This is a genomic window from Streptomyces sp. NPDC017943 (assembly GCF_044328425.1).
In the GTDB taxonomy this organism is placed as follows: Bacteria; Actinomycetota; Actinomycetes; order Streptomycetales; family Streptomycetaceae; genus Streptomyces; species Streptomyces djakartensis_A.
In genome coordinates this window covers 54,531-108,076 of record NZ_JBIRHH010000008.1, presented here as the reverse complement: position 1 = coordinate 108,076, position 53,546 = coordinate 54,531, and the positions used below count along the sequence as shown (strand labels likewise).

Sequence of the window (53,546 nt, the reverse complement as noted above, 5' to 3'; positions counted from 1 at the left end):
GTCGCCTCCACCGTCACCGGCGACATGGACTTCCTCACCCGGCGCGCGGGCCTGCTGAGCGAGCTCGCCGAGCAGGGCGAGATCGCCGGCATCCACTTCGAGGGCCCGTTCATCTCCCCCTGCCGCAAGGGCGCCCACTCCGAGGAGCTGCTGCGCGACCCGGACGCGGCGGAGGTCCGCAAGCTGATCGACGCGGCCCGGGGCCGGGCCATGATGGTCACCCTCGCCACCGAACTGCCCGGCGGCCTGGACTCCGTGCGCCTCCTGGCCGAGCACGGCGTCATCGCGGCGATCGGCCACACGGACGCCTCCTACGAGCAGACCGTCGAGGCCATCGACGCCGGCGCCACGGTCGCCACACACCTGTTCAACGCCATGCCCCCGCTCGGCCACCGCGCCCCCGGCCCGATCACCGCCCTGCTGGAGGACGAGCGGATCACCGTCGAGCTGATCAACGACGGCACGCATCTCCACCCCGCGGCCCTCCAGTTGGCGTTCCATCACGCGGGCGCCCGGCGGGTCGCGTTCATCACCGACGCGATGGACGCGGCCGGTTTCGGCGACGGCCGCTACTGGCTCGGCCCGCTGGAGGTGGAGGTCGCCGACGGCGTGGCCCGCCTGGTGGAGGACGGCACGATCGCCGGTTCCACCCTCACCCAGGACCGCGCCTTCAAGCGGGCCGTCACGGTCGACGGCCTGTCCGTCGAGGACGCGGTGACGGCGCTGTCCGCCACCCCGGCCCGGCTGCTCGGCATGGACGACACGATCGGCTCCCTGGAGCCCGGCAAGTCCGCCGACCTGCTGGTTCTGGACTCCGCCTTCGACCTCAAGGGCGTGATGCGCCGGGGTGAATGGGTGGTCGGTCCCCAACTGGGCTGATCCGTCCCGCAGTCGGAAGACGGTGGCCGAGTCCGGGACTGGGCCGGCCGCCGTCTCTTTGGCATGATCAGGCTTCACCAGGTCCACGGCGACAAGCGCGTTTCCCGGGGGAGGTCGGCCGAGGTGATCCTCACAGTCACGCTGAACACCGCTCTCGACATCACCTATCGCGTGCGGTCCCTCCGGCCGCACACCTCCCACCGCGTCACCGACGTGACCGAACGCCCCGGCGGCAAGGGCCTCAACGTGGCCCGGGTCCTCGCGACCCTCGGCCACGAGGTCACGGTGACCGGATTCACCGGCGGCCCGACCGGCCGCGTGGTCCGGGAGGGGCTCGCGGCAGTGCCGGGGGTGGTGGACGCGCTGGTCCCCGTCTCCGGCGCCACCCGCCGCACCATCGCCGTGGTCGACGAGCGCGCCGGCGACACCACCCAGCTGAACGAGCCGGGCCCGCACGTCCTGCCCGCGGAGTGGTCGGCCTTCCAGGAGGCCTACGCCGGCCTGCTGTCCGGCGCCTCGGCGGTGGCGCTGTGCGGCAGCCTGCCGCCGGGTGTGCCGGTGGGCGCGTACGCGGGCCTGGTCCGCACGGCCCGGGCCGCCGGGGTGCCGGTCCTGCTCGACACCAGTGGTGAACCGCTGCGGCGGGGGGTGGCGGCCCGCCCCGACATCATCAAGCCGAACGCCGACGAACTGGCCGAACTGACCGGCTCCCACGAGCCGTTGCGCGCCACGCAGGACGCCCGGCGCCGGGGCGCGGGCGCGGTGGTCGCCTCTCTCGGCCCGGCGGGCCTGCTCGCGGTCACCCCGGAGGGCCGCTGGCGCGCCACACCGCCGTCCGCGATCCGCGGCAACCCGACGGGCGCGGGCGACGCGGTGGTGGCGGGCCTGCTGTCGGGCCTGCTGGAGGGCCTCCCCTGGCCGGACCGCCTGACCCGGGCGGCGGCCCTGGCGGCGGCAGCGGTCACCTCACCGGTGGCCGGCGAGTACGACCCCCGGACCTACGAGACCCTGCTGACCACCGTCTCGGTGACACCGGAGGCCAGCGCGGCGTGATCCGGGTGCGGGGCCGCGGCTAGTCCTTGACCTGGCCCGCCTTCAGCCACAGCTGGTCCAGCAGGACGTTGCACTTGTCGCCGTCTCCGCAGGAGACCGTGATCGTGTTGGTGCCCTTGCTGAGGGTCGGATAGGCGTAGGTCTTGGTCCAGCCCTTGGCGAAGTCGCCGTCCTTGGCATGGGTGAAGTTGCCCATGTTCAGCTTGGTGCCGAACGGCTTGCCGTTGACGGTGAGCGTCATCTTCTGGTCCTCGTCCACCGTGCTGTAACGGGCGAAGACGGTGTATGCGCCGTCCTCCGGGATGCCGTCGACGGTCCAGGTCACCGAGGAACCGGGCTGGTTGAGGTTGGAGACGTAGATACCGCCGTCCGACTGGGCGCCCTTGACGTCCTGGGCGAGGGTCGCGCCGCCGCCGAGCCGCAGGGCCTTCGCGTCGATCGTCGGGAGTTCCGCCTCGCCGTCGTCGCCCTTGCTCGCGGACGGGCTCGGCTTGGAGTCCTCCGTCTGCGTCGGCGCCGGGTCGGCCTGGCTGCCCTCGTCGCCCTTGTCGTCGTCGCCGCCGAGCATGGCCACGCCGATGCCGATGACGACCGCGGCGACCACCGCGATCGCGCCGATCAGCAGCCCCTTGGTGTTGGGCCCGCGGCCACCCCGGCCGCCGTGCCCCCCGTGCCCGCCCGAGTGCAGCGCCGTCTGGGCGGTGGGAGCACCTCCGGGCAGCGTCTCCGGCGCGGCGTAGTGCGCGTTCGGCTGGCCGTAGGCGCCCTGCTGCTGCGGGGGCTGCCCGTAGGGCGCCTGGGCCGGCGCCTGCTGCTGGCCGTAGGGGCGGGTGCCGACCGTCCGCACCCGGTTGACCGAGTTCGGGTAGCCGTAGCCCCCGGACGGCGGCTGGGCTCCGTTGGCCTGCCCGTCGGCGTAGAGATAGCCGAACGGGTCGTCGTCCTCGGGCGTGCTCGCGCCGTTGTTGCCGGGCGTCATCCCTTGGTCTCCTCAGTCAAAAGCGGTGCGTACGTTCCGGTCGTAAGACAGCGAGCCTACCCGCTCCCAGGGACCCGAACGGGTGACTCAGACCGCACCGACTCGCTGACCTGGGATCACCCCGCGCGTCTGTGTTGTTTGGGACGAGATCGTTTCTCGACGTACATCCGCTCGTCAGCGGATTTCAACACTTCGTCCGCCGTCATTCCACAGTGTGCCCATCCGATGCCGAAACTGGCGCCCACGCGGACGGCCCGCCCCTCGGCGCGGATGGGCTGGATGATCTCGTTGCGCAGCCGGACGGCGAGGTCCTGCGCGTCGGCGCGGCCGAGCCCGTCGGCGAGGATGACGAATTCGTCACCTCCGAGCCGGGCGACGGTGTCGCCGTCGCGCACGCCGTTGCTCAGCCGCCGCGCGACCTCGATGAGCACCGCGTCACCCGCGTTGTGCCCGAACCGGTCGTTGATCGACTTGAAGCCGTCCAGGTCGCAGAAGAGGACGGCGAGCCCCTTGGTGCCGTCGTCGTGGTCCCCGTCCGGAGCGACGGTGTGCACGTGGTGGTCGAACGCGTCGTACGGCTCGCCCCCCGCCGGGAAGTCGAAGCCGGTGCCGACCGCGTCGAATGCGGGGTGGCCGTAGGCGGCGTCGTGGGACTCGGCGACGGCGGCGTACGGGGGCGTGGCGCGCCGGCACAGGCGGGCCGACAGCCGGGAGCGCAGCTCCGCGGAGTTCGGCAGGCCGGTGAGGGAGTCGTGCGAGGCGCGGTGGGCGAGCTGGAGCTCGCGGCGCTTGCGCTCCTCTATGTCCTCGACGTGGGTGAGCAGGAAGCGCGGCCCGTCGGCGGCGTCCGCGACGACGCTGTTGCGCAGGCTGACCCAGACGTACGTGCCGTCCCGGCGGCCGAGGCGGAGCTCGGCGCGACCGCCCTCCGCGGAGGTCCGCAGCAGGGTGCCGATGTCCTCGGGGTGGACCAGGTCGGAGAAGGAGTAGCGGCGCATCGCGGAGGCGGGGCGGCCCAGCAGCCGGCACAGGGCGTCGTTGGTGCGCAGGATCCGGCCGTGCTGGTCGCCGCCCATCTCGGCGATGGCCATGCCGGACGGGGCGTACTCGAAGGCCTGCCGGAAGCTCTCCTCGCTCGCCCGCAGGGCCTGCTGCTCGCGCTCCAGGCGGACCAGGGCGCGCTGCATGTTGGCACGCAGACGCGCGTTGCTGATGGCGATGGCGGCCTGGAAGGCGTACATCTGGAGCGCCTCGCGGCCCCAGGCGCCGGGCCGGCGGCCGTTGCGCGGGCGGTCCACGGACAGGACGCCGATCAGCTCGCCGCAGGCCGCGTTGCCCTGCGGGCCGGGCGCGTACATGGGAGCGAAGAGGCGGTCGGCCGGGTGCCACTCGTCCTCGAAGCGGGGGGCGGGGCCGTCGGTGTACCACTGGGGGACGTCGTCGTCGTCGAGGACCCAGCCCTCGGTGTGGGGTATGAACACCAGGTCGCCCCAGTGCTCGCCCATGCCGAGGCGGCGGTCCCAGGAGTCGCGCGAGCCGACGCGGCCGGTGATGAGCGCCTCGGCGGCCGGGTTCCCGGCGAAGGCGGCGACGACGAGGTCGCCGTCGGGCCGGACGAGGTTCACGCACGCCAGCTCGTACCCGAGGGCGGCGACGACGCCTTCCGCGACGGTCTGCAGGGTGTCCGCCAGGCTGCGGGCCGTGTTCATGTCGGCCATGACCTGGTGCAGTTGTCGCAGGGACGCAAGACGGACATACGGCTCCGACTCGGTCTCCATGCTCGCCCTCCCCCCGAGTACCTCGCAGCAAATCAAGAATCAAGGGTCTTCATCGGCGTACGGTCCTGGCAGCTTCCTTCGCCACTGAATCACAGCGCGCTGCCCACTCGGTACACAGGGTCAACAATTCCTGCCCCTTGTGACTCAAGTCACAGGCAAACCTGAACAATTGAGTGGAGTTTCTGCGTTTTTCACGTGCGTCTACCGAGCACAAAGTTCATCTCGTTGCACACATCTATTCATGAGGCCGTTGCGCAGATGGGGTTGCCCACCGTCCGTGACGTCCGCCCGGAGTCCTAGGACCGTGATCGGGCGGGAGCCCGATGCGCGGCGCCGAGGGCGGCGATTAGCGTTCCGGATGTGCCGAACACTCCCGCCGCCCCGTCCCCGATCATGCCGCCGCCCGCCTCCGGGCATCCTGAGGGGGTGAGCAACGACGAGTTCCGCGCCGCCATGTCCCGGCTGGCCTCCGGCGTGGTCCTGGTGACCGCCCAGGAGCCGCCGCTGGACCCGGACGACCCCACGGCCCCGGGCGGCGAGGACGTGGGCATGACCGCCACGGCCTTCATGTCGGTGTCCCTCGACCCGCCCCTGGTGCTGGTGAGCCTGCGCGAGGGCTCCCGCATGGACGAGCTGCTGGAGGAGCAGGACCTGTGGGCGGTGTCGGTCCTCTCCGAGAGCCAGCGGCACATCGCGGGCCGGTTCGCGATGAAGGGCCGGGTCAGCGACCGCCTGCTGTTCGCCGACATCCCGTACACCCGCGGCGAGTACACCGGGTCGCCGCTGGTGGGCGGTGCCCTGGCGGTCCTGGAGTGCCGCACCGAGCAGCGCGTGCCGGCCGGTGACCACACCCTGGTCATCGGCCGCGTCCTGACGGCCCGGACCCCGAGCGCGGACGGCGGCCCCCTGGCATACTTCCGCGGCCGGTACCGGCAGTTGGACCGATGACCGGCTCCCCGCGACCGATCGTCTCCCCGCGACCGGTCCGCCCGCCCCGGGGCGCGTGCAGGAACCCCGGCGACGGCCGGAGCACGGGCGGGCCGGACCCGGCCTGACGCGGCGTGGCCCCGCTAGCCCCAGTTCTGCCCGGAGCGGCCGCGCTTGGTGTCGGAGCGCTGCTTCTTCTCGCGCAGCCGGCGTTCGTTGATGCCGCGCGGGACGCGGGTCGGCCTGCGGGGCTTGGGTGGCGGTGCGCTGGCCTCGGCCAGCAGCGCGGCCAGGCGCACGGCGGCGGCCTCGCGGTTGCGCCACTGCGAGCGGTGCTCGGAGGCGCGGACGGTGACGACACCGTCGACCAGGCGGCCGGCCAGCCGCTCCAGGGCCCGCCGCTTCCACACCTCCGGCAGGGCCTCGGTGCGCGCCAGGTCGAAACTCAGCTCGACCTTGGAGTCGCTGGTGTTGACGTGCTGTCCGCCCGGCCCCGACGAGCGCGAGAAACGCCACATGAGCTCGGCCTCGGGCAGGGAGACGGAGCCGCGGATGACATGGGGACCGGACATGCCGTCCATGTTCCCGCTCCTGTCCCGTCCACGTCACCCGAATAATCCCGGGTAAAGAAAGTAAAGGACCTGGAACCTCGCGTACCCCTCTCCGCGTTCATGGGGGTAGCTGTAGCTTCTTTGCCGTACGTACACGAGGGAAGGGACTCCCAACAATGGCTGTAAGCCTGTCCAAGGGTGGCAACGTCTCGCTCACCAAGGAGGCTCCGGGCCTGACCGCCGTCACCGTGGGCCTCGGCTGGGACGTCCGCACCACCACCGGCACGGACTTCGACCTCGACGCCTCCGCGATCGCGGTCAACACGCAGGGCAAGGTCTACTCGGACGCCCACTTCGTCTTCTTCAACAACAAGCAGACGCCGGACAACTCGATCGTCCACACCGGTGACAACCGCACCGGCGAGGGCGCCGGCGACGACGAGGCGATCAACGTCAACCTCGCCGCCCTCCCGGCCGACATCGACAAGATCGTCTTCCCGGTCTCGATCTACGACGCCGAGAACCGCAGCCAGAACTTCGGCCAGGTGCGCAACGCCTACATCCGCATCGTCAACCAGGCCGGCGGCGCCGAGATCGCGCGCTACGACCTGTCGGAGGACGCGGCGACGGAGACCGCCATGGTCTTCGGCGAGCTGTACCGCAACGGCGCGGAGTGGAAGTTCCGCGCCGTCGGCCAGGGCTACGCCTCGGGCCTGGTCGGCATCGCCCAGGACTTCGGCGTGAACGTCTGACGGACGCCCGAACCCGGTGAGCGGAGTTCCCCCGGGCCGATGCCAACCGGCCCGGGGGCTTTCCCTCCGGGGCGCGGGGAACTGCGCGACAAGCCACCGTCCCCCCGCAGGGACGAAGCACCCGAGCCCCTACGGCCACGCGAAGCCCTCCCCTGCGCGGGGTACGTTCCCCGGGTGATCCTCGACCCCCTCCCCCCGGCTCCCCCGAGCGGTTCCCTCCTCGCGGAGCTGACCGCCCTTTACGCCTCCAACACTGCGTTCCACACCCTCAGCGGCGACTTCCCCGACCCCCACGACATCCGCCCCGAGCAGGTCGCGGCCGCCCTGGCCGCGGAGTGGGAACAGCCCGGCACGGAGGTCCTGCTCGCCCGCGGCTCCGGCAGCCTCGTCGGCATCGCCGTCACCCTCGCCCACCACCCCGACCCGGCCGACCCCGACCCGTGGATCGGTCTGCTGATGGTGGACGCCGCCCTGCACGGCCAGGGGCACGGCCGCCGCCTGGCGACCCTCGTCGAGGACCGCTTCCGCGCGGCGGGCCGCACCGCCGTGCGCCTCGCCGTCCTCACCGGCAACGCCGGGGCCCTCGCCTTCTGGACCTCCCTCGGCTACGGGACGATCTGTCACCGCGAGGACCGGCAGCTGGGCCGCCCCTGCACCGTCCTGCGCAAGGTCCTCAGCACTCCCTAGGGGGTGCCGTCCGGCTTCCCCTCGCCGTACAGCCAGTCCCGCCAGACGGGGTCGAGGTCCTTCCCGGGCGCCTGCCGCTCGACGTAGGCGGTGAAGTCGGCCGTGCCGGCGTTCCCGTAGTGGTACGCGGCGGCCCAGCCGCGCAGGATCCGCCCGAAGGCCGCGTCGCCGACGGTCCGGCGGACCTGCTGGAGCACCATCGCGCCCCGCCAGTACACCGCCGGGTCGGAGATCCGCGCGGCGTCCGGCGGCTCGGCCGGCGGAAAGGCCCACACCTCCTCGGCCTCCTCCTCGGTGGTGAAGTAGCTGCCGGAGTACAGCGCGTCGAACGTCTGCTGCGCACTCCTCCCGCCGTGCTCCTCCTCCCACAGCCACTCCGCGTACGTCGCGAAACCCTCGTTGAGCCACATGTCCCGCCAGCTCTCCGGCGAGACGGAGTCGCCGTACCACTGGTGGGCCAGCTCGTGGACGAGGAGCGTCAGGTCGGGGGCACCGGGGAAGACCGGCCGGGTCTGCGTCTCCAGGGCGTAGCCGAGCTCGGGCGCCCGGTCGACGATCGCACCCGTCGAGGAGAAGGGGTACGGCCCGAACCGCCGCTCCGCCCAGGCCAGCACCTCCGGGAGCCGCCGCAGCACCGGCCCGCTCGCCTCCGCCTCCGCCGGGTCCACGGCCGTGTACACGGGCAGGCCGGCCGGGGTGCGGGAGCGGTCGACCTCGAAGCGGCCGATCGCGAGCGTGGCCAGGTAGCTCGCCATCGGCCGCCCCATGTGCCACTCCGTCGTCGTACGGCCGCCGGCGGTGCGTTCGCCGCGCAACTCCCCGTTGGACACGGCCCGCAGGCCCTCCGGCACGGTCACGGTCAGGTCGTAGGCGGCCTTGTCGGAGGGGTGGTGGTTGCCGGGGAACCAGGCCATCGACCCCGTCGGCTCCCCCAGGGCGAGCACCCCGTCCGCGGTGCGCAGCCAGCCCTCCTGCGAGCCGTCCGGGTCGGTGACGGTCTGCGGGACCCCCGAGTAGCGGACGGTGACGCGGAAGGTCGCGCCCCGGCGGATGTCGTCGCGCGGCCGGACGGTGAGTTCCTGGCCCGCGCGGTTGAAGCGGGCCGGGCGGCCGCCCACGGTGACCTCGCCGACCTCCAGGCCGAGCAGGTCCAGGTTGAAGGCGGAGAGGTCCTCGTCCGCGCGGGCGGTGAGGGTGGCCGTGCCGGTCAGGCGGTGCGCGTCCGGCTCGTAGGCGAGGCGCAGGCCGTAGTGGCGCACGTCGTACCCGCCGTTGCCCGCCTTCGGGAAGTACGGGTCGCGCACGCCGGAGCCGCCCGGAGTGCCGTGCACCCCACCGCCGCATCCGGTGAGGGCGAGGACGCAGGCGAGCAGGACGGGGACACAACGTGCAGAACGGGCCACGATCGCGATCCTATGGCGGCGTGACACCATCACCTGCGTGCTCGACATCGGCTACGCCCTCTCCAACCGCTTCCCCGACCCGCCGCAGACCGACTACCGACGCGCGGACGTCCGTGCGCTGCGCCACGACCTGTTCTGCGGTGACGTCTACCTGGCGGACACCAAAACCGACCACGAGGTCTCCACGTCCTGGGGGTGGGTGCCGGTGCTCGACTTCGCGTGGGCCCTGTGCGACATCGTCGAGCGCGTCGACCGGGACCCGGCCGGTTCCCGCGCCTCCCGGCCGCAGCGCGCGGAGCTGGACTTCACGGAGTCGACGGACCGGATGCTCTTCGAGCGGCGCTTCGGCTGGGTCGACATCGAGGCCGACTGGATGCGCCCGGAGGAACCGCCGCTCACCGTCTCCCACAGCGAACTGCGCCGCGAGGCACGGGACTTCCTGCACGACCTGATCGCCGACCTCACCGACCTCCACGACGACCTCGCCGAGAACCCGGCGATCTGGACCCTCCAGTCCCGCTTCCCCCGGGTGTCGTGAGGCCGGCGCGAGTCGCCGCAGGCCGTCGGGCTCTTCGCCGTCAGCCCTCCACTCTGATCCCCCACTGCGCCGCCAGGGCCGGAGCCAGGTCCAGCAGCTGGGCCGGGCTGATCACCGCGCCCGACAGACGGTCCAGGCCGCTGCTGATCTCCACCGACGCGGCCCTGCGCAGATCGACGTCGACGAGGGTCGCCGCGTGCAGGTCGGCGCCCTTCAGGACGCAGTCGACGAACTCCACCCGCTCCAGACGCGCCCCGCCGAAGTCCGGCTCGACCAGCACGCAGCCCTCGAAGACGACGTCCCTCAGCCGGGCCGTCCGCAGATTGGCAAAGTCGATCTTCCCGCCGCGGACCAGCACCCGCTCCAGCACCGCCCCGTGCAGCTGCGGTCCGCCCAGGCGGGCGTCCGTCAGCTCCACGTCCCGCAGGGTCGCCTCGGCCAGGTCCGTGCCGACCCCGCGCACACCGCTCAGCACCGAGTCCAGCAGGCGGGCGTGGCGCAGCCGCGTCTCGTCCAGCGCGCATCCCGTCAGCACGCAGTCCATGAACCGCGCGCCGGACCCGTCCTGCCCGCCGAGATCCAGCCCGTCGAACCCCAGCCCGTCGTAGTCCCCGTCCGGCTCCAGGCCGCCGCCCCCGAACGGCTCCGGCGACGGCAGCCGCACCTCCGGCCGCCGCGCGCCCTTCACCCCGCCCGCCGCTCTCCTCGCCATGCCCCCCATGCTGCACCCCGGCACTGACAACCCGCCCCCACCTGTGCGGACACCGGTCGTGTCACATCCCGGTGCCCCCGGCCCGTCGTACTCCCGAAGGCCCGGCCCGCCCCGCGGGGCCCCGGCCAGGAAGGCCCCGGCCAGGAGGGCCACCGCGACCCGAGGGAGACCCCCAGCCATGCACCGCATCACCGTCGTCGGCGGCGGCTTCGCCGGACTGACCGCCGCCATCACCGCCGCCGAGGCGGGCGCCCAGGTCACCGTCCACGAGGCCCATCACACCCTCGGCGGCCGGGCCCGCACCGCCGAGGGCCCGTACCGCACCAACGAGGGGCCGCACGCCCTGTACAACGGCGGCCCGCACTGGGCCTGGCTCCGGCAGCGCGATCTCATCGGCCCCCTCGCCCCGATCCCGCCCCTGGAGGCGGCCCGGCTCCGGCTGCGGCACCGGGGCGCGCTGCGCCGCACCCCTCCCTTCGCGATGCTCAAGCTGCTGCGCCGCACCGGCCGGCAGGCACCCGTCGACGCCGACTTCCTGACCTGGGCGACCGGCATCGCGGGCGAGGAGGGCGCCCGGGCCGCCGCGCACTACTCCGCGGTCGCCCTGTTCCACCACGACCCCGGCTCCCTGTCCGCCGCGTTCGTGCAGGAGCGGCTGCGGCGCGCCACCCGGCTGCCGCCCGAGGCGCACTACCCGCGCGGGGGCTGGGCGAGCGTCATCGACCGGATGGCCGCCCGCGCCTGGAACCTGGGGGTGCGCATCGAGAGCCTCTCCCGCGTCGACACGCTCCCCACCGGCACCCCCGTCGTGGTCGCCACCTCCCTGCCCGCCGCGCGGCGCCTGCTCGGCGACGACTCGCTGACCTGGCCGAGCGGCCGGACGACCCTGGTCGACCTGGCGGTGCGCACCCGCCGCGGCGACGCCTTCGCCGTGTCCGACCTCGACGCCCCGGGCTGGATCGAGCGGTTCACCGCCCAGGACCGCAGCCTCGCCCCGGCCGGGGAGCAGCTGATCCAGGGGCAGATCCCGCTCGCGCCGCACGAGGCGAAGGCGGACGGCACCGCCCGCGCCGAGCAGCTGCTCGACCTGGCCTTCCCCGGCTGGCGCGACCGGGTCACCTGGCGGCGCACGTCGGTGGCCGACGGCCGGACGGGCGCCGTCGACCCGCCCGGCACCAGCTGGCGCGACCGCCCTGCGGTGGACCGGGGCGACGGTGTCTACCTCGCCGGCGACCAGGTCGCCGCCCCCGGCGTGCTCTCGGAGGTCTCCTTCAACAGCGCCCTCACGGCGGTGTCCCTGGCCCTCGGCCGGCACGAGCTTGACCTCGAGCAAGCTTGAGGTCGCAGGCTGGGGCCGCAGTCCGCGACGACACGAGGAGCCCCGTATGCACGCCGTACGCCTGCACGCCTTCGGCCCCGCCGAGAACCTCACCTACGAGCAGGTGGAGGACCCCAGTCCCGGCCCCGGCCAGGTCCGGATCGCCGTCCGCGCGGCCGGGGTCCACCTGCTGGACACCGCCCTGCGCCAGGGCATGCGCGGCGGCCCGGCCGGCGAACCGTCGCCGCTGCCCACGATCCCCGGCCGCGAGGTCGCCGGGGTCGTCGAGTCGCTGGGCGAGGGGGTCGCCCGACTGTGGCTGGGCAAGCGGGTCGTCGCCCACCTCGGCTTCGTCCCCGGTGGATACGCCGAACTCGCCGTCACCGAGGCGGAGCGCCTGCACGAGATCCCCGAGCGCCTGGACTTCGCGGCGGCCGTCGCCATGATCGGCACGGGGCGTACGGCGATGGGCATCGTGCAGTTCGCCGAACTCGGCCCGGACTCGGTGGTCGTCGTCCCGGCCGCGGCCGGCGGCATCGGCACCCTGCTCGTGCAGTACGCCAGGAACGCCGGGGCCACCGTCGTCGGACTCGCGGGCGGGCCGGAGAAGACCGCCCGCGTCCGGGAGGCCGGCGCCGACATGGCCGTCGACTACACGGACCGGGCCTGGCCGGCGAAGGTACGCGCCCACCTGGGCGGCCGCCCCGCGACCGTGGTCTTCGACGGGGTCGGCGGCGACGTCGCCCGCGAGGCCGTCGCCCTGCTCGGGCCCGGCGGCCGGCACCTCGTCTTCGGCTGGTCCGGGGAGGGCGTCCTGGGCGGCGGCCCCTACCTGGTCGACGGGGTGTCCGAGCAGGTCCTCGGCCCGGTGATGCTGGGCCGGGCGGGCGGCCCCGACCCCCTGCGCACCCTGGAGCTGCGCGCCCTCGCCGAGGCCGCACACGGCCGCCTCGTCCCGGCGGTCCAGCGCTTCCCCCTGGCGGAGGCGGCGACGGCCCACCGCGCGCTGGAGAACCGCGGCACGACGGGCAAGGTGGTCCTGGAGCCGTGAGCCGACGCGGGAACGGCGGGGGCTGCCCGGCCTGGGGGGCGGAAAGCCGCCGCCCGGCCGGGGGGCGGAAAACCGCATGCCCCGCCCCGCCCCGCCCCACTACCGTGCCGGGCGTGACGATCGAGATCCCCCGGGAACTGGCGGCCGCACAGGCGGAGTACAACGGCGAGTCCGGCCGTGCCTTCATCGCCGCCCTGCCCGGCCTGGCGGACCGCTTCCTCACCCGGTGGGACCTGGAACCGGAACCCGGCGGCAGGCCCATGCACGGCGTCTCCGCCCTGGTCCTGCCGGTGGTGCGCCGCGGCGACGGCACCCCCGCCGTCCTCAAGCTCCAGCTCCTCGACGAGGAGAGCGAGGGCGAGCCCGTCGCCCTGCGCGTGTGGGACGGCGCCGGGGCGGTCCGGCTGCTCGACCACGACGCGCCCACCGGCACCCTGCTGCTGGAACGCCTCGACGAGACCCGGATGCTCGCCCACGAGCCGGACACCCGCCGGGCCGTCCTCGTCCTCGCCGAACTGCTGGCCCACCTGACGTCCTTCCCGGCCCCGCCCGGCCTGCGCCGGCTCGGCGACATCGCCCGCGCGATGCTCGACGCCACGCCCCGGGCCCTCGACCGCGTCCCCGACCCGTGGGCGCGCCGCCTCGTCGCCGACTGCGCGGCCGCGGTGCGCGAGGTCGCCGACGAGCCGGGCGACCGCCTCCTGCACTGGGACCTGCACGACGAGAACGTCCTGGCCTCCCGCCGCGCCCCCTGGCTCGCGATCGACCCCAAGCCCCTCGCGGGCGACCCGGGCTTCGAGCTGTGGCCCGCCCTCGACAACCGCTTCGACCCCGCCGAGATCCTCTGGCGCTTCGACGCCCTGACGGACGTCCTGTCCCTGGACCGCGCCCGGGCCCGCGCCTGGACCCTGGGCCGCGTCCTGCAGAACGCCCTGTGGGACATCGAGGACGGCCGCCCCCTGGACCCGGCCCACCTGGAGACCGCCCACCGCCTGCGCACGCAGGGGGCCTGACCGGCCCGTCGGACACCCGCCTACCGGGCGAGGACCGCTTCGAGCTTGACAGCGAATTCCTGCAGGCCGGCGGGCACGTGCTTCGCCCGGTCGAGGACGTCGTTCACCGTGTCGAGGGTCCGCGTGAAGCACGTACGGCTCTTCTCGGCCTCCGGCTGATTGGGGGCTGTCAACTGGGCAGCGCTCTGCAGGACCTCGTCCGACCACAGAGTCACGTTCGAAACGGCCGCGTCAGGGATCGAGACGGAAGCAGAGTCGATGCCCAGGTCCAGGGAGACGCCATAGAGCCAGGATTCCGAGACGCTGTCCCCCGTCGGCCCCAGGGAGAAGGCCAACGCCTCACCCTTACCCGGGCGCACCTGGAAGAACGTCGCCTTCTTGACCGTGTCCCCCGGCTTGACATCGGGCGGAACCCCGACCTCGAACGTCACGTAGTCGATGTTCCCGCCTCCGATGCGGGAGCACCGGTGCATGTCCTGGGCCGCGAAGAAGGTGAACGTCGCGGATTTCACGTAGGACGTCTCATTCCCCTCGTTCGACAGCAGGACGTCGAGCACGGGCGCCTCGAACGTGCGCTTCGTCTTCTTGTAGCCAGGCACCTCCGTCTCGCCGTGCAGCTCCTTGATGCCCCCTACGGCGACGTTCTGGATCTTGACGGCCGATTTGCTCTCCGGCTTCGGCTGCAGATCGGGGAAGAACGTGAAGAACAGACCGACGGCCGCCGCGACAAGGCCGATCACCGCCGTCGCTCCCACGATCAGCACCCCAAGGCGGTGGGCCTGGAAGGCTGTCTGCACGCGTTCCCAGAAGGACTGCCCCTCCGGGCGGGAGCGATCCTGTCCCTCGTGCGCCTCGCCGCTCCGGCCACCCTCGGCGGTGCCTGTCGATGCCTGCCGTGTGTCCCGGGACCTAGGCATGTCCATCCCGCCCTAACAAGTGGTCACGTCGAGTCTCGACGGTGCCCGGCCCGAAAGCTTCCCGTCTTCCACCCTGAAGATCTGGACGTACTTGCGGCTCGGGCACGCCTTGGCGTCCATATAGCGCCACTGATCGGCGACGACCGTGACCAGGTCCTTCCTGACCGTGATCTTCCGGACCTTCGCCCCCGTTCGCACGGCCCGCCGGTAATCCCTGGTTCTCGGCATGGACACCAACGTGCCGAGCACCGTCGGCTCCTCGGCCGCCGACGCCCCGTCCAAGGCGACCACGTGACTGAACGAACTCGCGTCCCCGGTCACGCATTCCAGGGACACGATGACATCGTCCTTGCCGTCGCCACTGACATCGGATCTCACGGGCGCGAGAGGCATCTCCACCCCCAGTCCGGGGACGGAACAGTCGATGATTCCTTCGCCCCACTTCGACAGCTCCGCTGTGCTCATGTCACGGGTGAGATCCTCAGCGGCGCCACCGCTGCAGGCCACTCCCAGGAGAAGGAAGGCCGAGACGGCCAGCGTCCGCATACCGGCGAGACGGCCGGCACGGACCCGTCGGCCCCATGACGTTCTGGCACACACGCCGATCAAGCCCCCCGAGACCAGATGCGTGCAACGACCTTAGAGGCGCGCGCAGTGACCGCGCCACCCGGTTCGGTGACCCGAGGGGAACGGCTCCGAAAGCGAAGCCCGGCTCGGAGGACCTCCGAGCCGGGCTTCGACGCACAGAGCCCCCTGTCGGATTCGAACCGACGACCTACGCATTACAAGTGCGTTGCTCTGGCCAGCTGAGCTAAGGAGGCGGGTGCGGGGTGCGGCCCCGCGCGTGCCCGAGCAGTGTACCCAGGTCCGTCCCTGGCCCCGTCGAAAATTTCCGCGAAGTTCACAGCCGCCGAAGTACTGACAGACCAGGTGAACGGCAGGTACCGTCCTGAGCCAGTTCACACGCGTGGACTACACCACAACGGAACACCGTCGTGGCACCACCTTCCTACTCGGATCGTCCGGCACGTTCCTGCCGGTAGAAGGGGTCCATTCACCATGGCCACTGTGCAGTTCGACAAGGCGACCCGGATCTACCCGGGTTCCACCAAGCCCGCCGTCGACGCGCTCGACATCGACATCGAGGACGGCGAGTTCCTCGTCCTCGTCGGCCCGTCCGGTTGCGGCAAGTCCACCTCGCTCCGCATGCTCGCGGGGCTCGAGGACGTCAACGGCGGCGCCATCCGCATCGGCGACCGCGACGTGACCCACCTGCCGCCGAAGGACCGGGACATCGCCATGGTGTTCCAGAACTACGCGCTGTACCCGCACATGACCGTCGCCGACAACATGGGCTTCGCGCTCAAGATCGCCGGCGTCAACAAGGCGGAGATCCGGCAGAAGGTCGAGGAGGCCGCGAAGATCCTCGACCTCACGGAGTACCTGGACCGCAAGCCGAAGGCGCTCTCCGGCGGTCAGCGCCAGCGTGTCGCCATGGGTCGCGCCATCGTGCGCGAGCCGCAGGTCTTCCTCATGGACGAGCCGCTGTCCAACCTGGACGCCAAGCTCCGCGTGTCCACCCGTACGCAGATCGCCTCGCTCCAGCGCCGCCTGGGCATCACCACCGTCTACGTCACCCACGACCAGGTCGAGGCCATGACGATGGGCGACCGTGTGGCGGTCCTCAAGGACGGCCTGCTCCAGCAGATCGACACCCCGCGCAACATGTACGACAAGCCCGCCAACCTCTTCGTGGCCGGCTTCATCGGCTCCCCGGCGATGAACCTCGTCGAGGTGCCGGTCACCGACGGCGGCGTGAAGTTCGGCAAGTCGGTCGTGCCGGTCCAGCGCGACGCGATCTCCGCCACCACCGACAAGACCGTCACGGTCGGCGTCCGCCCCGAGCACTTCGACGTGGCCGGCCCCGACGCCGAGCTGGGCCTCGCCGTGACCGTCAACGTCGTCGAGGAGCTCGGCGCCGACGCCTACGTCTACGGCACCGCCCAGGTCGGTGACGAGGCCAAGGACCTCGTCGTCCGCGTCAGCGGCCGCGAGGTGCCGGAGAAGGGCAGCCAGCTGCACATCGTCCCGCGCTCCGGCGAGACCCACGTGTTCTCGACCTCCACGGGCGAGCGCCTCTCCGACTGACCCCTGGCGAACGCACGACTCCGGGTGATTCACCCGGGTTGACGAAGAGGGCCCCGCAGACCGCTGCGGGGCCCTCTCACGTTGTCGACAAATACCCCGGCAGAACGGACGTTTCGAGCGCCGTGCGTCAACCCACTACCCACGAAGGGGCACATCCTCATCCCCCGAACCGGTGACTAAATGTCTACAAACCACTACCGGGCGCTACCCTCACACGCGTGAAGCACTCCAGCACCCCTCAGACGCGACGCGGCCGGGGCCCCGCCCGCCGGATCGGCCGCACCCTCGCATTCGTCCTGCCCGTCGTCCTGGTTCTCTCCGGGACCCTCGCGGTCACCCGAGTCAACTGGTCGGGGAACACCACCGACCCGGTGCTCACCGCCGCGGACACCTCCGTCGGGACGCCCCGCACCGTCAAGCGCGCCCCGCAGGACGTCCTGCGCGACCGGCTGCTGACGGAACTGCAGGAGAAGGACCCGGGCGTCGCGCTCACCCACCTCCAGCAGGCCGTCAACGGCCGCCCGTCCCTGGCGAAGCACTGCGCCTCGATCGCCCGCGCCCTCGGCCAGGCCGCCGTGCGGGTCTACGGTCCGACCCGCGCCCAGTCCTACGCACGGCCGGTCTGCGACACCGCCTTCGCCACCGGCGTCGCGGCCGCGCACCGCTGAGCACACCGCCCTGCCACCGGGTGGGAAGTCCGTCACGGCTGACGGGAACGGTCGTCAGCCGCTTTCCCGGGCGGGACGCCACGTACAGTTCGGTTCCATGAGCGATCCGAACGCCGCGTCCCGCCCCGTTCAAGCCGTCGTTCTGGCCGGCGGCCAGGGCTCCCGGCTGCGTCCGTACACCGACGACCGGCCCAAGCCGATGGTCGAGATCCCCGGTACGGGGACGCCGATCATCGGCCATCAGCTGTCCTGGCTCGCCGAGGAGGGCGTGACGGACGTGGTGGTCTCCTGCGGCCACCTCGCCGAGGTCCTGCAGAAGTGGCTGGAGACGGCCGAGCTGCCCGTCTCCGTGACGACGGTCGTCGAACCGGAGCCCCTCGGGCGCGGCGGCGGCCTCAAGTACGCCGCGGCCCACCTCCCCCACCCCGACCAGCCGTGGTACGCCACGAACGGGGACATCTGGACGCGGTTCTCGCTCCGGGACATGGCCGACTTCCACACCGAGCGGGACGCCGTCGCCACGCTGGCGCTCGCGCGGCCCCGCCTGCCGTGGGGAGCCGTGCAGACGGACGGGTTCGGCCGCATCACCGACTTCATCGAGGCACCGCCGTCGACCTTCGAGATCAACGCCGGTGTCTACGTCTTCTCCCCCGAGTTCGCCGAGCTGCTGCCGCACCGGGGCGACCACGAGCGGACCACGTTCCCGCACCTCGCCCGTGACCGGCGCCTGGCCGGCTTCACGATCCCCCAGGGCTCCTACTGGCGGGCCATCGACACGGCGAAGGACCTGACGGAAGCAGCGAAGGAACTGGCCGCCCTCAGCCGCTGACCCACCCGGAGCCACGCCGCCGGAGCCACGCCGCCGGAGGCCAGCCCCCGGAGCCCAGCCCCCGGCGTCCGCCCCGGCCCGGTCAGGCCCAACCCGCCACCGCCCCTGCCGGCCCCGTCGCCGAGCGGTGCACGAGAAGGCCCCGCACCTCCCGGTGCGGGGCCTCGTCGTCGGGCGCGCGGGGGTCAGCCGAGGAGGCCGCCCACCAGGCCCGGGCGGCCGGTGGAGCCACCGCCGTCGCTGCCGGAGCCGCCGGTCGAGCCGGTGCCGCCCGTGGCCGTGCCACCGCCGGAGGTCGGGCCCGTCGTGGTGCTCGGCGCCTGGTTCTGCGGGGAGGACTGCTGGGGCGGGGCCTGGCCCCCGGTGCCCTGGGTCTGGCTCGGCGAGCCGCCCGTGACCGTGCCGGTGTCGCGCGTGGCGCCCGGCCGCGTCGTCGTGCCCGCGCTGGGGCTGGCCGAACCGGCCGTCGCGCCCTGCGTGGGGGAGACGGACGCCGACGGGGTGCGCTTCTTCTCCTGCCGTTTGCCGCCGGGCTCACCGGGAAGCGGGGAACCGGGCAGCTCGTTGCGCGGGGCCTCGCCCGGGCCCGGGACGACGACCCGGTCGGCGTCGCGGACGGCGCCGCCGAGCAGGGAGCCGACGAGCAGCGTGAGCCCCGTGGCGACCGCGGTGACGAGTGCGCCGCGGCGCAGCACGTAACGCCGCAGGTCCCAGATGTCGGCGCGGGGGCCGAGCCGGCGCCATGCGCTGCCGGCCAGGCGGCCGTCGACGGAGTAGACGGGCGCGCCGGCGATGATCAGCGGCGACCAGGCGGCGAGGTAGATGATGTCGGGCGTCTCGTAGGCCGGGACGCTCTTCCAGCTGACGGTGACCAGCAGGGCCGCCGAGAGCAGGGCGCCCAGGCAGGCGGCGACGCGCTGCCAGCAGCCCAGCACCGTCAGGACGCCGACGACGACCTGCGCGAAGGCGATGACCAGGCCGGAGCCGACCGGGTGCTCCAGGGCGAACTGGCGCAGCGGCTCGGCGACTTCCCAGGGGTGCAGGGTGTTGAGCCACTTGACCATGGAGCCGCGCTTGCCGCCGTCGAAGTAGACGGGGTCGCACAGCTTGCCCATGCCGGCGTAGATGGAGATGAAGCCGAGGAAGACGCGCAGCGGGAGCAGGACGACGCCGAGGTTCATCCGGCGGCCCGGGTAGTAGGCGTGCCGGGCCGGGTCGTCGCCGTGGCGCCTGCCGCGCCGGCCGGTCCCGTCGTCGGCGGAGTCCTCGAACTCCGCGTCCTCGTAGCCGTGCTCGTCGTAACCGCGCTCGTCGTAGCCGCGTTCGTCGTAACCGGGCTGGTCGTAGCCAGGCTGGTCGTAGCCGGGTTCGTCGTAGGCGCTTCCGACGGTGCGCATGGCGGGCAGCAGCCGCGTGCCGTCGGCCTGGTCGTGGGTGCGCTGGGGGCCGACGACCGGGGCCTCGACGGTCTGGACGAGGTCGTCCTGGTAGCCGTCGCCCGGGTAGCCGGTGCCGGCGTAACCGGCGCCCTGGTACCCGGGGGTGCCGTAGTCCGGGCCGACGCGGTCGATGACCTGCGTGGCCCCGGCGTCCGCCACGGGCTCGTCGGCGTGGGGGACGCTCCCGTGCCGGACCGCCTGGAGCAGGCGGTGGGCGCCGGTGTCGTCGGGCGCGGATCTGCCGCTCCAGACGACCGGCCGGCGGCGGGCGGCGGCCCCGTCCGCCGCGCCCCCGGCGGTGGCGGCGGGGATGCGGGCGGTGTCCTCGGTGGCGTTCAGGAGCCGTGCGACCCGGGGGGACTGGACGCGACGCGTCGAGACGCCCAACTGCACGCGGAAAGACGCGTGATTGACGATGACCTGCGCCGGGTCGCTCGGCACCTTCACCATGCTCAGCGCGGGAGCGTCGTCGAGTCCCGACGAGCGGTCCCCCGTGGGAGTGCGGGGTGTTCTGGTGTCCACACTCATCTAACCGAGTGACGTCGGGTTAGGACACTGCTTTGACCCGCCGGATCTGTCCGGACCCCGTCAAGCTTGTCCTCGTCGCCCCGATGACCCGGGAATTGCCCTGCACGGGTGAAGTGGCGGACGCCTGTTCAGGCGCGCCGCCGGGCCGCCTCGTAGAGCACGATGCCCGCCGCCACACCGGCGTTGAGCGACTCGGCGCCACCCGGCATGGGGATCCGCACCCGGACGTCACAGGTCTCCCCGACCAGCCGGGACAGGCCCTTGCCCTCGCTGCCGACGACGATGGCGACGGGCCCCTCCAGGGCCTCCAGCTCTGTCAGTTCGGCCTCGCCGTCGGCGGCGAGACCGACGACCACGACACCGGCCTTCTTGTACGCCTCCAGCGCGCGCGTCAGGTTGGTGGCGCGGGCCACGGGCGTCCGGGCGGCCGTGCCGGCGGACGTCTTCCACGCACCGGCCGTCATCCCGGCGGCCCGGCGCTCGGGCACCACCACGCCGTGCCCGCCGAACGCGGAGACGGACCGCACGACCGCGCCCAGGTTGCGCGGGTCGGTCACGCCGTCCAGCGCGACGATCAGCGGGTCGGCGCCCTCGTCGGCGGCCGCGTCGAGCAGGTCCTCGGGGTGGGCGTACTCGTACGGCGGGACCTGGAGGACCAGGCCCTGGTGGTTGAGGCCGTTGGTCATCCGGTCGAGCTCGGGGCGGGGGGCCTCCATGAGGTTGATCCCGCCGCGCTCGGCGGCCAGTTGCAGGGCCTCGCGCACGCGCTCGTCGTTGTCGATGAACTGCTGGACGTACAGCGTCGAGGCGGGCACGCCCTCGCGCAGGGCCTCGTAGACCGGGTTGCGGCCGACGACCAGCTCGGAGGCCGACTTGCCGCCACGGCCGCGGGGCGCGGGGCGGCGGGTCGTCTGCCGCGCCTTGGCGTTGGCGATCCGGTTCTTCTTGTGGCCCTTGCGCATCTCGGCGGGCGGGGTCGGGCCCTTGCCCTCCAGGCCCTTGCGCCGCTGGCCGCCACTGCCGACCTGCGCGCCCTTCTTGCCGGACATGCGGCGGTTGTTGGCTGCCATGACCTACCTGTCTCTGCTGTGTCGCCGTGAGGCGGTGAACTGCGTACGTCTATGAAGTGTGCCGCCCGGAGGCCCGGGCGGCACAATCGATCTTCCGGCCGCGGCCGGTCTAGCGCGGGCCGAGGCTCCAGCGCGGGCCCTGCGGGCTGTCCTCGATGACCAGCCCGGACTGGCCCAGCTGGTCGCGGATGGCGTCCGCGGTCGGCCAGTCCTTGCGGGCCCGGGCGGCCTCGCGCTGGTCGAGGACCATGCGCACGAGGGTGTCGACCACGCCGTGCAGGTCGTCGCCGCGGTCGCCCTCGCCGGCCCACTGGGGGTCCAGCGGGTCGAGGCCGAGCACCCCGAGCATCGCGCGGACCTCGGCGAGCCGGGCCACGGCGGCTTCCTTGTCGTCGGCGGCCAGGGCGCTGTTGCCCTGGCGGACCGTGGTGTGCACGACGGCGAGGGCCTGCGGCACGCCCAGGTCGTCGTCCATGGCCTCGGCGAAGGCGAGCGGCACCTCGCGCGCGGGCTCGACGGCGCCGGCCTTCTCCACCACGCGCTGCACGAAGCCCTCGATCCGCGCGAACGCCGACTCGGCCTCGCGCAGGGCCTCCTCGCTGTACTCGATCATCGAGCGGTAGTGCGGGGTGCCCAGGTAGTAGCGCAGCACGATGGGCCGCCAGCGCTTGACCATCTCGCTGACCAGGACCGAGTTGCCGAGCGACTTCGACATCTTCTCGCCGCTCATGGTGACCCAGGCGTTGTGCACCCAGTACCGGGCGAACTCGTCGCCGTAGGCCTTGGCCTGCGCGATCTCGTTCTCGTGGTGCGGGAAGACCAGGTCGAGGCCGCCGCCGTGGATGTCGAAGGCGGAGCCCAGGTACTTGTGGGCCATCGCCGAGCACTCCAGGTGCCAGCCGGGGCGGCCGCGGCCCCAGGGCGTCTCCCAGTCGGGCTCGCCCGGCTTGGTGGCCTTCCACATGGCGAAGTCGCGCGGGTCCCGCTTGCCCGAGACGCCCTCGTCGGGCTGGCGCAGGTCGTCGATGTCCTGGTTCGACAGCGCCAGGTAGTCGGGGAAGGAGCGGACGTCGAAGTAGACGCTGCCGTCGGCGACGTAGGCGTGCCCGCGCTCGATGAGGCCGCGCATCATCTCGACCATCTCGGTGATGTGGCCGGTGGCGCGCGGCTCGTAGGTCGGGGGCAGGCAGCCGAGGGCGCGGTAGCCGTCGTTGAACGCCCGCTCGTTCTCGTAGCCGATGGCCCACCAGGGGCGGTCCTGGTCGGCCGACTTGGCGATGATCTTGTCGTCGATGTCGGTCACGTTCCGCACGAACGTCACGTCGTAGCCGCGGTACGCGAACCAGCGGCGCATGATGTCGAAGTTCAGGCCGGAGCGGATGTGCCCGATGTGCGGGGCCGCCTGCACGGTGGCGCCACACAGGTAGATCGAGACGCAACCCGGTGTGAGCGGGGAGAAGTCACGGATCTGCCGGGCGCTGGTGTCGTACAGGCGAATAGTCACGCCTCCAGGGTAGTGGGCCGCGCGGTGTGCCTCAGGACCTTCCCCGCGGGGCGGACGATTCGTGACCTGGGCAACGGGGCCGGCCCCGGCCCTCGGGGCGACCGGCCGGCCCCTCGGCCGAAGCGGGCCCCTCGGCCGAACGGGGTCGGACCCTCGGCCGCACGGGGTCGGACCCTCGGCCGCACGGGGCGGGCCCCTCGGCCCGGCCCGGCTGGCCCGCGCCCCGCCCGGCTGGCCCGCGCCCCCGCCCGGCTGGCCCGCGGCCCGGCCCGGCTGGCCCGCGCCCCGCCCCGCGGGTCCGCGGCCTGGCCCGGCGGGTCCGAGGCCCGGCCCGGCTGGCCCGCGCCCCGCCCCGCGGGTCCGCGCCCCGCCCCGCGGGTCCGCGCCCCGCCCCGCGGGTCCGCGGCCTGGCCCGGCGGGTCCGAGGCCCGGCCCGTCCCGGCTCCCCGGCCTCAGCCCGAGCGCACCACCAGCGCCGTGGCCACCGCCATCAGCCCTTCCTCCCGCCCGGGGAAGCCGAGCCCGTCCGTGGTCGCGCCCGAGACCGACACCGGCGCACCGGCCGCCTCGGACAGCAGCTTCTGCGCCTCGTCGCGGCGCTTGCCGATCTTCGGGCGGGGGCCCACCACCTGCACGGCGACGTTGCCGATCCGGAAGCCGGCCGCGCGGACGATGCGGGCGGCCTCCGTCAGCAGCGTGACGCCGGAGGCGCCGGACCACTCGGGGCGGCCCGTGCCGAAGTGCTGCCCGAGGTCACCGAGTCCGGCCGCGGAGAACAGGGCGTTGCAGGCGGCGTGGGCGACGACGTCCGCGTCGGAGTGGCCTGCCAGCCCGGGGCCCTCGCCCTCCCACTTCAGGCCGGCGCACCACAGCTCGCGGCCCTCCTCGAAGGCGTGGATGTCGGTGCCGATGCCGACCTGCGGCAGCGGGACGTGCTCAGAAGCCATCGTTGAGCCTCCTGCGGGCCAGGACCGCCTCGGCGAGGACCAGGTCGAGGGGGCGGGTGACCTTGAAGGCCTCCTCGTGCCCGGGCACGGCGACGACGGTGAGGCCGAGCTGCTCGACCATGCCCGCGTCGTCGGTGACCTCGCCGGTCACCGTCTCGTGCGCCCGCAGGAGGGTGTCGCGGTCGAAGCCCTGCGGGGTCTGCACCGCCCGCAGCCGTGCGCGCTCCGGCGTGGCGACGACCGGCTCCGGCTCGCCAGGCACGGCGGCCGGCTCGACCTGCTTGACGGTGTCGGCCAGGGGCAGCGCCGGGACCACGGCCGGGGCGCCGTCGCGTACGGCCTCGATCACGGCGTCGACGGTGTCCACCGGCACCAGCGGCCGGGCCGCGTCGTGCACGAGGACGATGTCGAGGCCGGGGGGAAGGGCGTCCAGGCCGAGCCTGACCGATTCCTGGCGGGTGGCGCCGCCGGGGACGACGAGGAAGTCCGTCCGCTCGGGCAGGGCGTGCGCGTCGAGCAGCGACTTGACCTCGGCGGCGCCCTCGGGCGGGGCCACGACGACGACCAGGGAGACGGCGCGGGAGGCGGCCATGGCCCGGACGGCGTGGATCAGCATGGGCGTCCCGCCCAGCGCCCGCAGCGCCTTGGGGGCGCCCGGGCCGAGCCGTACACCGCGGCCGGCGGCCGGGATCACGGCCGCCGTTCGGCCCGCGGCGGGGGCGGCGGGCGGTGTGGGTCGCGAATCGTCAGACATCGGTTCCTGTCAGGTTTGTGTGCCGGCCCGGCGTGGGTATGGCCTGGAACAGTGCCGGGCGCGACGCGCTCGACCGGACCCTTCCGTGACGCTGGTCGAGCCGGCTGCCCGGGCCCGGCACACCGAGTACCGGATCGTGAGTGATAACACATTCCGGGGCCGCGGCGCATCGCCGCCGGGGTACGAACATGCCGCAGCGCCCGGCGACAGGAAATTCGTCATCGGGCACCGCGGCAGTTCGATGTACAGCCTGATCAGCCGTGATCGGCTGTGCAGCCTCGATCAGCTCAGTGCTGAGCGAAGGCTTCGCCTCAGGAGGCGAGCACCTCGTCGAGCAGGGCCTCGGCCTTGTCCTCGTTGGTGTTCTCCGCGAGAGCGAGTTCGCTCACCAGGATCTGGCGGGCCTTGGCGAGCATGCGCTTCTCACCGGCGGAGAGTCCACGCTCGCGCTCACGACGCCACAGGTCACGCACCACTTCCGCGACCTTGATGACATCGCCCGAGGCGAGCTTCTCCAGGTTTGCCTTGTATCGACGGGACCAGTTCGTGGGCTCCTCGGCGTACGGCGCGCGCAGCACCTCGAAGACCCGGTCCAGCCCGTCCTGACCGACCACATCACGCACGCCGACGAACTCCGCATTGTCCGCTGGCACACGTACCGTCAGGTCACCCTGGGCGACCTTCAGCACCAAGTAGGTCTTGTCCACGCCTTTGATCTGGCGAGTTTCGATAGCCTCGATCAGCGCGGCCCCGTGATGGGGATAGACCACGGTGTCGCCAACCTTGAACGTCATGTGACAGGTACCCCTTCCGTGGCTATCCAGGGTAACACGGATACGGCGTCTACTGAATGGCGTTTTCGCAGGTCAGGGCATATCTCGGGGCTTGACAACTCCGACACGAACGTGCTTCGGACAGCGAGCGGAAGAAGGTATTCGCAGGTGGGAGCGGCTGTCCGGGGTGAGCGAAACGCGTACGTTACACGCATCCGGAGCGCCCCCCAGACGGCCGAACATCCCCATATGTCCGGTTCCGTGTGATCGACTTCCGCTACTCCGTTCGGCGGCCCGCGCGGGGTTCCGGCCGATTCCCCAATTGATCACCGGGTCACCCGGCCGACCCCCGGTGATCAATTCCCGGGCGGTTCCGCATTCCTTCACGGAAAATCCGTGCGGCTGCCGGCGGCTTCTTATGTGAATGCCGGACGAGCACCCGCCAAAGCACCCGCGGAGTCTCTTGTGACGCAGGAGACGGATGTGACAACCGGGTGGGATCACGGGTGCCGGGGGGTCGGGTGCGGCCTGACGGGCACGTCTCGGTAACCTAAGGCCCGCTGACAGACCCTTAGGGCGGCTTCACCGGCCGCTCCGCTCGAGATCAAGGAGTTGCCGCCGCCGTGAGCAGCAGCCTTCGACGCGGCGCCCTCGCCGCTGCCGCCATCGCGTTCTCGATCGCCTCGCTCGCCGCGTGCGGAGCCGGCAACAACGCCCAGACCCTGGAGATCAAGCCGGACAACGCGGCCACGAGCGTGGGTGACATCAAGATCCAGAACGCGGTCGTGATCACGCAGCCCGACCTCGAGTCCACCGGCCCGGCCGCCGTCTCCGCGACCTTCTTCAACGAGGGCAGCACCGCCCAGACGCTGGAGTCCATCACCCTGCCCGGCACCGGCAAGACCGCCGAGCTCAAGCCGGCCAAGGGCGGCAGCCTCAGCATCCCGCCCGGCGGTTCCCTGATCGTGGGCGGCAAGGACAACGCCACGGCGATGCTCCCGAGCAGCCGCGAGGCCGTGCAGGACGGCAACGCCCAGAAGATCACCTTCACCTTCAGCAAGACGGGCGAGGTCAGCCTGAGCGCCTTCGTCGTCCCCGCCGAGCACTACTTCAAGGAGTGGGGCCCGGACGAGGTCCCGGCCGGCCCGGCCGGTTCGGCCGCTCCCTCCGACTCGCCGTCCGCGAGCGCCTCGGGCTCGCCGGCCGGCAGCGAGAGCCCGGCCGCCGGTGACGAGCCGGGCGGCGACGACGCCTCCGGCACGCCGACCGACGCGGCCTCCGCGAGCGCGAGCGCCGGTCACTGAGCCGGGCGGCACAGCCGCAGCACGCGACAGGGCGGGACCTCTTTCGCAGAGGTCCCGCCCTGTCGCATACCGGCCGGTGCCGGTCTACGGCTCGAACTTGTAGCCCAGGCCGCGCACCGTCACCAGGTAGCGCGGGGCGCCCGGGTCCGGCTCGATCTTGGCGCGCAGCCGCTTGACGTGGACGTCCAGGGTCTTGGTGTCACCGACGTAGTCGGCACCCCAGACACGGTCGATGAGCTGCATGCGGGTCAGCACCCGGCCGGCGTTGCGCAGCAGCATCTCCAGCAGGTCGAACTCCTTCAGCGGCAGGTCGATCTTGGTGCCGCCGACGGTGACCACGTGCCGGTCGACGTCCATGCGGACCGGGCCCGCCTCCAGGGCGGCCGGGGTGACCTCCTCCGGCTCGCCGCGGCGGCGCAGGACGGCCCGGATGCGGGCGACCAGCTCGCGCGAGGAGAAGGGCTTGGTGACGTAGTCGTCGGCTCCTATCTCCAGGCCGACCACCTTGTCGATCTCGCTGTCCTTGGCGGTCACCATGATGACGGGGACGTTGGAGCGGCCGCGCAGTTGGCGGCAGACCTCGGTGCCCGGCAGGCCGGGCAGCATCAGATCGAGGAGGACGAGGTCGGCGCCGTTGCGCTCGAACTCGTCGAGTCCGTCGGGCCCGGTGGTCGCGACGGCGACCTCGAAACCCTCCTTGCGGAGCATGTACGACAGGGCGTCGGAGAAGGACTCCTCGTCCTCGACGACGAGCACACGGGTCACGGAAGGACCTCCGGGGCGGGAAGCGTTTCGTACGCGGTTGATTCGGGGGATGTGGGGGTGGACCGCCCGGCCTCCTCGTCGAGGCCCGCGCTTCCTGCGCGTTCGTCCCGGGCGGGCTGCTGATGTGCGCGGTCGCGGGCCGCAGCGGCCTCCGGCAGCCGCAGGGTGAAGGTGGAGCCCTGGCCTTCGGCGCTCCACACCGAGACCTCCCCGCCGTGCGAGGCGGCCACGTGCTTCACGATGGCCAACCCGAGCCCCGTGCCGCCGGTGGCACGGGAGCGGGCCGGGTCGACGCGGTAGAAGCGCTCGAAGATGCGCTCCTTGTCCTTGTCGGAGATGCCGATGCCCTGGTCGGTGACGGCGATCTCGATCTGCTCCCCACCGGGTGCCTGCACCCTGCGGGCCGCTATGCCGACGCGGGTGCGGGCGGGCGAGTAGTTCACGGCGTTCTCGACGAGGTTGCCGAGGGCGGCGGCGAGCTGGCCGCGGTTGCCCCAGACACGCAGGTCGTGGCCGCCCTCGGCCGCGAGCCCGTCCGGCGCCCAGACGTTCGAGGCCATGGTGATCTGCTTGGTGCCGGCCTGGTGGCGGCAGCGGTCGACGGCCTCGGCGACCAGTTCCTCGACCCGGACCGGCTCGGCGTCCTCCAGCGGGTCGTCGTTCTGCACGCGCGACAGGTCGATGAGCTCCTGCACCAGGTTGGTGAGCCGGGTGGCCTCGATCTGCATGCGCCCGGCGAACCGCTGGACGGCCTCGGGATCGTCGGAGGCGTCCATGACGGCCTCGGAGAGCAGGGACAGGGCACCCACCGGCGTCTTCAGCTCGTGACTGACGTTGGCGACGAAGTCGCGCCGGACCGCCTCGATGCGGCGGGCCTCGGTCAGGTCCTCCACGAGCAGCAGCACCAGCCGGGACCCGAGCGGCGCGACCCGCGCGGAGACCGCCAGGGCCTCTCCGCGTCCGGTGCCGCGCCGTGGCAGGTCCAGCTCGACCTGGCGTATCTCTCCGTCCCGCCGGGTGTCCCGCGCCATCTGCAGCATCGGCTCCACGGCGAGCCTGCCGCCGCGGACCAGACCGAGGGCGTACGCCGCCGAGCTGGCCTTGACGACGGCGTCGGCCTCGTCCAGCACCACGGCCGAGGACCTGAGGACCGACAGGACCGTGTCCACGCCGGGCGGAAGCACCGCGTCCGTGTGCAGGGAGGTACGGGTGTGGCGCTTCTGCTCGCGCTCGCTCCAGCGGAACGCCAGCATGGCGATGACACCGGTGAGCACACCGGCGATCGCTGCCGCTGCGGCGACCGCCGCGTTCACGTCCATGCCCCCAGGTTAGGCATGGGTCGGGTGCCCTCCACAGCCGTCGGGCTGCGAGCTCGAACACTCGTCGCCCAGAGTTCACCTCGGAGCCAGTACCGGTTCACATGGGATGACGGAAACGGACGCGTACGGGACGGAACGTGGGAGCGTGGGGTTCGGATCGTCGGTCGAACGGCGGTCGTACCGCCGGCCGTCCGGTGGGGCCCCGGCCCTTGGACCCCCGACACAGACGCACGAGAGGGAACCTGATGCGGGACGCGTACCACGAGGAACTGGACTCGATAAGCGACAGTCTGGTGGAGATGGCCCGGCTGGTCGGGTCGGCGATCGGGCGCGCCACGACCGCGATGCTCGACGGCGACCTGAAGCTCGCCGAGAACGTCATCGAGGCCGACCAGCGGGTCGACGAGCTCCAGCACGACCTGGAGGCCCGGGCCATCGCCCTGCTGGCCCGGCAGCAGCCGGTGGCGACCGACCTGCGCATCGTCGTCACGTCGCTGCGGATGTCGGCCGACCTGGAGCGCTCGGGCGACCTGGCCCAGCACGTGGCGAAGCTCGCGCGCCTGCGCTACCCGGAGCGCGCGGTCCCGAGCGACCTGCACGCCACCATCCTGGAGATGGGCCAGCTCGCCCAGCGCCTGATGGCGAAGGCCGCCGAGGTCATCATCACCAAGGACGTCGACCTGGCGCTCCAGCTGGAGCAGGACGACGACGCGATGGACCTGCTGCACCGCACGCTCTTCCAGCACCTGATGGACGACCGCTGGAAGCACGGCATCGAGACGGCCGTGGACGTCACGCTGCTCGGCCGCTACTACGAGCGGTTCGCCGACCACGCGGTGTCGGTCGCGAAGCGGGTGGTGTACCTGGTGACGGGTGAGCACGCGGACGAGATCCAGACCGACGTGCAGCCGGAGATCCAGTCGGTGCCGCCGGCGGAGAGCGCCTGAGCCCCCCCCGGCCACCTCACTGCCGCGCCACTGCCGCGCCACTGCTGCGGCGGTGGCTCGGCGACGGCTCGGCCCGGGGGGCGTGAACGGGGTGGAAGGGGATCGGGCGGGCGGTGCGGGGCGCCTCCGTGCGCCGTTGATGCGCCCAGCGGAACGGGCATCCAATGGGCACAGGCACCAGCCTCGAGGAGGGACTCATGGCCGATACCCCCGGCACCACGCCCGACCCCACGCAGCAGCGCGAGACCGAGCAGCCCGCCGAGCTGAGGAAGCTGCCGCTGATCGCCGCGTGCGGCTGCGGCTCGGGCTGTGGCTGCGGCTGCCAGTCGGGCAGCCCCTGCCAGTGCGGCTGACGCCGGCGCCGGTGACTCCCGACACCTCGTACGCCGCATCGGCGGAAGGGCCCCGGCCACGCACCGGGGCCCTTCGGCTGTGCGGGTCGCCGCCGGGAGCGGACGGGCGGAGCATGGAGGGGGACGCGGACGCCGCTCGGGGGGTCACGGGAAGGGAGGCCGGGCCATGGCCAAGTTCATGGACGTCCACCACAGTATGAAGGGCATCACCGCGGACCAGCTCCGCGAGGCCCACAACGCGGACCTCGCCATCGAGGGCGAGGAACGGGTGCACTTCGAGGCGGCCTGGGCGGACCCGGAGTCGGGACTCGTCTACTGCCTGTCGGACGCCCCCTCGGCGGAGGCGGTCCAGCGCATCCACGAGCGGGCGGGCCACAAGGCGGACGAGATCCATCCGGTGCCGTTGCGCGTGGAGTGAGACCGGGACCGCGGGGTCACCGGGGGCTCCGCGCCGTGGCGGACGATGCCCGCCCGCCACGCGAGGGCCCCCGGGGCACCCGGCTCACCCGGCGCCGACCTCCGGCTGAGGGCGCAGCCCCGGGACGGGCTCCACGACCGTCGCCGTCTTCTCCTGAGGCAGACGTCGCATCAGCACGCCGTACCCGACCCCGGCCACCGTGCCCACCAGGGCGCACAGGGCCCACAGCCACTCCGGCCCGAAGCGGTCGATGACGTACCCGGACATCAGCGGGGCGACGAGGGCCGCGACGGACCAGGACATCGTGTACATGCCCTGGTAGCGGCCCCGGCCGTGCGCCGGGGAGAGCCGTACGACGAGGCCGGTCTGGGTCGGCGCGTTGATGATCTCGGCGAGCGTCCACACGCACACCGTCAGCGCGATGACGCCGACCGACCCCGCGAAGGCGGTGAGCGCGAAGCCGTACCCGGCGAGGATCGAGGAGACCACCAGCAGCCGGCGCGGGTCGCGGTGCTCGATGAGCCGGGTGACCGGGATCTGGAGCACGACGATGAGCAGGCCGTTGACCGCGATGGCCGTTCCGTACTCGGCCGGGGTGAAACCCGCCTGCCCCATCGCCACGGGCAGCCCCACCGCCCCCTGCTGGAAGACCAGCGCGACCAGGAAGGACAGCCCGACGACGCTCATGAAGCGTCCGTCGCGCAGCACGGTGGCGAGGCTGACGGAGGAGTCGTGGCCGGCCGCGGCCGTCTCCGCCGTCGCTTCCGGCCGGGACTCGGGCAGCCGGAGGAAGACCAGGATCGCGCAGGCCATCGTCATCCCGGCCTCGATCAGGAAGCCGGCCAGGTAGCTGACCTCCGCGATGAACCCGGCGGCCATCGAGGAGACCGCGAAACCGAGGTTCACCGCCCAGTAGTTGAGGGAGAAGGCACGGATGCGGTCCTCGGGCCGGACGATGTCGGCCATCATCGCCTGGACGGCCGGGCGTGACGCGTTGCTCGCCATGCCGACCAGGAAGGCCACGCCCGCGATCGCCACCGGGTCGCGCACGAACCCGAGCAGGGCGACCGACAGGGCGGTCGAGGCCTGGGCGATGAGCAGGGTGGGCCGCCGGCCCAGCCGGTCGGTCATCACGCCGGCGCCCAGCGAGGAGACGACCCCGCCGAGCCCGTGCAGCGCGACGACCAGACCCGCGTAGGTGGCGGAGTAGCCGCGGTCGAGGGTCAGGTACAGCGCCATGAACGTGGCGACGAACGCGCCGAGCCGGTTGACGAGCGTGGCCGTCCACAGCCACCAGAAGGCGCGGGGCAGTCCCGAGACCGTCTCCCGTACGGCACGTCGGGCCCGCATGGCGTACGGCATGGTCTCCCCCGGTGTAAGTGGCGCTCGCAGTAGCGGCACGTTACAAGCGGCCGTTCTCCGGGAGCCACCGAATTAACAGATCCCGTCAAGCGTCCGCACGGGCGTCCGCCTGCCGGGCAGCCGGGCGAACGGGCGAAACCGTGGATTACGCTCTGGGGCATGGCCGACGCACCGTACAAGCTGATCCTCCTCCGCCACGGCGAGAGCGAGTGGAACGCGAAGAACCTGTTCACCGGCTGGGTGGACGTGAACCTCAACGAGAAGGGCGAGAAGGAGGCGGTCCGCGGCGGTGAGCTGCTGAAGGACGCCGGCCTGCTGCCCGACGTGGTCCACACGTCCCTCCAGAAGCGTGCGATCCGCACGGCCCAGCTGGCCCTGGAGGCCGCGGACCGCCACTGGATCCCGGTCCACCGCTCCTGGCGCCTGAACGAGCGCCACTACGGCGCCCTCCAGGGCAAGGACAAGGCGCAGACCCTCGCCGAGTTCGGCGAGGAGCAGTTCATGCTGTGGCGCCGCTCCTACGACACCCCGCCGCCGCCGCTGGACGTCGACGCGGAGTACTCCCAGTTCGCCGACCCGCGCTACGCGACGCTGCCGCCGGAGCTGCGCCCGCGCACGGAGTGTCTGAAGGACGTCGTCGTCCGGATGCTGCCGTACTGGTTCGACGCGATCGTCCCCGACCTGCTGACCGGCCGCACGGTCCTGGTCGCCGCCCACGGCAACTCGCTGCGGGCCCTGGTCAAGCACCTGGACGGCATCTCGGACGCGGACATCGCGGGCCTGAACATCCCGACGGGCATCCCGCTGTCCTACGAACTGGACGCCGACTTCAAGCCGCTGAACCCGGGCGGCACGTACCTGGACCCGGAAGCGGCCGCGGCGGCGATCGAGGCGGTCAAGAACCAGGGGAAGAAGAAGTAGCAGAACGCCATGGAGCCCCCGTCCCGTGTTCCCTGGGGCGGGGGCTTATGGGTGGGCGGGGTTTCGTGGTGCGGGCCGGCTCGGTGTAATTCGGTGGCGGGAGCTGTGGTCGGGCGTTCACCATGCCGGGATGGAGACGGGTGAGCAGGGGCAGGGCGGGGCTGCGGGGCGGTGGACTCGGGCGACCGTCTATCCCGACATGTGGGTGGATCCGGACGACGATCCCCGGGAGAGCGGTGAGGAGCCGGTCGACGAGCGCGGGATCCTGCTCGACTACCTGCGGTCCTACCGCCTCACCCTGGAGATGAAGTGCGCGGGGCTGAACGCCGAGCAGATGGCCTCGCGTTCCGCGCCGCCGTCGACCATGTCCCTGCTCGGGCTGGTGCGGCACCTCACCGAGGGGGAACGGCACTTCCGGCGGGTCATGGCCGGTGAGGACGCGCCCCGGCTGTACCGCTCCGACCAGGACCGCGACGGCGACTTCAACGGGGCGGTGCCCGACCAGGGGACCGTCGACGCCGCCTGGGAGCAGTGGCGTACGGAGGTGGCACGCACCGACCGCTACCTCGCCGGTGCCACCGACCTCTCCGCCTGCAACGCCGGCCACTCCGACCTCGGTCCCGAGCCCGGGGGCCGGCACCAGCTCCGCGATCTCCTCGTGGCCCAGATCGCGGAGTACGCCCGGCACTGCGGCCACGCCGACCTGCTGCGCGAACGCATCGACGGCCGGGTCGGGCAGTGAGGGCACGGTGCGGGCCGCATTACCTCCGGCGTCATCGACCCGCCGGGCCCGTCCGCTGCACGCTGTCCCCATGACGACACACACCGGCACCACCGAAACCGCAGATGCCACCCGTACCGTCGTGCAGCGCTTCCTCGCGTTGCGGCTCGCCGGGGACACCGCGGGCCTGACCGCCCTGTTCGCCGACGAGGTGGACTGGGTGCTGGCCGAGAACCCCGCCGTGCCGTGGATCCGGCCCCGGTCGACCGCCGCCGAATGTGCCGCTCAGGGCGAGGAACTGGCCCGGTACACGGTGCCCGAGGACGCCCGGGCCTCCGTCGACACGCTGCTCGTGGACGGGCCGGACGCCGTACTGACGGGGCATCTGTCGGGGACCGTGCGGGCGACGGGGAAGTCGTTCTCGGGCCCGTTCGCCCTGCGGCTCACCGTGGAGGACGGGCGGATCACCCGGCACCACCTGTACGAGAACAGCCTGTCGATCGCCGCCGCCTGCACACCGTAGTCCGCCGGAGGCGCCCGCAGGTCCGCAGACCCGGAGGCTCACGGGTGCATCCGCGCCCCCTTCAGCACCTTGTCCACCGCGTTCTTCGGGCCGTACACCGCCAGCCCGACCGGATCGAGTTCCGCCGTGGGGACCGCCCGGACGGCCGCGCGGTTGTCCCGGTCGTTGCCCGTGCCGAAGAGGTCGGAGGTGAAGACCGCGCGGGGCAGGGCGCGGGCCAGGGCCCGGGCGTGGGCGGCGGTCAGGGTCTCCTTGGTGGCCTCGAAGACCAGGACGGGCTGGCGGAACATGGGCAGGTAGGGCACGCCGTCCGCGTCCTCGTACGGTTCGCCGATCACCTCGGGCATTTGCGTCCCCAGTCCGCTGACCAGGAAGGACGTGACGTTCAGCCGCTGCCAGGGCTCCAGGTCGTCGCGCAGCAGCACGGCGATCTTCGTGTCGAAGCGGATCGGCCCGGGGGCGGGCTCGGTGGCGGGCTCGGTGGTGCGGGCGGGCGCGGTGCCCGATGCGGTGTCCGGTGCGGTGATCGATGCGGCGATCGGTGCGGTGTCCATGGTCCGAGCGTGCCCGGCGGGTCCGGCCGGGGTCTTGTACGTTCTTTGCATGGCCTCCGAGTCCTCCAGGATCGTCTCCGCCTGGCGGCCCCCCGTCAGCGGTGTCGTCGAGGTCTTCCACGCCCGGTTCACCGAGTACGCCTACCCGATGCACGTCCACGACGCGTGGACGCTGCTGATCGTCGACACCGGTGCCGTGCGCTACGACCTCGACCGGCACGAGCACGGCACCCCGCACGACACCGTGTCGCTGCTGCCGCCGCACGTGCCGCACAACGGCTCCCCCGTCAGCCCGGAGGGCTTCCGCAAGCGGGTGCTGTACCTGGACGGGACGTACCTGGGCGACGAGTTGATCGGCGCCGCCGTCGACCGGCCCGATCTGCGCGATCCGCTGCTGCGGCGGCGCGTGGGGCAGGTGCACGGCGCGCTGCTGCGGTCCGGTGACGAACTGGAGGCCGAGAGCAGGCTGTTGTTCGTCGGGGAGCGGCTGCGCGAGCATCTGCGGGGCGGGGACGGAGGGTCCCGCCCGGCCGACCCCGCCCTCGCCCGCCGGCTGCGCGAGCTGCTGGACGAGCGGGTCGTCGAGGGCATCGCACTGCGGGAGGCCGCCAGCCTCACGGGCAGCCACCCGGCCCACCTCGTACGGGCGTTCAGCGCCGCGTACGGCATCGCGCCGCACCAGTATCTGACGTCGCTGCGGGTGGGTCGCGCGCGGCGGCTGCTGCTGGAGGGGCGTTCCCCGGGCGAGGTGGCGGTGGCGGCCGGGTTCTACGACCAGTCGCACCTCACCCGGCACTTCCGCAGGCTGGTGGGTGTGCCGCCCGGGCGGTACCGCCAGGGGTCCCGGGGCCGGTCGTTCGGGTCCTAGCTCTGCGGGCCCTAGCGCTGCGGGCCCTAGCGCTGCGGGCGCTGCGTCAGGTGCGTGAAGGCGTCCAGGTTCCGGGTGGACTCGCCCCGCGACACCCGCCAGTCGTACTCCTTGCGGATCGCCGAGGCGAAGCCCAGCTCCAGCAGGGTGTTGAAGCTGCCGTCCGAGGCCTCCAGGACCTGGCCGAGCAGACGGTCGATCTCCTCGGCGGTGACGGCGTCCAGGGAGAGACGGCCGGTGACGTAGACGTCGCCGTGCTGGTCGACGGCGTAACTCACCCCGTACAGCTTGAGGTTGCGCTCCAGGAGCCAGCGGTGGACGCCCTGCTCGTTCTCGTCGGGGTGACGGATGACGAAGGCGTTGAGCGACAGGGAGTGGCGGCCGACGATCAGGGAGACCGTCGTCTTCAGTTTCCGGCTGCCGGGGAGCTGGGCCACGTAGGTCCCGGGCTCGGGGCTCTCCCACTCCAGCTCGGCGTCCTTGAACGCCGCCTCGATGACCTGCGCCGCACGCTGTTCCCGATCGGTTTCACCCATGCAGCGAGCGTACGCGACGGCGATGGGACTGCATCGCGGCCGTGTAGACGTCGGCCGTGGCGGCGGCCGCGGTGTCCCAGCCGAAGGACCGGGCGTGCCGGGCCGCCTGGTCGCCGAGCCGGGACGCCAGGTGCGGGTCGTCGGCGAAGGCGCGCAGCACGCGCGCGTAGTCGGCCGGGTTGTGGCCCTGCACGAGGAAACCGGTGTGGCCGTCGCGCACGGCGACCGGCAGGCCGCCGACCGCGGCCGCGAGCACGGGGGTGCCCGCCGCCTGGGCCTCTATGGCGACCAGGCCGAAGGACTCGCTGTAGGAGGGCATGACCAGTACGGACGCGGCACGGAACCAGTCCGCCAGCTGTTCCTGGCCGACCGGCGGGCGGAACCGCACGACGTCGGCGACGCCGAGGCGCGCGGCGAGCTTCTGCAGCCCCTCGGGCTTGGCGAGGCCGCTGCCGCTGGGGCCGCCGACGACCGGCACGAGAATGCGGGAGCGCAGCTCGGGACGCTCGTCGAGGAGCACGGCCACGGCGCGCAGCAGCACGTCGGGGGCCTTGAGGGGCTGGATGCGGCCCGCGAAGAGCGGGATCAGGGCGTCCTGGGGCAGGCCCAGCCGGGCCCGGGCCGCGGCGCGGCCGTCGGCGGGTGTGAAGCGCCCGAGGTTCACACCGGGGTGGACGACGGCGACCTTGGCGGTGTCGGCGTCGTAGTGCCGGACCAGTTCGCCGGCCTCCTCCTCGGTGTTGGCGATGAGGCGGTCGGCGGCCGCGACGATCTGCGTCTCACCGATGACCCGTGCGGCGGGCTCGGGGCTGTCGCCGTCGGCCAGGTTGGCGTTCTTGACCTTGGCCATGGTGTGCATGGCGTGCACCAGGGGCACGCCCCAGCGCTGGGCGGCGAGCCAGCCGACGTGGCCGGAGAGCCAGTAGTGGGAGTGGACCAGGTCGTAGTAGCCGGGCCGGTGGCCGGCCCAGGCCTGCATCACGCCGTGCGTGAAGGCGCACAGCTGGGCGGGCAGGTCCTCCTTGTTGAGGCCCTCGTAGGGACCCGCGTCGATGTGCCGGACCAGGACGCCGGGGGCCAGGTCGACGGTGGGCGGGAGGGCGGCGGCGGTGGCGCGCGTGAAGATCTCCACGTCGATGCCCAGGGCCGCCAGGCGCTGGGCGAGCTCGACGATGTAGACGTTCATGCCGCCGGCGTCGCCGGTGCCGGGCTGGTGGAGCGGGGAGGTGTGCACGGAGAGCATGGCGACCCGGCGGGGCCTGCGGTGCAGCCGCAGACGCCCGGGCGCGGAGCGCCGCCCGAGCCTGCCGATGTACTGGCTCACGGGGCGATCCTCCTTGGCTGCGGGCATACCGGCCGGAGGGTGCGCTCTTCCCTCCAAGCGGGTGCAACACGGGAGCGAGTGATTCCCATTCCTGCCGCGCCGCATTTTGCCGATCCATTACCGAGCTCGCTCAACCGTTCGAGCGATTGCGGCGTCACCGGCCATGGAGCAACCCGCCCGCCTCCGCGCCGCACCACGGGGCGGTCCGGGCGACGCACGGGCCATCGCGGGCAGCCGCATACCCTCGTAGCCATGACTGCCCGTACGGGCGCCCGCCCCGTGGGAACGGTGACGCGCGGGACGACCAACCCCAACCGGCTGCGCCGCATGGACCGCTGGATCGCGGCCGCGCACGGCGCGGAACTGCGGCGCGCCGCCGACCCCGTGGCCGTCGACCTCGGGTACGGGGCCGCGCCCTGGACGGCGGTCGAACTGCTCCAGCGGCTGCGCACGGCCGCGCCCCGCACCCGGGTCGTGGGGGTGGAGATCGAGCCCGCCCGGGTCGCCGCGGCCCGGCCCTACGAGCGGCCGGGGCTGGTCTTCCGGCACGGCGGGTTCGAGGTCCCGCTGCCGCAGCGGCCCCTGCTCATCCGCGCGGCGAACGTGCTGCGGCAGTACGAGGAGGCCGAGGTCGCGGGCGTGTGGGAGCGGCTGTGCGGGCGGCTCGCCCCGGCCGACCCGGTGACCGGTTCGCGCGGCGGGCTGCTGGTGGAGGGGACCTGCGACGAGATCGGGCGCCGGCACGTCTGGGTCGCGCTCGGCCCCGAGGGCCCGCGCACGGTCACCTTCGCCACCCGGCTGGGCTCGCTGCAACGCCCCTCCGACCTGGCGGAGCGCCTGCCGAAGGCGCTCATCCACCGCAACGTCCCGGGCGAGCCGGTGCACGCCTTCCTGCGCGACTTCGACCGCGCCTGGGCCGCCGCCGCGCCGTACGCGTCGTACGGGGCCCGCCAGCGCTGGATCCGCACGGTCCGGGACCTCACGGCCGACTGGCCGGTGACGGACGGCCCGGCACGCTGGCGGCAGGGCGAAGTGACCGTGCGCTGGGAGGCGTTGGCTCCCCGCGCGTGATCCGGCCAGGGTGGAACGATCCCGGTGAGTCGTTCGTCACACAGGCGGGGAGATCGCCATGCCGGGGGCATGGCGGCGCGGGGGCGGCGGGAAGTACTGCCTCTGTCGTTTCACGCCAGGACGTGGCAGCATCCCCAGGCGGACCGGTTGTTACTGACGGTTAATCAGTTTGGGGGCTGGAGTATGGGTACGGGCAGGCGTGGCCTGATCGCGACGGCCGTGGCCGTGGTCTGCGCGGTCACCGTGCTGGCGGCACCGGGCACGGCGTTCGCCGCTCCGGAACCCCCGGCACCCACCGCGAGCGCGGCCCCCACACCCGCGCCCGCGCCCAGCAGGGACCTCGAGGCCGTGCGCGAGAGGCTCGACCGGCTCTACCGCGCCGCCGCGCGCGCCACCGACGAGTACAACGCCGCCGAGGAGAAGGCCGACAAGCAGTCCGAAGAGGTCGTCAAGCTGGCCAGGAAGATCGTCGAGGGCAAGGAGCGGCTCCGGCAGCTCAAGGCCCGTGCCGGAGCGGCGGCGGCCGCCCAGTACCGCGGTGGCGGGCTGCCTCCCGAGGCGCATCTCGTCCTGAGCGACGACCCGCAGGACTTCCTCGACGGCGCGGGCCGGGTCCGCCAGGGCCACCACGCGACCAAGGGACTGCTCGGCGAACTGTCGCGCACCCAGCAGGACTTGGAGCAGTACGCCAAGGACGCCTCCGCCCAGTGGAAGAAGCTGGAAGCGGGCCGCAAGGCCAAGGCCGCCGCGCAGAAGAAGATCGAGAAGCAGATCGCGCAGGCGGAGCAGCTCGAATCGGAGTTGCAGGAGGAGGAGCGGGAGCGTCTGGCGGAGCTGGAGAAGGCGGCCGCGAAGAAGGCGCAGACCGCCTGGCTCGACTCCGGTGCCCTGTCCGAGATCAGCGCCAAGGCCTCCGCACAGGGCAAGAAGGCCGTCGCCTACGCCACGGCCCAGATCGGCAAGCCCTACCAGTGGGGCGCCGAGGGTCCCAGGAGCTACGACTGCTCGGGGCTCACGTCCCAGGCCTGGATCTCCGCCGGCCGCGGCATCCCGCGCACCTCGCAGGAGCAGTGGAAGCGGCTGCGGCACGTCGCCGTCGCGGACATGCGCCCCGGCGACCTCGTCATCTACTTCGGTGACGCGAGCCATGTCGGGATGTACATCGGCGACGGGGCGATCGTGCACGCCCCCCGGCCCGGGCGGGACATCACCGTCGCGGGGGCCGGGACCATGCCGATCCTCGGAGTGGTCCGCCCGGACGCCGGCTGACACCGCACGGGCAGGGGCACGGGCGCGGACATGGAAGCACCAAGCACCAAGCACCAAGGCACCGGATATCGGACACCGGTGCACCGCCCGTGACCTGGCCCACGTGACCCACCGCACCCCGAACACCCCACCCGGCCAAGCGCCGACGTGACGTTCGTCATTGCCGCAGCATTCCAGGGCTGTCCAACTGCGGTACATATCGCGGCATATGACACCGGCCGATCACCCGGGGCCGTGGCTCGCACCATTCCACTGCGGCGCCGACACCCGCTATGGTCCCCGTCGGTGGGTCGAGGTCCCTCGCCCCGCCATGCCCTCGGGGGGAGGGAAGGAACCCAAGACGATGCCCGTACCCATACCGCGGCAGAGAGCGATCCCGGCCGCGGAGAGTGGTCAGGCGCAGGCCGCGTCCCCGCGCGGCGGATCCGCCGAGGAGTCCGTCACGGACACCCCGGGCGCGGCCCGCACGCCGGACACCGCCGGGAACACCACGAAAAAGGTGGAGCACACCGCCCACACCAATCTGACGCTGCTGCTGATCGAGGACGATCCGGCCGGTTCGCCGATCGTGCCGGACATGCTCGACGAGGCCGGCAAGCCGATCCGCGTCCGCACGGCCCGCAACCTCACCGAGGCCGCGCGGCTGCTGACCGACGACGTCCACTGCATCCTGCTGGACCTCGCGCTGCCCGCGCCCGGCCGCAGCGACTCCGACGACGAGCTCGCCGTGCTCAAGCACGTGCTGGAGCTCGCGCCCCGGCACGCCGTGCTGGCGCTGACCGCCTCGGGCGACGCCGAGCGCGGCGCGGAGGCGGTGCGGGTGGGCGCCCAGGACTACCTCTTCCGCGACGAGCTGGACAGCAGGCTGCTCAGCCGCGCGATCCGCTACGCCGTGGAGCGCAAGCGGTCGGAGTCCGCCGAGCGCCGGCTCGCCGAGGGCAAGCTGCGGGCCCAGGAGAACCGCCGTCTGGAGCGCGGCCTGCTGCCGACGCCCCTGCTGGAGGGTTCCCCGCTGCGGTTCGCCGCGCGGTACCGCCCGGGCCGTTCACGGGCCCTGCTCGGCGGCGACTTCTACGACGTCGTCCGCACCCCCGACGGCACGGTGCACGCCATGATCGGCGACGTCTGCGGCCACGGCCCGGACGAGGCCGCCCTCGGGGTCGAGCTGCGCATCGCGTGGCGCGCGCTGACGCTGGCCGGCCTGTGCGGTGACCAGCTGCTGGGCACGCTCCAGCAGGTGCTGGAGCACGAGCGGGCCGACGACGAAATCTTCGCGACCCTGTGCACGGTGGACATCGCGCCCGACGGCCGTCGCGCGGGCCTGTGCCTGGCGGGCCACCCCTCCCCGCTGCTCGCGGGCCCGGGCCGGCCGGCCCGGCTGCTGCCGTACGACAACAACGGCCCGGCCCTCGGCCTGCTGCCCCGGGCCCGCTGGCCGCGGATGCAGGTGGAGCTGGGGGCCGAGTGGAGCCTGATGCTCTACACCGACGGCCTGATCGAGGGCCGCATCGGTGAAGGTCGCGAGCGGCTCGGCCAGGAGGGCATGACGGAGATGGTCCGCCGCCAGTTCGCCGAGGGGCTGCGGGGCGAGCAGCTGCTTCAGGCGGCGGTGAACGAGGTCCGGGACCTCAACGGCGGCGAGCTGACGGACGACGTCGCGGTGCTCCTGCTGGACCGGGTGCCGTAGGGCGTACGGCCGGGCCGCCCGCGTGTGGGCCGCGGGGCGAGCCGCGTGCCGCTACCGGCCGCCGTTGTACGGGCCGTACGGGCCGTCGCTGCTGGAGCCGCGGTGGCTGCGGCCGCCGCCGGGCAGCGCGCGGATCGCCGGCCGGACGTCGACCATGTACACGATCGTCGCGATGAGGCCGATGATCGGCAGGAACGACAGGATCGGGAAGAGCAGGTTCACGACGAGGGCGAGCCCGAGGATGATCAGCCAGAACGGCTTGGTCTTCTTGTCGGCCGCGCGGTAGGCGTCCTCCCGGCGCACCGCGGCGTCGATCAGCGCGAAGGCGCTGAACACGGTCAACGCCACGTTCAGAAGCCACAGAAACCCTTGGAAGCCCTGCATCAGCACAACGTCCACCACCCGGCTCGGCTCGTCCCTACGCGGTCACCGTACCCGCACAACGGGCCGGACACCCCCAGGGTGCCCGGCCCGCGTCGGCGGCTGCGGCTCACTTGGCCGGCGGCGTCGTCTTCTTCGCCGTGGCGGGCTTGCGCACCGGGGTCTTCTTGGCGGCGGGCGTCTTCTTCGCCGCGGCGGCCTTGGCCTCGGAGGCGATGACCTGCGCGGGCTTGGCCGGCTCCTCCTTGACCTCGACCGGCTCGCGCTTCGGCTCGACCGCGATCGCCAGCTCCTCGACGCCCTCGGCGACGTCCTCGATGCTGTCGGCGGCCTCCCCGCGCCAGGTGCGCACGGCCTGCTCGCCGTGCTCGGCGACCTTCTCGTAGGTCTCGCGGGCCTTGACGGCGTACTCGGCGGCCACGCCGACACCGCGCAGCGCGAGGTCCTGGGCGCTCTCGCCGAGCTTCTTCAGGTCCGCGTCCAGGTTGCTGCCGAGCTTCTTGATGTCGACGGAGCCGAGGAACCCGGTGACCTTGCTCTGCAGGCTCTCCTGCGTCTCCTTGACGCGGGCGGAGGCCTTCTCCTGGACGGCCCTGGTGTCGGTGTTGCGTACGGCCTCGAACCGCGCGGGGGCCTCGGAGCGCAGCTGGTCCACCAGGGCGGGCACCTTCTTGGCCTGCTGGAAGGCGAGGTCGGCGGTGCCCGCGGCGAAGTAGAGCGGGGTCGGGTCGCTGAGGGTCTTGCGCAGGTCGTCGGTGATGGCCATGGTGATGGTCCTCCCGGATTCTGTGTCGCTCGAGGGTTCGCTGAGGGTGTGATCCGCAGGGGGCGGCCGGTGCCCTGGTCCGGCTCAGCCGGCCGTCTGCTGCGGGTCGGTGTCGCTGCCGGCGGTCGTACCGCCGTCGGTGCTGCGGGGGCGGCGGGCGCGTGCGCCGCCGGTCGTACGGGCGGAGGCACCGCTGTCGTCGGCGCGTCTGCGCCGCCCCGGGGAACGGCCGCCACCGCCCGCCGGTATGCCGCCGTCGCCGTCGCCGCGGGGCGGGTCCGCCTCCGTCGCCGCCTCGGCCGGGCCGTCGCCGTCCACGACGCCGAGCACCGCGGACCCGCCGGGCACGGTGCCGCCGTCGCCGCCCGTGAACCCGTTCTCCTTGCGGAAGGACTCGTAGATCTGGAGCAGCACCTGCTTCTGCCGTTCGTTCAGCGTCGGGTCGGCGAGGATGACGGCACGCGTCTCCACCTCGTCCCGGTCGCGCTCGGCGTCGAGGATGCCGGCCCGGACGTACAGCGTCTCGGCGGAGATGCGCAGGGCCTTGGCGACCTGCTGGAGCACCTCCGCGCTCGGCTTGCGCAGGCCGCGCTCGATCTGGCTCAGGTACGGGTTGGACACCCCGGCGGCGTCGGCGAGCTGCCGCAGCGACAACTGCGCGTTGCGCCGCTGCTCGCGCAGATAGTCACCGAGATTGCCGACGTTGAGCGTTGCCATGCCCCCCACACTGCCCCACCTCGCTAACTATTGCAAGCACCTGCTTGCAAAAGTGCGCCACACCACGCGGGGGCCTCAGCCATGGCCGTGCCACGGCCATCACGCGTCCGGGTGCTCAGTCCTCCGGCCGGTGCGCCAGGAACGTGCCCGTCCATCGGGTGGACGGGCCCTCCGGTTCCTGGACGTCCCGGGTCGTGACCACCAGCCCCGCGTCGTGGAGCAGGGCGGCGATGCGGTCCGGTGGCAGCAGGTACGACTCGTAGGACACCGGGTGGTCGCCGTAGGCGTGGGTCGGGCGCAGGTGTTCGCCGTCGCCGGTGTGGCCCGCCAGCAGGAGCCGGCCGCCCGGGGGCGAGGACGCGGTGGAACTCGGCGAAGACCGCCGGGAGTCGCCCGGGCGGGGTGTGGTGGGTCGCGTAGTACGCCAGGACGCCGCCGAGTTCGCCGTCGCCGATGTCCAGGGCCGTCATCGAGCCGACCTCGAAACGGAGGTCCGGATGGGCCGACCGGGCCAGCTCGATCATCCTCGGCGACAGGTCCACGCCGAACACCGTGACGCCGAGGGCGGCCAGGTGGGCCGTCACCCTTCCCGGGCCGCAGCCCAGGTCGGCGACCGGGCCCCGGGCCCGCACCAGATCGGCGAAGGCCGCCGGCATCGCGCGGGACACCGGGTCCAGGGACTGCGGCCGCGGCACCCGCTCGGCGTAGGCCCGGGCGACGGTGTCGTAGGAGTGCCGGACGGCGGCGAGATAGGAGGGCTCGGTCATGCCGTGACGGTAGGGGACGGCGCGCGCGGCGCGTACGCCGATCCCGGTACGCCGGGATACTCCCGCCGCCGGACGCCCCCGGCGGCGGCGCACGGCAGCGTGGTCCGCATGGACACCGCCCCGAAGCCGGCCCGCAGGCCCAGCCCGGCGCCGACACTTTCCCGTCCCGCCCGCCGGGCCCTGCTCTGCGTGCACGTCGTCGCCTCCGCCGGCTGGCTCGGGCTGACGCTCGGGCTGCTCGCGCTCGGGGCCACCGCGGCCACCACCGGCTCGTCCGCGACCGTGGAGGCCTGCGTGCGGACCATGAAGCTCTTCGCGGACTGGCTGCTGCTGCCCGCCGCGCTGCTCACCCTGCTGAGCGGCCTGGTGCTGTCGCTGGGCACGAAGTGGGGCCTGGCCCGGTACCGGTGGGTGTACACGAAGTTCTGGCTGACCCTCGGCACGGTCACCGCCACGGTCCTCGCGCTGCGCCCCGGCGTGGACTCCGCGGTCGCCGCCGTCACCGCGGGCGGGCCGCTGCCGGACGCCGGTGACGTGCTGTTCGGCCCGGTCGTGTCGCTGTCCGCCTATGTCTTCATGACGGTGATCTCCGTCCTCAAGCCCTGGGGGAAGACCCGGCGCGGCGGCCGAGATCAGAAGCCGTTTGCCTAAAGGCTTTAGGCAGGGGCACACTCTCTTCAGGTAGAAGGGAGAGCGCTGATGGTGCGTGTGGGACTGACGCCGGAGCGGCTGACCGAGGCGGGCGCCGAACTGGCCGACGAGGTCGGGTTCGAGCAGGTCACCGTCTCGGCACTGGCCCGGCGGTTCGACGTCAAGGTCGCGAGCCTGTACTCGCACGTGCGCAACTCCCAGGACCTGAAGACCCGGATCGCCCTGCTCGCCCTGACGGAACTGGCCGACCGGGCCGCCGAGGCCCTGGCCGGACGCTCCGGCAAGGACGCCCTGACCGCCCTCGCCGACGTCTACCGCGACTACGCCCGGGAGCACCCCGGCCGCTACGCGGCGGCCCAGCTGCGTCTGGACCCGCAGACGGCAGCCGCGAGCGCCGGCGTCCGGCACGCCCGGATGACCCGGGCGCTGCTGCGCGGCTACGACCTGACGGAACCGGACCAAACCCACGCGGTCCGGCTCCTGGGCAGCGTCTTCCACGGCTACGTGAGCCTGGAACTGGGCGGCGGGTTCAGCCACAGCGCCCCCGACACCGACGCGACCTGGGCCCGGATCCTCGACGCCCTCGACACGCTGCTGCGCAACTGGCCCGCGCCCCCTACGGATCCCCGAGGCTGACACGATGCACACCGAGCACGACTGGATCACCACGCCGATCACCGCCGCCCTGCTGCGCGGCGCCCTCGACCTGGAGCGCACCGGGCACGGCCTGCTGCCGCACCGGCTGCCCGCCCGGGCCCGCGCCCAGAACACCGACGCCCAGCTGGCGATGGCCGAGGCCCAGCCCTCCGGCGTACGGCTGGCGTTCCATACCTCCGCGACCGCCGTCGAGCTGGACACGCTGCGCACCAAGCGCGACTACACCGGCTTCCCCGACCGCCCGGACGGCCGGTACGACCTGCTGGTCGACGGCCGCCCGGCCGGCCAGGCCTGCGGGAGCGGCGGCAACCGCCTCCTGGTCGACCTGGAGACCGGGCGGAGCGAGGTCACGCACGGCCCGGTCGGCACGGTCCGTTTCGACGGACTGCGCGAGGGCGACAAGGACGTCGAGATCTGGCTGCCGCACAACGAGACCACCGAACTCGTCGCCCTGCGCACCGACGCGCCCGTGGAGCCGCTGCCGGACCGGGGCCGCCGGGTGTGGCTGCACCACGGCAGCTCGATCAGCCACGGGTCCGACGCGGCCGGCCCCACGGCCATCTGGCCGGCGATCGCCGCGTCGCTCGGCGGGGTGGAGCTGATCAACCTCGGCCTGGGCGGCAGCGCGATGCTCGACCCGTTCACGGCACGCGCCATGCGGGACACCCCGGCCGACCTCATCAGCGTCAAGATCGGGATCAACATCGTCAACCACGACGTGATGCGGCGGCGCGCCTTCGGCCCGGCCGTGCACGGGTTCCTGGACACCGTCCGCGAGGGGCACCCGGACACCCCGCTGCTGCTGGTCTCCCCCATCCACTGCGCCATCCACGAGGACACCCCCGGCCCGACCGCCCCGGACGTCGAGGAGCTCGGCAAGGGCCGCATGGCGTTCGCCGCCATGGGCGATCCGGCCGAGACGGCGATGGGCAAGCTGACCCTCTCCGCGATCCGCGAGGAGCTGTCCCGCATCGCCGCCCGGCGCGCCGCCGAGGACCCCCACCTGCACTACCTGGACGGGCTCACCCTCTACGGCGCCTCCGACGCGGCCGAGCTGCCGCTGCCCGACCACGTCCACCCCGACGCGGCCACCCACCGGCGCATCGGCGAACGCTTCGCCGAAGCGGCCTTCGGGCCGAAGGGCGCGTTCGCGGAGCAGGACTGACGGCACAGCGCCGAGCGGAGCGGAGCGTCCGTCACGACCCGAACGGCAGCGGCCTGCTGTGCACCACCTCCAGGCGCGACACCGCCCGGGTCAGCACCACGTACAGGCGGTGCAGACCGCGCTCCTCCGCCTCGGCGACGGCCGCCGGTTCGACCGCCACGACGTGGTCGTACTCCAGGCCCTTGACCAGCCGGGCGGGCACCAGGGAGACCCGTGCGCCGAGTGCGTCCGGGCCGGCCGCCGCCACCCCGGCCGCCTCCAGGGCCGCCCGCACGCGGGGCAGGTCCGCGTCCGCCGCGACGATCCCGACCGACCCCTCCCGCCCCAGTGCGTCCCGCACCGCGTCCACGACGGCCCCGGGCACGCCCTCCGCGGTGGTCCTCCGCTCCGTCAGCTCCCCGTCACCGCGCAGGGAACGCGCCGCCGGCACGTCCACGTCCAGCCGCTCCAGCAGCCGGTTGGTGAGCCCGACGACCGCCTGGGGCACCCGGAACCCGGTCGTCAGCTCGATCACCGGCGCTTCGGGTTTCCCGAGGTGCGCGAGGACCGTCCGCCAGGACCGCGCGGCCCACGGCGTCGTGCCCTGCGCCAGGTCGCCCAGCACCGTCAGGGACCCGAAGCGGGCCCGGCGGGCGATGGCCCGGCACTCCATCGGCGACAGGTCCTGCGCCTCGTCCACGACGACGTGCCCGTAGCCCTCGGGATGCCCGATCAGCCCGGCCACCTCGTCGAGCAGCACCAGGTCGGCCTCCGACCAGCGCGCCGACTTCCACGACCGGGGCGGCCGGGCCCACAGCAGCGCCCGCTGCTCACCGGCGTCGAGCAGCCCGTCGGCGGCGGCCGCCAGCGCCTCCGGGTCACCGAGCAGTCCGGCCAGCACCTCCTCGGGGCGCACCCGCGGCCAGACGGCGTCGACGTACGCGGACACCGGCCGGGCCCGTTCGACGCGGCGCACCCAGGCGTTGGTGGGCGGCCCGGCCCGCCGCTCGGCCTGCTCCCGCAGCGACCGCACGATCCTGGCCCGGACCCGCTCCCGTCCGACCCCGTAGGGCGGTTCCTCCGCGCGCACCCCGGCCACGATCCGCGCCAGCTCCGCCTCCGGCACCCGCCACCGGGAGGAGCCGTCCGGCACGGCCAGCGGCCCGGCCCCCTCGGGACGCACGCGCGCGTACAGCGCCCGCCGCAGCACCTCGGCCGTGCGGGCGTCGTGCTTGACCGCGGCCGCGGCGGCGTCGTCGGTGCCGCGCACGGGGCAGCGCGCGATCTCCTCGGTCAGGGTCGACTGCCGCACCCCGCTCTCCCCGAGGGCGGGCAGCACCTCCGCGATGTACGACAGGAACGTGCGGTTGGGCCCGAGGATCAGCAGGCCGCCCCGCCGGATGCGCTGCGGGTGGGTGTAGAGCAGATACGCGGCCCGGTGCAGTCCGACGGCGGTCTTGCCGGTGCCGGGAGCCCCCTGGACGCACACCGACACCGCCAGGCCGGCGCGGACGAGGTCGTCCTGCTCGGGCTGGATGGTGGCGGCGATGTCCCGCATGGGGCCGACGCGGGGCCGTTCGATCTCGCGGGCGACGATCTCGCTGGACCGGGTCTCCCCCCGCGCCAGGTGCTCGTCCTCCAGGCCGGTCAGGTCGCCGGAGTCGCCCCGGCTGCCCGGTGCCCAGCCGAACCGGCGGCGCACGGCGACGCCCTGGGGGTCGCGGGCCGAGGCCTGGTAGAAGGCGCGCGAGACGGGTGCGCGCCAGTCGACCACCAGGGGCGGCTCGGCCGGGTGCTCGGAGATCCGCAGCCGCCCGATGTGCAGCCGTCCCTCCTCGCCGTGCAGCGCACCGAAGAACAGCGGCCCCTCGGGCAGCTCCCGCAGGGCCTTGGCCCGGCTGCGCAGCCGGTAGCCGAGGACCTCGGCGTCGGCCCCGGACGCGGAGACGTCCTCTCCGGCGACGACCTGCTCGCCGGCGCCCTCGACCATGGCCGCCAGGGCGGCACGGCAGCGTTCGTGGTGGGCGCGTTCGCGGTCGAGGACGTGCTGCAGGGCGGGCTCGGTCGACGTCATGCCGCCGAGCCTACGCCAAAAACGTAACCGAGTTAAATAAGTTACCTAGTATCGGCCGGGGCGCGGTCCCGGAGGTGGGGCGGCATGGCCTCGGCCAGCCGCCCGAACGCGCGCCGCGCCGCCGCCACCGCGTCCGGGCGCACCTGCGCCACGGCTTCGCCGGCGGCGATCCGCCGCCAGTTCTCCAGCGCGAGCACCCGCAGCACGGCCATGATCTGCCCGGCCGCGAGCCGCGCGTCGAGGTCACCGCCCAGCGCGTCGGCGAGCGCCGCCTCCGACCGCTCCTGGTGGCCGTGGGCGCGGGCGACGAGGGAGGGCGTGCCGTACAGCAGCGCGTGGAAGGCCAGCACGTCCGGGTGGCCGTTGAGCCCGGTCACCGGGTCCTCCCGGTCCAGTCCCTCGAGGAAGTGCCGCCGCAGCGCCGCCACGGGCGGCTCCTGCGCCGCCCGCACCACGCGCGCGGCCTCGCCCTCGTGGTCGGCGATCCGGTGCAGCACCAGATCCTCCTTGGCGGGGAAGTACCGGAACAGCGTCGGCTTGGAGATCTCCGCCGCGGCGGCCACCTCGGCGACGGACACCGCGTCGAACCCCTTCTCCAGGAAGAGCCGGACGGCGATGTCCGACACGACGCGGTACATCCGCTGCTTCTTGCGCTCACGCAGGCCGGGCTCGCTCATGGGAGGGAGCCTATGCACTCCGCGTCAGTACACGTCCGGCGCGGCCGGCAGGGAGTGGTCGCCCGGCGCGGCCCGCCCGTCCTCGTGCCAGCGGACCAGGGCCGCCGCGATCCGGGCACGGCTCGGCACCTGCGTCAGCCCCAGCGGTGGCGCGGCGGCGGTCAGGATCTTCCGCAGCCGTCCGGCCGCGTCGGGCAGCGCCACCCGGTCGAATCCGCCCGCCTCGCGCAGGGACAGTGCCACCCGGATCACGTCGGTGAACACGGACTGAGCCCGCTTGAAGTCCAGCAGCAGCGGCAGGTCCTCCTCCCAGCCGTTCGAGGCGCCCGGTGCGCACCGCTCGACCACCCGCCGCCAGCCGGCGACGATGCGGCGCTCCTGGTCGGCGGGGTAGCGCATCAGATACAGGTGGGTGGCCAGGTCGTACAGGGGGTCGCCCGGCATCGCCAGTTCCCAGTCGATGGCCCAGAGCCGCCCCGCGGGGTCGAGGATCAGGTTCTCCCGGTGCAGGTCGGCGTGGAGCAGGCAGAAGCCCCGCCGCCGCAGCCCGAGCACGTGCTTCCTGAGCCGGCTGAACGATTCGTCCGAGAGACCGAGCGCGTGGAAGAGCCCGGCGAAGGCCGGTGCGTTCCTCGCGTACACCCGCTCCTCGACGAAGACGATCAGACGCTCCAGGAAGCCGTCGCTGTCCCCGTCCTCGGCCCGGTCGTCGTCCTCGCACCGCCGCTCGACGTCGAGCATGTCCGGGGTGACCCGGACCAGGTCGCCGAAGAGGTCCAGGATCTGCTCGCACGCGGACCCGGGGACGCGTCGCCCCGGACGGCGCAGTTCCCCGAGCGTGCGTCCCTCGATGAAGGCCTGGAGGGGCATGCCGCCCACGTCGACGACGTCCGGGACGCGGCTGACGTGCGGGCGCAGGGCCGTGAGCAGCTCCTCCTCCGACCGGAAGCACCTCCGGTCGAACCAGAGGATCTCGGCCCGCGGCTCACGGAACTTCACGGCGCGCGTCCCGCCCGGCGGAGCGAGCACGTAGGTCTCGTGGTGGTAGCCCTTGAGCGGGCCCCGGACCAGGCTCGGGTCGCCGCTCATCCCCTCTGCTCGCCCTCGAGCACCGGTGACCGACGGGGATGTCATGTGCTGGTTCAGCCTGTTCCGGTGGTGCCGACGGGGTGGGAGGGGACGCAATCTACTCCCGCGGGCCGCGCCCGCGAGGGAGAACCGGGCAGGTGGGACCGGGTTCCCCCGGTGTGAGCTAACCGGCGCACACCTGAACGGCGGTGGAGGCGGCGGCTGAACGGCGGTGGAGGCGGCGGCGCGGGGCACCGCCCGGCTCAGCCGCGCAGCAGGCGCAGCAGCGTCTCCAGGGTTCCCACCACCGTCCCGGCCCCGGCCGCCCTCAGCTTCTTGGCCTTCTCCTCGGTGCGCGCGTAGCCCAGGAACGGCACGCCCGCCCGTCGCGCCGCCAGGTGGTCGGAGGGGGTGTCACCGATCATCAGGGCGTCCGCCGGGGCCGCCCCCATCGCGTTCAGCGCCCGGTTCAGGCAGTGCGGGTCGGGTTTGAGGTGCCGCAGTTCCTCGGTCCGGCCGTAGAGGTGCGGGGCGAAGCAGTCGGCCAGGCCGCGGCTCTCCAGGTAGGTGCGGGCCGCTCGGGGCGAGTTGTTCGTGGTGACCGCCGGCCGGGACCCGATCGCCGTCCAGGTGCGGATCAGCGGGTCGGCGTACGCGGTGGGCATCGCCGAGGCCGTCGCCCGCAGTTCCTCCTGGGTCAGGCGCTCCTCCAGCTCGGCGACGAGGTCGCTGCCGGGGTGCCTGCGGTCCACGGCGCGCAGGACCACCTGGGGGTCGAGGGAGGCGCGCTCGGCGTCGGTGAGAAGGCCGTGCAGCCCCCGGCCCTCCAGCCAGGAGACGAGGTCGCCGGCGACGCGTTCCGCCGAATGCCCGGCGAACAGACGGCAGATGGGCCCGTCGAAGTCCCACAGCACCACACGGGCGCGTGCGATCAGCCTACGGAGCACGTCCGGATCGTTCTCGGTCTCGATCGTCACCGAACCAGTCTGCTGCGTATCGGAAGTCACTAGGAGAGTGTCAGGTCCGTGGTGATGGTTTCCCAGAGGGCGTCGAACCACTTCTGGGATTCCTCCACGAACGCCGCGTCCCGCCGGCCGGCCCGCCGGGCGAAGGAGAACAGCAGGGACCTCGACCCGAGGACGTCGTACATGTCCAGCGTCCGGCTCCCCCACTCCTCCTCGCGCCTGGTCAGCATGTAGTAGCCCATCAGGGCCTCCTCCCCGTTGAGGAGGTACAGCTTCACCGGCGGGGTGAACGGCAGTGCCCGGAAGCGGACATGGACGTCCATGCCGTGCGTGGAGCGCAGGGAAAGCAGATTGTGCTGCAGCACCTGGCCCTGGGCGTTGCGCATGGCCAGCCAGCGCTGGTGGACGGAGTCGTCCTCGCCGTGCGACTCGACCGGGACCGGGAAGGCCAGTTCGATGTCCCGGGACGGGACCAGGATGCGCACGTCGATCGACTCGGGGCGGATCCGGCCCTCGTGGATCAGGCGGAGCGGCTCACCGAGGGCGACCATCAGCGTCTCCGCGGTGTGGCAGACGACGTCCACGCGGACGGTCCGCGCCGAGAACGCCTCGGTCAGCCGCGGGGCCAGTCCCACCATGGTCGGCTGGGGTTCGTCGCGGGCCGGGGCCGGCTCGGCGATCCTCGGCGGACTGCCCTTGCTGACGTTGGTGAGCAGTCCGTCCTCCTGGAGCGCCCGCAGGGCCTGGCGCACGGTTCCCCGCTCCACGCCGAACTCCTCCGCGAGTTCGGCCTGGGTGGGCAGCCGGTCGCCCGCCCTCAGCTCCCCGGCGCGGATGCGTTCCCGCAGGATGCCGGCGATCTCCTGCGGCGAGGCCCGCCTGCTGCTGCCGTTCACTGCGACGTTCTCCTGGGTCACGACCAAACGCTACAACCCTGATCCATCTGACGGGAGTTGTCGGCAAGTTGTTTATACCCGGTAGCCAAGTGGGGACAACTTCAGCATAGTTGGTTGCCAACTTGAGCGAGTTGGCGGAAGTTTTGCTTCCGACGTTCGCCCGCATCGCCTGGTACCACCCGGCACCACCGGCACCACCCGGCACCACCCGGCACCCTCTCGCCTCCCACCCTCCCGCCCCGGAAGCCCGAAGGGGGAAAGAACATGCCTGCCCTCGCCCTCCTCTCCGCGGTCCTCGTCGTGACCTGCGAGCAACTCGTCCAGTGGAAGTACGGACCGGCGGGCATCGTCGGCCTCCTCCTGCTCACCGTCGGCATCAAGGCCAAGAGCCCGGCGGTCAGCTCCGCGGGAGCCGTCGTGCTCGCACTGCTCATGACGGGACCCGCCCTGTGAACCACCGCACCGCGCACGGCACCACCGTGGGAGACGTCAGCCGCCGAGCGCCAGCTCCGAACTGATCGTCTCCCACAGCGCGTCGAACCACAGGTGCGACTGCTCCACGAACGTCGTGTCACGCGGCCCGGCCCCCTGCCGGAACGAGAACAGCATCGACCGGGTGCCCTGGGCGTCGTACATCTCCAGCTGCTCCCGGCCGATCTCGGCCTCCCGGCGCGTCAGCGTGTAGTAGGCGAACAGCGCCTCCCTGCCGTTGAGCAGGTACAGCTTCACCGGCGGCGTGAACGGCAGCGCGCGGAAGGTGACGCGGACGTCGATGCCGTGCGTGGAGCGCAGGGCCAGCAGGTTGTGCCGCAGGACCTGGCCCTGGGCGTTGCGCATGGTCAGCCACCGCTCGTGCACCAGGTCGTCGCCGCGCGGCCCGGCGACCGGCACCGGGAAGGCGAGGTCGATGTCCCGGCTCGGCAGCAGCACCCGGACGTCGACCCTGGCCGGTTTCAGCCGGCCGGCGTGGATCTCCCGCAGTGGCTCACCGATGGCGAGCGTGAGGGAGACGGAGGTCAGGCACACAGCGTCGATCTCCACGTGCTCGGCGGCGAAGGCGCGCGCGATCCGGGGCGCGAGCGTCACCGTCGTGGGCAGCGGCGGGGCCTCGGGCCCGCCGGTCAGGGCCCGGGCGGGATCGGGAGCCACCCTCGCCGGGCTGCCCTTGGAGACATGGGTGAGCAACTGCTCGGACTGGAGCACGCGCAGCGCCTGGCGCACCACCCCGCGCTCGACGCCGAACTCCTCGGCCAGCCGCGCCTGGGTGGGCATGCGCGCACCCGGCGTCAACGCCCCCGACCTGATGCGGGCGCGCAACGCGTCGGCCACCTCGTGATGTGTCCGCTGTGGCCGTTGCGACCTCTTCCGCCCAGTGGCGGAGTCGTGTTCCGGGTCCACAGCTGCACCGTACAACTTCCCGCCATCTTGCGGCAGTTCACGGAAAGGTGGTTATGAGCCGCTTCCAGGCGGAGATAAGTACAGTGAAGTTGGTAGCCAACTTCCGCGACCTGGTCGGACCTTGAGACGGTTGGCCGACGCGACATCGCCGCGGGACTCCCCTCCGGAGGGGAGCCGGGAGCCCCGGACGGCCGGAGGAAGACACGGCACGACCACCACAACCGA

At 72.9% G+C, this 53,546-nt stretch carries 55 protein-coding genes, 1 tRNA gene and 1 pseudogene (1 of these 57 only partly in view); 27 read left to right on the top strand and 30 right to left on the bottom strand.

Going from position 1 to position 53,546, the window contains the following annotated elements; translation table 11 throughout:
• A protein-coding gene (gene nagA, locus ACH4C6_RS25450; protein ID WP_398110902.1) for an N-acetylglucosamine-6-phosphate deacetylase crosses the window boundary here: on the top strand, window positions 1-879 show its 3' portion. Its footprint begins 333 nt before the window's first position; 879 of the gene's 1,212 nt are visible here — the last part of the coding sequence; its start codon lies off the left edge, out of view; the stop codon is at window positions 877-879.
• Between the two features lie 123 nt (window positions 880-1,002).
• A complete protein-coding gene (locus ACH4C6_RS25445; RefSeq protein ID WP_398110901.1) occupies window positions 1,003-1,932 on the top strand; it encodes a 1-phosphofructokinase family hexose kinase in 930 nt (309 codons plus the stop codon).
• Between the two features lie 19 nt (window positions 1,933-1,951).
• Here the strand turns inward: ACH4C6_RS25445 and ACH4C6_RS25440 are convergent, their stop codons facing one another.
• Entirely contained in the window at window positions 1,952-2,911 is a 960-nt protein-coding gene (locus ACH4C6_RS25440; protein WP_398110900.1) for a carbohydrate-binding protein, read from the bottom strand.
• 116 nt (window positions 2,912-3,027) lie between these two features.
• Complete coding sequence (gene cdgB / locus ACH4C6_RS25435) at window positions 3,028-4,689, bottom strand: diguanylate cyclase CdgB (protein ID WP_398110899.1); 1,662 nt, start codon at window positions 4,687-4,689, stop codon at window positions 3,028-3,030.
• Between the two features lie 360 nt (window positions 4,690-5,049).
• Between cdgB and ACH4C6_RS25430 the strand changes: the two genes are divergently transcribed.
• The gene (locus tag ACH4C6_RS25430) at window positions 5,050-5,637 is read left to right on the top strand and encodes a flavin reductase family protein (protein WP_398110898.1); all 588 of its coding nucleotides are present in this window, start codon (window positions 5,050-5,052) and stop codon (window positions 5,635-5,637) included.
• Window positions 5,638-5,759: 122 nt separating this feature from the next.
• On the opposite strand, the gene arfB is transcribed toward ACH4C6_RS25430, so the two are convergent.
• Window positions 5,760-6,197 carry an alternative ribosome rescue aminoacyl-tRNA hydrolase ArfB gene (gene arfB / locus ACH4C6_RS25425; protein WP_398110897.1) on the bottom strand — a complete coding sequence of 146 codons (438 nt, stop codon included), beginning with the start codon at window positions 6,195-6,197 and terminating at the stop codon, window positions 5,760-5,762.
• 146 nt (window positions 6,198-6,343) lie between these two features.
• Here arfB and ACH4C6_RS25420 point away from each other — a divergent pair, with 146 nt between their 5' ends.
• The gene (locus ACH4C6_RS25420) at window positions 6,344-6,919 is read left to right on the top strand and encodes a TerD family protein (RefSeq protein ID WP_010035999.1); all 576 of its coding nucleotides are present in this window, start codon (window positions 6,344-6,346) and stop codon (window positions 6,917-6,919) included.
• Between the two features lie 174 nt (window positions 6,920-7,093).
• Window positions 7,094-7,606, top strand: coding sequence for a GNAT family N-acetyltransferase (locus ACH4C6_RS25415; protein ID WP_398110896.1), 513 nt, complete (start codon window positions 7,094-7,096; stop codon window positions 7,604-7,606).
• Here the strand turns inward: ACH4C6_RS25415 and ACH4C6_RS25410 are convergent.
• Window positions 7,603-9,057 carry a M1 family metallopeptidase gene (locus ACH4C6_RS25410; protein WP_398110895.1) on the bottom strand — a complete coding sequence of 485 codons (1,455 nt, stop codon included), beginning with the start codon at window positions 9,055-9,057 and terminating at the stop codon, window positions 7,603-7,605. The two genes, ACH4C6_RS25415 and ACH4C6_RS25410, sit on opposite strands and share 4 nt — an antisense overlap.
• Between ACH4C6_RS25410 and ACH4C6_RS25405 the strand changes: the two genes are divergently transcribed.
• On the top strand, window positions 9,047-9,547 hold the full coding sequence (locus tag ACH4C6_RS25405; protein ID WP_398110894.1) for a hypothetical protein: 501 nt from the start codon (window positions 9,047-9,049) through the stop codon (window positions 9,545-9,547). The two genes, ACH4C6_RS25410 and ACH4C6_RS25405, sit on opposite strands and share 11 nt — an antisense overlap.
• Window positions 9,548-9,587: 40 nt before the next feature.
• Here the strand turns inward: ACH4C6_RS25405 and ACH4C6_RS25400 are convergent, their stop codons facing one another.
• Window positions 9,588-10,259, bottom strand: a complete 672-nt coding sequence (locus tag ACH4C6_RS25400; protein WP_398110893.1) for a pentapeptide repeat-containing protein — start codon at window positions 10,257-10,259, stop codon at window positions 9,588-9,590.
• 178 nt (window positions 10,260-10,437) lie between these two features.
• On the opposite strand from ACH4C6_RS25400, the gene ACH4C6_RS25395 reads away from it, so the two are divergent.
• From ACH4C6_RS25395 to ACH4C6_RS25385, 3 genes are all read left to right on the top strand, one after another.
• Complete coding sequence (locus ACH4C6_RS25395) at window positions 10,438-11,598, top strand: FAD-dependent oxidoreductase (RefSeq protein ID WP_398110892.1); 1,161 nt, start codon at window positions 10,438-10,440, stop codon at window positions 11,596-11,598.
• 46 nt (window positions 11,599-11,644) lie between these two features.
• Window positions 11,645-12,628: a zinc-binding dehydrogenase gene (locus tag ACH4C6_RS25390; protein ID WP_398110891.1), complete on the top strand. Its 984-nt coding sequence runs from the start codon at window positions 11,645-11,647 to the stop codon at window positions 12,626-12,628.
• Between the two features lie 104 nt (window positions 12,629-12,732).
• Complete coding sequence (locus ACH4C6_RS25385) at window positions 12,733-13,641, top strand: aminoglycoside phosphotransferase family protein (RefSeq protein WP_398110890.1); 909 nt, start codon at window positions 12,733-12,735, stop codon at window positions 13,639-13,641.
• 20 nt (window positions 13,642-13,661) lie between these two features.
• On the opposite strand, the gene ACH4C6_RS25380 is transcribed toward ACH4C6_RS25385, so the two are convergent.
• The 3 genes from ACH4C6_RS25380 to ACH4C6_RS25370 all read right to left on the bottom strand — a co-directional run bounded on the left by ACH4C6_RS25380 (window position 13,662) and on the right by ACH4C6_RS25370 (window position 15,379).
• On the bottom strand, window positions 13,662-14,438 hold the full coding sequence (locus tag ACH4C6_RS25380) for a hypothetical protein (RefSeq protein ID WP_398110889.1): 777 nt from the start codon (window positions 14,436-14,438) through the stop codon (window positions 13,662-13,664).
• Between the two features lie 132 nt (window positions 14,439-14,570).
• Window positions 14,571-15,104: a hypothetical protein gene (locus ACH4C6_RS25375; RefSeq protein WP_398110888.1), complete on the bottom strand. Its 534-nt coding sequence runs from the start codon at window positions 15,102-15,104 to the stop codon at window positions 14,571-14,573.
• A 201-nt stretch (window positions 15,105-15,305) separates the two neighbouring features.
• A tRNA-Thr gene (locus ACH4C6_RS25370) sits at window positions 15,306-15,379 on the bottom strand.
• A gap of 238 nt (window positions 15,380-15,617) precedes the next feature.
• Between ACH4C6_RS25370 and ACH4C6_RS25365 the strand changes: the two genes are divergently transcribed.
• The 3 genes from ACH4C6_RS25365 to ACH4C6_RS25355 all read left to right on the top strand — a co-directional run bounded on the left by ACH4C6_RS25365 (window position 15,618) and on the right by ACH4C6_RS25355 (window position 18,203).
• Window positions 15,618-16,706, top strand: a complete 1,089-nt coding sequence (locus ACH4C6_RS25365; RefSeq protein ID WP_398110887.1) for an ABC transporter ATP-binding protein — start codon at window positions 15,618-15,620, stop codon at window positions 16,704-16,706.
• A 218-nt stretch (window positions 16,707-16,924) separates the two neighbouring features.
• A complete protein-coding gene (locus ACH4C6_RS25360; RefSeq protein ID WP_398110886.1) occupies window positions 16,925-17,374 on the top strand; it encodes a hypothetical protein in 450 nt (149 codons plus the stop codon).
• 97 nt (window positions 17,375-17,471) lie between these two features.
• On the top strand, window positions 17,472-18,203 hold the full coding sequence (locus tag ACH4C6_RS25355; protein WP_398110885.1) for an NDP-sugar synthase: 732 nt from the start codon (window positions 17,472-17,474) through the stop codon (window positions 18,201-18,203).
• Window positions 18,204-18,388: 185 nt separating this feature from the next.
• On the opposite strand, the gene ACH4C6_RS25350 is transcribed toward ACH4C6_RS25355, so the two are convergent.
• From ACH4C6_RS25350 to ACH4C6_RS25325, 6 genes are all read right to left on the bottom strand, one after another.
• Entirely contained in the window at window positions 18,389-20,170 is a 1,782-nt protein-coding gene (locus tag ACH4C6_RS25350; protein WP_398110884.1) for a DoxX family membrane protein, read from the bottom strand.
• 128 nt (window positions 20,171-20,298) lie between these two features.
• The gene (gene rlmB, locus ACH4C6_RS25345; RefSeq protein WP_398110883.1) at window positions 20,299-21,240 is read right to left on the bottom strand and encodes a 23S rRNA (guanosine(2251)-2'-O)-methyltransferase RlmB; all 942 of its coding nucleotides are present in this window, start codon (window positions 21,238-21,240) and stop codon (window positions 20,299-20,301) included.
• A gap of 109 nt (window positions 21,241-21,349) precedes the next feature.
• Complete coding sequence (gene cysS / locus ACH4C6_RS25340; RefSeq protein ID WP_398110882.1) at window positions 21,350-22,744, bottom strand: cysteine--tRNA ligase; 1,395 nt, start codon at window positions 22,742-22,744, stop codon at window positions 21,350-21,352.
• Window positions 22,745-23,196: 452 nt separating this feature from the next.
• The gene (gene ispF / locus ACH4C6_RS25335; protein WP_398110881.1) at window positions 23,197-23,691 is read right to left on the bottom strand and encodes a 2-C-methyl-D-erythritol 2,4-cyclodiphosphate synthase; all 495 of its coding nucleotides are present in this window, start codon (window positions 23,689-23,691) and stop codon (window positions 23,197-23,199) included.
• The gene (gene ispD / locus ACH4C6_RS25330; protein ID WP_398110880.1) at window positions 23,681-24,445 is read right to left on the bottom strand and encodes a 2-C-methyl-D-erythritol 4-phosphate cytidylyltransferase; all 765 of its coding nucleotides are present in this window, start codon (window positions 24,443-24,445) and stop codon (window positions 23,681-23,683) included. The genes ispF and ispD overlap by 11 nt, the downstream gene beginning before the upstream one ends.
• A gap of 311 nt (window positions 24,446-24,756) precedes the next feature.
• Entirely contained in the window at window positions 24,757-25,239 is a 483-nt protein-coding gene (locus ACH4C6_RS25325) for a CarD family transcriptional regulator (protein WP_003953493.1), read from the bottom strand.
• A 602-nt stretch (window positions 25,240-25,841) separates the two neighbouring features.
• Between ACH4C6_RS25325 and ACH4C6_RS25320 the strand changes: the two genes are divergently transcribed.
• Complete coding sequence (locus ACH4C6_RS25320; protein ID WP_398110879.1) at window positions 25,842-26,522, top strand: DUF461 domain-containing protein; 681 nt, start codon at window positions 25,842-25,844, stop codon at window positions 26,520-26,522.
• An 84-nt stretch (window positions 26,523-26,606) separates the two neighbouring features.
• Here the strand turns inward: ACH4C6_RS25320 and ACH4C6_RS25315 are convergent, their stop codons facing one another.
• Both ACH4C6_RS25315 and ACH4C6_RS25310 read right to left on the bottom strand, forming a co-directional pair.
• Entirely contained in the window at window positions 26,607-27,287 is a 681-nt protein-coding gene (locus ACH4C6_RS25315) for a response regulator transcription factor (protein ID WP_030243122.1), read from the bottom strand.
• Entirely contained in the window at window positions 27,284-28,606 is a 1,323-nt protein-coding gene (locus ACH4C6_RS25310; protein ID WP_398110878.1) for a sensor histidine kinase, read from the bottom strand. Before ACH4C6_RS25310 ends, ACH4C6_RS25315 begins: the two co-directional genes overlap by 4 nt.
• Window positions 28,607-28,851: 245 nt before the next feature.
• Between ACH4C6_RS25310 and phoU the strand changes: the two genes are divergently transcribed.
• The 3 genes from phoU (at window position 28,852) to ACH4C6_RS25295 (ending at window position 30,324) form a co-directional block, all read left to right on the top strand.
• Window positions 28,852-29,553: a phosphate signaling complex protein PhoU gene (phoU, locus tag ACH4C6_RS25305; protein WP_398110877.1), complete on the top strand. Its 702-nt coding sequence runs from the start codon at window positions 28,852-28,854 to the stop codon at window positions 29,551-29,553.
• Between the two features lie 197 nt (window positions 29,554-29,750).
• A complete protein-coding gene (locus ACH4C6_RS25300) occupies window positions 29,751-29,906 on the top strand; it encodes a hypothetical protein (protein WP_398110876.1) in 156 nt (51 codons plus the stop codon).
• A gap of 166 nt (window positions 29,907-30,072) precedes the next feature.
• On the top strand, window positions 30,073-30,324 hold the full coding sequence (locus tag ACH4C6_RS25295; RefSeq protein WP_398110875.1) for an SCO4226 family nickel-binding protein: 252 nt from the start codon (window positions 30,073-30,075) through the stop codon (window positions 30,322-30,324).
• Window positions 30,325-30,408: 84 nt separating this feature from the next.
• On the opposite strand, the gene ACH4C6_RS25290 is transcribed toward ACH4C6_RS25295, so the two are convergent.
• Complete coding sequence (locus ACH4C6_RS25290) at window positions 30,409-31,686, bottom strand: MDR family MFS transporter (RefSeq protein ID WP_398110874.1); 1,278 nt, start codon at window positions 31,684-31,686, stop codon at window positions 30,409-30,411.
• 159 nt (window positions 31,687-31,845) lie between these two features.
• Here ACH4C6_RS25290 and ACH4C6_RS25285 point away from each other — a divergent pair, with 159 nt between their 5' ends.
• From ACH4C6_RS25285 to ACH4C6_RS25275, 3 genes are all read left to right on the top strand, one after another.
• Complete coding sequence (locus ACH4C6_RS25285) at window positions 31,846-32,607, top strand: phosphoglyceromutase (RefSeq protein WP_369194680.1); 762 nt, start codon at window positions 31,846-31,848, stop codon at window positions 32,605-32,607.
• 130 nt (window positions 32,608-32,737) lie between these two features.
• A complete protein-coding gene (locus tag ACH4C6_RS25280) occupies window positions 32,738-33,349 on the top strand; it encodes a DinB family protein (RefSeq protein WP_398110873.1) in 612 nt (203 codons plus the stop codon).
• A 70-nt stretch (window positions 33,350-33,419) separates the two neighbouring features.
• Window positions 33,420-33,851: a nuclear transport factor 2 family protein gene (locus tag ACH4C6_RS25275; RefSeq protein ID WP_398110872.1), complete on the top strand. Its 432-nt coding sequence runs from the start codon at window positions 33,420-33,422 to the stop codon at window positions 33,849-33,851.
• 38 nt (window positions 33,852-33,889) lie between these two features.
• Here ACH4C6_RS25275 and ACH4C6_RS25270 read toward each other — a convergent pair whose 3' ends face one another.
• On the bottom strand, window positions 33,890-34,405 hold the full coding sequence (locus tag ACH4C6_RS25270) for a DUF2000 family protein (RefSeq protein WP_398110871.1): 516 nt from the start codon (window positions 34,403-34,405) through the stop codon (window positions 33,890-33,892).
• Window positions 34,406-34,454: 49 nt separating this feature from the next.
• On the opposite strand from ACH4C6_RS25270, the gene ACH4C6_RS25265 reads away from it, so the two are divergent.
• Window positions 34,455-35,273, top strand: a complete 819-nt coding sequence (locus tag ACH4C6_RS25265; protein ID WP_398110870.1) for a helix-turn-helix domain-containing protein — start codon at window positions 34,455-34,457, stop codon at window positions 35,271-35,273.
• Window positions 35,274-35,299: 26 nt separating this feature from the next.
• Here the strand turns inward: ACH4C6_RS25265 and ACH4C6_RS25260 are convergent, their stop codons facing one another.
• Together ACH4C6_RS25260 and mshA are read right to left on the bottom strand one after the other, a co-directional pair.
• Window positions 35,300-35,809 (bottom strand): YbjN domain-containing protein, encoded by a 510-nt coding sequence (locus tag ACH4C6_RS25260; RefSeq protein ID WP_398110869.1) that lies wholly within the window; start codon window positions 35,807-35,809, stop codon window positions 35,300-35,302.
• The gene (gene mshA, locus ACH4C6_RS25255) at window positions 35,802-37,133 is read right to left on the bottom strand and encodes a D-inositol-3-phosphate glycosyltransferase (RefSeq protein WP_398110868.1); all 1,332 of its coding nucleotides are present in this window, start codon (window positions 37,131-37,133) and stop codon (window positions 35,802-35,804) included. The genes ACH4C6_RS25260 and mshA overlap by 8 nt, the downstream gene beginning before the upstream one ends.
• A gap of 252 nt (window positions 37,134-37,385) precedes the next feature.
• Between mshA and ACH4C6_RS25250 the strand changes: the two genes are divergently transcribed.
• From ACH4C6_RS25250 to ACH4C6_RS25240, 3 genes are all read left to right on the top strand, one after another.
• Window positions 37,386-38,204, top strand: coding sequence for a class I SAM-dependent methyltransferase (locus ACH4C6_RS25250; RefSeq protein ID WP_398110867.1), 819 nt, complete (start codon window positions 37,386-37,388; stop codon window positions 38,202-38,204).
• Window positions 38,205-38,387: 183 nt separating this feature from the next.
• Window positions 38,388-39,473, top strand: a complete 1,086-nt coding sequence (locus ACH4C6_RS25245) for an NlpC/P60 family protein (RefSeq protein ID WP_398110866.1) — start codon at window positions 38,388-38,390, stop codon at window positions 39,471-39,473.
• Between the two features lie 343 nt (window positions 39,474-39,816).
• The gene (locus ACH4C6_RS25240) at window positions 39,817-41,160 is read left to right on the top strand and encodes a PP2C family protein-serine/threonine phosphatase (protein ID WP_398110865.1); all 1,344 of its coding nucleotides are present in this window, start codon (window positions 39,817-39,819) and stop codon (window positions 41,158-41,160) included.
• Between the two features lie 51 nt (window positions 41,161-41,211).
• Here ACH4C6_RS25240 and ACH4C6_RS25235 read toward each other — a convergent pair whose 3' ends face one another.
• From ACH4C6_RS25235 to ACH4C6_RS25220, 4 genes and pseudogenes are all read right to left on the bottom strand, one after another.
• Window positions 41,212-41,544: a DUF2516 family protein gene (locus tag ACH4C6_RS25235; protein ID WP_398110864.1), complete on the bottom strand. Its 333-nt coding sequence runs from the start codon at window positions 41,542-41,544 to the stop codon at window positions 41,212-41,214.
• Window positions 41,545-41,650: 106 nt separating this feature from the next.
• A complete protein-coding gene (locus ACH4C6_RS25230) occupies window positions 41,651-42,307 on the bottom strand; it encodes a hypothetical protein (RefSeq protein ID WP_398110863.1) in 657 nt (218 codons plus the stop codon).
• An 84-nt stretch (window positions 42,308-42,391) separates the two neighbouring features.
• A complete protein-coding gene (locus ACH4C6_RS25225; RefSeq protein WP_398110862.1) occupies window positions 42,392-43,024 on the bottom strand; it encodes a helix-turn-helix domain-containing protein in 633 nt (210 codons plus the stop codon).
• 115 nt (window positions 43,025-43,139) lie between these two features.
• Window positions 43,140-43,791: pseudogene (locus tag ACH4C6_RS25220) on the bottom strand (class I SAM-dependent methyltransferase).
• Window positions 43,792-43,899: 108 nt separating this feature from the next.
• Here ACH4C6_RS25220 and ACH4C6_RS25215 point away from each other — a divergent pair.
• Genes ACH4C6_RS25215 through ACH4C6_RS25205 form a run of 3 tightly spaced genes read left to right on the top strand, consistent with a single transcriptional unit; the run spans window position 43,900 to window position 46,264 of the window.
• Entirely contained in the window at window positions 43,900-44,442 is a 543-nt protein-coding gene (locus tag ACH4C6_RS25215) for a DUF2269 family protein (protein WP_398111138.1), read from the top strand.
• A 48-nt stretch (window positions 44,443-44,490) separates the two neighbouring features.
• Window positions 44,491-45,078: a TetR/AcrR family transcriptional regulator gene (locus ACH4C6_RS25210; RefSeq protein WP_398110861.1), complete on the top strand. Its 588-nt coding sequence runs from the start codon at window positions 44,491-44,493 to the stop codon at window positions 45,076-45,078.
• Between the two features lie 4 nt (window positions 45,079-45,082).
• Window positions 45,083-46,264 carry a GDSL-type esterase/lipase family protein gene (locus ACH4C6_RS25205; protein WP_398110860.1) on the top strand — a complete coding sequence of 394 codons (1,182 nt, stop codon included), beginning with the start codon at window positions 45,083-45,085 and terminating at the stop codon, window positions 46,262-46,264.
• Between the two features lie 31 nt (window positions 46,265-46,295).
• Here the strand turns inward: ACH4C6_RS25205 and ACH4C6_RS25200 are convergent, their stop codons facing one another.
• From ACH4C6_RS25200 to ACH4C6_RS25180, 5 genes are all read right to left on the bottom strand, one after another.
• On the bottom strand, window positions 46,296-48,317 hold the full coding sequence (locus ACH4C6_RS25200) for a HelD family protein (RefSeq protein WP_398110859.1): 2,022 nt from the start codon (window positions 48,315-48,317) through the stop codon (window positions 46,296-46,298).
• 41 nt (window positions 48,318-48,358) lie between these two features.
• Window positions 48,359-48,994, bottom strand: a complete 636-nt coding sequence (locus tag ACH4C6_RS25195) for a TetR family transcriptional regulator (RefSeq protein WP_398110858.1) — start codon at window positions 48,992-48,994, stop codon at window positions 48,359-48,361.
• Between the two features lie 24 nt (window positions 48,995-49,018).
• Entirely contained in the window at window positions 49,019-50,083 is a 1,065-nt protein-coding gene (locus tag ACH4C6_RS25190) for a phosphotransferase (RefSeq protein ID WP_398110857.1), read from the bottom strand.
• A gap of 242 nt (window positions 50,084-50,325) precedes the next feature.
• Entirely contained in the window at window positions 50,326-51,039 is a 714-nt protein-coding gene (locus ACH4C6_RS25185) for an HAD family hydrolase (RefSeq protein ID WP_398110856.1), read from the bottom strand.
• 29 nt (window positions 51,040-51,068) lie between these two features.
• A complete protein-coding gene (locus tag ACH4C6_RS25180; protein WP_398110855.1) occupies window positions 51,069-51,950 on the bottom strand; it encodes a GntR family transcriptional regulator in 882 nt (293 codons plus the stop codon).
• Between the two features lie 237 nt (window positions 51,951-52,187).
• Here ACH4C6_RS25180 and ACH4C6_RS25175 point away from each other — a divergent pair, with 237 nt between their 5' ends.
• Complete coding sequence (locus ACH4C6_RS25175) at window positions 52,188-52,376, top strand: hypothetical protein (RefSeq protein WP_398110854.1); 189 nt, start codon at window positions 52,188-52,190, stop codon at window positions 52,374-52,376.
• Window positions 52,377-52,412: 36 nt separating this feature from the next.
• Here the strand turns inward: ACH4C6_RS25175 and ACH4C6_RS25170 are convergent, their stop codons facing one another.
• The gene (locus ACH4C6_RS25170) at window positions 52,413-53,336 is read right to left on the bottom strand and encodes a FadR/GntR family transcriptional regulator (RefSeq protein WP_398110853.1); all 924 of its coding nucleotides are present in this window, start codon (window positions 53,334-53,336) and stop codon (window positions 52,413-52,415) included.
• Window positions 53,337-53,546 lie beyond the last annotated feature (210 nt).

What these genes read in the sequence shown, in the direction of transcription:
- ACH4C6_RS25440 (WP_398110900.1), bottom strand. Translation starts at nt 2,911, where the DNA reads ATGACGCCCGGCAACAACGGCGCGAGCACGCCCGAGGACGACGACCCG.
- cdgB (WP_398110899.1), bottom strand. Translation starts at nt 4,689, where the DNA reads ATGGAGACCGAGTCGGAGCCGTATGTCCGTCTTGCGTCCCTGCGACAA.
- arfB (WP_398110897.1), bottom strand. Translation starts at nt 6,197, where the DNA reads ATGGACGGCATGTCCGGTCCCCATGTCATCCGCGGCTCCGTCTCCCTG.
- ACH4C6_RS25420 (WP_010035999.1), top strand. Translation starts at nt 6,344, where the DNA reads ATGGCTGTAAGCCTGTCCAAGGGTGGCAACGTCTCGCTCACCAAGGAG.
- ACH4C6_RS25410 (WP_398110895.1), bottom strand. Translation starts at nt 9,057, where the DNA reads ATGTCGAGCACGCAGGTGATGGTGTCACGCCGCCATAGGATCGCGATC.
- ACH4C6_RS25400 (WP_398110893.1), bottom strand. Translation starts at nt 10,259, where the DNA reads ATGGCGAGGAGAGCGGCGGGCGGGGTGAAGGGCGCGCGGCGGCCGGAG.
- ACH4C6_RS25395 (WP_398110892.1), top strand. Translation starts at nt 10,438, where the DNA reads ATGCACCGCATCACCGTCGTCGGCGGCGGCTTCGCCGGACTGACCGCC.
- ACH4C6_RS25390 (WP_398110891.1), top strand. Translation starts at nt 11,645, where the DNA reads ATGCACGCCGTACGCCTGCACGCCTTCGGCCCCGCCGAGAACCTCACC.
- ACH4C6_RS25375 (WP_398110888.1), bottom strand. Translation starts at nt 15,104, where the DNA reads ATGCGGACGCTGGCCGTCTCGGCCTTCCTTCTCCTGGGAGTGGCCTGC.
- ACH4C6_RS25365 (WP_398110887.1), top strand. Translation starts at nt 15,618, where the DNA reads ATGGCCACTGTGCAGTTCGACAAGGCGACCCGGATCTACCCGGGTTCC.
- ACH4C6_RS25355 (WP_398110885.1), top strand. Translation starts at nt 17,472, where the DNA reads ATGAGCGATCCGAACGCCGCGTCCCGCCCCGTTCAAGCCGTCGTTCTG.
- ACH4C6_RS25350 (WP_398110884.1), bottom strand. Translation starts at nt 20,170, where the DNA reads ATGAGTGTGGACACCAGAACACCCCGCACTCCCACGGGGGACCGCTCG.
- rlmB (WP_398110883.1), bottom strand. Translation starts at nt 21,240, where the DNA reads ATGGCAGCCAACAACCGCCGCATGTCCGGCAAGAAGGGCGCGCAGGTC.
- ispF (WP_398110881.1), bottom strand. Translation starts at nt 23,691, where the DNA reads ATGGCTTCTGAGCACGTCCCGCTGCCGCAGGTCGGCATCGGCACCGAC.
- ispD (WP_398110880.1), bottom strand. Translation starts at nt 24,445, where the DNA reads ATGTCTGACGATTCGCGACCCACACCGCCCGCCGCCCCCGCCGCGGGC.
- ACH4C6_RS25325 (WP_003953493.1), bottom strand. Translation starts at nt 25,239, where the DNA reads ATGACGTTCAAGGTTGGCGACACCGTGGTCTATCCCCATCACGGGGCC.
- ACH4C6_RS25310 (WP_398110878.1), bottom strand. Translation starts at nt 28,606, where the DNA reads ATGGACGTGAACGCGGCGGTCGCCGCAGCGGCAGCGATCGCCGGTGTG.
- phoU (WP_398110877.1), top strand. Translation starts at nt 28,852, where the DNA reads ATGCGGGACGCGTACCACGAGGAACTGGACTCGATAAGCGACAGTCTG.
- ACH4C6_RS25300 (WP_398110876.1), top strand. Translation starts at nt 29,751, where the DNA reads ATGGCCGATACCCCCGGCACCACGCCCGACCCCACGCAGCAGCGCGAG.
- ACH4C6_RS25295 (WP_398110875.1), top strand. Translation starts at nt 30,073, where the DNA reads ATGGCCAAGTTCATGGACGTCCACCACAGTATGAAGGGCATCACCGCG.
- ACH4C6_RS25290 (WP_398110874.1), bottom strand. Translation starts at nt 31,686, where the DNA reads ATGCCGTACGCCATGCGGGCCCGACGTGCCGTACGGGAGACGGTCTCG.
- ACH4C6_RS25285 (WP_369194680.1), top strand. Translation starts at nt 31,846, where the DNA reads ATGGCCGACGCACCGTACAAGCTGATCCTCCTCCGCCACGGCGAGAGC.
- ACH4C6_RS25280 (WP_398110873.1), top strand. Translation starts at nt 32,738, where the DNA reads ATGGAGACGGGTGAGCAGGGGCAGGGCGGGGCTGCGGGGCGGTGGACT.
- ACH4C6_RS25275 (WP_398110872.1), top strand. Translation starts at nt 33,420, where the DNA reads ATGACGACACACACCGGCACCACCGAAACCGCAGATGCCACCCGTACC.
- ACH4C6_RS25270 (WP_398110871.1), bottom strand. Translation starts at nt 34,405, where the DNA reads ATGGACACCGCACCGATCGCCGCATCGATCACCGCACCGGACACCGCA.
- ACH4C6_RS25265 (WP_398110870.1), top strand. Translation starts at nt 34,455, where the DNA reads ATGGCCTCCGAGTCCTCCAGGATCGTCTCCGCCTGGCGGCCCCCCGTC.
- ACH4C6_RS25260 (WP_398110869.1), bottom strand. Translation starts at nt 35,809, where the DNA reads ATGGGTGAAACCGATCGGGAACAGCGTGCGGCGCAGGTCATCGAGGCG.
- ACH4C6_RS25250 (WP_398110867.1), top strand. Translation starts at nt 37,386, where the DNA reads ATGACTGCCCGTACGGGCGCCCGCCCCGTGGGAACGGTGACGCGCGGG.
- ACH4C6_RS25245 (WP_398110866.1), top strand. Translation starts at nt 38,388, where the DNA reads ATGGGTACGGGCAGGCGTGGCCTGATCGCGACGGCCGTGGCCGTGGTC.
- ACH4C6_RS25240 (WP_398110865.1), top strand. Translation starts at nt 39,817, where the DNA reads ATGCCCGTACCCATACCGCGGCAGAGAGCGATCCCGGCCGCGGAGAGT.
- ACH4C6_RS25235 (WP_398110864.1), bottom strand. Translation starts at nt 41,544, where the DNA reads ATGCAGGGCTTCCAAGGGTTTCTGTGGCTTCTGAACGTGGCGTTGACC.
- ACH4C6_RS25230 (WP_398110863.1), bottom strand. Translation starts at nt 42,307, where the DNA reads ATGGCCATCACCGACGACCTGCGCAAGACCCTCAGCGACCCGACCCCG.
- ACH4C6_RS25225 (WP_398110862.1), bottom strand. Translation starts at nt 43,024, where the DNA reads ATGGCAACGCTCAACGTCGGCAATCTCGGTGACTATCTGCGCGAGCAG.
- ACH4C6_RS25215 (WP_398111138.1), top strand. Translation starts at nt 43,900, where the DNA reads ATGGACACCGCCCCGAAGCCGGCCCGCAGGCCCAGCCCGGCGCCGACA.
- ACH4C6_RS25210 (WP_398110861.1), top strand. Translation starts at nt 44,491, where the DNA reads ATGGTGCGTGTGGGACTGACGCCGGAGCGGCTGACCGAGGCGGGCGCC.
- ACH4C6_RS25205 (WP_398110860.1), top strand. Translation starts at nt 45,083, where the DNA reads ATGCACACCGAGCACGACTGGATCACCACGCCGATCACCGCCGCCCTG.
- ACH4C6_RS25200 (WP_398110859.1), bottom strand. Translation starts at nt 48,317, where the DNA reads ATGACGTCGACCGAGCCCGCCCTGCAGCACGTCCTCGACCGCGAACGC.
- ACH4C6_RS25195 (WP_398110858.1), bottom strand. Translation starts at nt 48,994, where the DNA reads ATGAGCGAGCCCGGCCTGCGTGAGCGCAAGAAGCAGCGGATGTACCGC.
- ACH4C6_RS25190 (WP_398110857.1), bottom strand. Translation starts at nt 50,083, where the DNA reads ATGAGCGGCGACCCGAGCCTGGTCCGGGGCCCGCTCAAGGGCTACCAC.
- ACH4C6_RS25175 (WP_398110854.1), top strand. Translation starts at nt 52,188, where the DNA reads ATGCCTGCCCTCGCCCTCCTCTCCGCGGTCCTCGTCGTGACCTGCGAG.